64 protein-coding genes (2 of these 64 cut by a window edge) are annotated in these 52772 nt (G+C 69.4%); 45 read left to right on the top strand and 19 right to left on the bottom strand.

The genetic code is table 11. The features are described 5' to 3' along the window. The 5 genes in view from pgl to tkt are tightly spaced (at most 34 nt apart) and all read right to left on the bottom strand, a layout consistent with a single transcriptional unit that may run on beyond the window. Window positions 1–512 carry the 5' portion of a 6-phosphogluconolactonase gene (pgl, locus tag ACFQ6S_RS30035; RefSeq protein WP_383416457.1) on the bottom strand. Its footprint begins 271 nt before the window's first position, so only the first 512 of its 783 coding nucleotides appear in the window; its start codon is at window positions 510–512; its stop codon lies beyond the left edge, outside the window. Then, window positions 509–1660 carry a glucose-6-phosphate dehydrogenase assembly protein OpcA gene (gene opcA, locus ACFQ6S_RS30030; protein ID WP_383416454.1) on the bottom strand — a complete coding sequence of 384 codons (1152 nt, stop codon included), beginning with the start codon at window positions 1658–1660 and terminating at the stop codon, window positions 509–511. The genes pgl and opcA overlap by 4 nt, the downstream gene beginning before the upstream one ends. Further along, on the bottom strand, window positions 1657–3195 hold the full coding sequence (zwf, locus tag ACFQ6S_RS30025) for a glucose-6-phosphate dehydrogenase (RefSeq protein WP_383416452.1): 1539 nt from the start codon (window positions 3193–3195) through the stop codon (window positions 1657–1659). The genes opcA and zwf overlap by 4 nt, the downstream gene beginning before the upstream one ends. 5 nt (window positions 3196–3200) lie before the next feature. Further along, window positions 3201–4319 (bottom strand): transaldolase, encoded by a 1119-nt coding sequence (tal, locus tag ACFQ6S_RS30020; protein ID WP_383416450.1) that lies wholly within the window; start codon window positions 4317–4319, stop codon window positions 3201–3203. 34 nt (window positions 4320–4353) lie between these two features. Continuing rightward, window positions 4354–6456: a transketolase gene (gene tkt / locus ACFQ6S_RS30015; protein ID WP_383416447.1), complete on the bottom strand. Its 2103-nt coding sequence runs from the start codon at window positions 6454–6456 to the stop codon at window positions 4354–4356. Between the two features lie 363 nt (window positions 6457–6819). Here tkt and ACFQ6S_RS30010 point away from each other — a divergent pair, with 363 nt between their 5' ends. From ACFQ6S_RS30010 to ACFQ6S_RS29995, 4 genes are all read left to right on the top strand, one after another. Continuing rightward, window positions 6820–7821, top strand: a complete 1002-nt coding sequence (locus ACFQ6S_RS30010) for a heme o synthase (RefSeq protein ID WP_383416445.1) — start codon at window positions 6820–6822, stop codon at window positions 7819–7821. Window positions 7822–7831: 10 nt separating this feature from the next. After that, window positions 7832–8170 carry a hypothetical protein gene (locus ACFQ6S_RS30005; protein ID WP_383416443.1) on the top strand — a complete coding sequence of 113 codons (339 nt, stop codon included), beginning with the start codon at window positions 7832–7834 and terminating at the stop codon, window positions 8168–8170. A gap of 88 nt (window positions 8171–8258) precedes the next feature. Continuing rightward, window positions 8259–9365, top strand: a complete 1107-nt coding sequence (locus ACFQ6S_RS30000; protein ID WP_383416440.1) for an amidohydrolase family protein — start codon at window positions 8259–8261, stop codon at window positions 9363–9365. A gap of 40 nt (window positions 9366–9405) precedes the next feature. Then, window positions 9406–10143 (top strand): nucleotidyltransferase, encoded by a 738-nt coding sequence (locus ACFQ6S_RS29995; protein WP_383416438.1) that lies wholly within the window; start codon window positions 9406–9408, stop codon window positions 10141–10143. On the opposite strand, the gene ACFQ6S_RS29990 is transcribed toward ACFQ6S_RS29995, so the two are convergent. The 4 genes from ACFQ6S_RS29990 to ACFQ6S_RS29975 all read right to left on the bottom strand — a co-directional run bounded on the left by ACFQ6S_RS29990 (window position 10098) and on the right by ACFQ6S_RS29975 (window position 13721). After that, window positions 10098–11111, bottom strand: a complete 1014-nt coding sequence (locus tag ACFQ6S_RS29990; RefSeq protein ID WP_383416435.1) for a heme A synthase — start codon at window positions 11109–11111, stop codon at window positions 10098–10100. The genes ACFQ6S_RS29995 and ACFQ6S_RS29990 overlap by 46 nt on opposite strands. A gap of 64 nt (window positions 11112–11175) precedes the next feature. Continuing rightward, the gene (locus ACFQ6S_RS29985; RefSeq protein ID WP_383417235.1) at window positions 11176–11892 is read right to left on the bottom strand and encodes an ABC transporter permease; all 717 of its coding nucleotides are present in this window, start codon (window positions 11890–11892) and stop codon (window positions 11176–11178) included. Window positions 11893–11954: 62 nt separating this feature from the next. Next, the gene (locus tag ACFQ6S_RS29980; protein ID WP_383416432.1) at window positions 11955–12878 is read right to left on the bottom strand and encodes an ABC transporter ATP-binding protein; all 924 of its coding nucleotides are present in this window, start codon (window positions 12876–12878) and stop codon (window positions 11955–11957) included. 45 nt (window positions 12879–12923) lie between these two features. Next, window positions 12924–13721, bottom strand: a complete 798-nt coding sequence (locus ACFQ6S_RS29975) for an aminoglycoside N(3)-acetyltransferase (protein WP_383416430.1) — start codon at window positions 13719–13721, stop codon at window positions 12924–12926. 161 nt (window positions 13722–13882) lie between these two features. On the opposite strand from ACFQ6S_RS29975, the gene ACFQ6S_RS29970 reads away from it, so the two are divergent. The 8 genes from ACFQ6S_RS29970 (at window position 13883) to ACFQ6S_RS29935 (ending at window position 20458) form a co-directional block, all read left to right on the top strand. After that, window positions 13883–14635, top strand: coding sequence for a helix-turn-helix transcriptional regulator (locus ACFQ6S_RS29970; RefSeq protein WP_383416427.1), 753 nt, complete (start codon window positions 13883–13885; stop codon window positions 14633–14635). Further along, window positions 14632–16056: a Fe-S cluster assembly protein SufB gene (gene sufB / locus ACFQ6S_RS29965; RefSeq protein WP_383416424.1), complete on the top strand. Its 1425-nt coding sequence runs from the start codon at window positions 14632–14634 to the stop codon at window positions 16054–16056. The genes ACFQ6S_RS29970 and sufB overlap by 4 nt, the downstream gene beginning before the upstream one ends. A gap of 62 nt (window positions 16057–16118) precedes the next feature. Then, on the top strand, window positions 16119–17300 hold the full coding sequence (gene sufD, locus ACFQ6S_RS29960; RefSeq protein WP_383416422.1) for a Fe-S cluster assembly protein SufD: 1182 nt from the start codon (window positions 16119–16121) through the stop codon (window positions 17298–17300). Further along, complete coding sequence (locus tag ACFQ6S_RS29955) at window positions 17300–17617, top strand: bifunctional 3-phenylpropionate/cinnamic acid dioxygenase ferredoxin subunit (RefSeq protein WP_361931265.1); 318 nt, start codon at window positions 17300–17302, stop codon at window positions 17615–17617. Before sufD ends, ACFQ6S_RS29955 begins: the two co-directional genes overlap by 1 nt. A 7-nt stretch (window positions 17618–17624) precedes the next feature. Then, entirely contained in the window at window positions 17625–18389 is a 765-nt protein-coding gene (gene sufC, locus ACFQ6S_RS29950; protein ID WP_383416419.1) for a Fe-S cluster assembly ATPase SufC, read from the top strand. Then, window positions 18386–19642 (top strand): cysteine desulfurase, encoded by a 1257-nt coding sequence (locus ACFQ6S_RS29945; protein ID WP_383416416.1) that lies wholly within the window; start codon window positions 18386–18388, stop codon window positions 19640–19642. The genes sufC and ACFQ6S_RS29945 overlap by 4 nt, the downstream gene beginning before the upstream one ends. A 16-nt stretch (window positions 19643–19658) precedes the next feature. Further along, on the top strand, window positions 19659–20129 hold the full coding sequence (gene sufU / locus ACFQ6S_RS29940) for a Fe-S cluster assembly sulfur transfer protein SufU (RefSeq protein ID WP_383416413.1): 471 nt from the start codon (window positions 19659–19661) through the stop codon (window positions 20127–20129). Further along, the gene (locus ACFQ6S_RS29935) at window positions 20126–20458 is read left to right on the top strand and encodes a metal-sulfur cluster assembly factor (RefSeq protein ID WP_057618336.1); all 333 of its coding nucleotides are present in this window, start codon (window positions 20126–20128) and stop codon (window positions 20456–20458) included. Before sufU ends, ACFQ6S_RS29935 begins: the two co-directional genes overlap by 4 nt. 57 nt (window positions 20459–20515) lie before the next feature. Here the strand turns inward: ACFQ6S_RS29935 and ACFQ6S_RS29930 are convergent, their stop codons facing one another. Further along, window positions 20516–21346: an AbfB domain-containing protein gene (locus tag ACFQ6S_RS29930; RefSeq protein ID WP_383416410.1), complete on the bottom strand. Its 831-nt coding sequence runs from the start codon at window positions 21344–21346 to the stop codon at window positions 20516–20518. 57 nt (window positions 21347–21403) lie between these two features. Between ACFQ6S_RS29930 and ACFQ6S_RS29925 the strand changes: the two genes are divergently transcribed. Beyond that, on the top strand, window positions 21404–21721 hold the full coding sequence (locus tag ACFQ6S_RS29925) for a hypothetical protein (protein WP_383416407.1): 318 nt from the start codon (window positions 21404–21406) through the stop codon (window positions 21719–21721). A gap of 122 nt (window positions 21722–21843) precedes the next feature. On the opposite strand, the gene ACFQ6S_RS29920 is transcribed toward ACFQ6S_RS29925, so the two are convergent. After that, window positions 21844–22695 carry a LysR substrate-binding domain-containing protein gene (locus ACFQ6S_RS29920; protein ID WP_383416405.1) on the bottom strand — a complete coding sequence of 284 codons (852 nt, stop codon included), beginning with the start codon at window positions 22693–22695 and terminating at the stop codon, window positions 21844–21846. Window positions 22696–22777: 82 nt separating this feature from the next. Here ACFQ6S_RS29920 and ACFQ6S_RS29915 point away from each other — a divergent pair, with 82 nt between their 5' ends. After that, complete coding sequence (locus ACFQ6S_RS29915; protein ID WP_383416402.1) at window positions 22778–23671, top strand: MBL fold metallo-hydrolase; 894 nt, start codon at window positions 22778–22780, stop codon at window positions 23669–23671. Between the two features lie 110 nt (window positions 23672–23781). Next, window positions 23782–24660 carry an endo alpha-1,4 polygalactosaminidase gene (locus tag ACFQ6S_RS29910; RefSeq protein WP_383417233.1) on the top strand — a complete coding sequence of 293 codons (879 nt, stop codon included), beginning with the start codon at window positions 23782–23784 and terminating at the stop codon, window positions 24658–24660. 36 nt (window positions 24661–24696) lie between these two features. Here ACFQ6S_RS29910 and ACFQ6S_RS29905 read toward each other — a convergent pair whose 3' ends face one another. Continuing rightward, entirely contained in the window at window positions 24697–25104 is a 408-nt protein-coding gene (locus tag ACFQ6S_RS29905; RefSeq protein WP_383416399.1) for a RidA family protein, read from the bottom strand. 114 nt (window positions 25105–25218) lie between these two features. Here ACFQ6S_RS29905 and ACFQ6S_RS29900 point away from each other — a divergent pair, with 114 nt between their 5' ends. From ACFQ6S_RS29900 to ACFQ6S_RS29875, 6 genes are all read left to right on the top strand, one after another. Continuing rightward, the gene (locus ACFQ6S_RS29900; protein WP_383416396.1) at window positions 25219–25608 is read left to right on the top strand and encodes a winged helix-turn-helix transcriptional regulator; all 390 of its coding nucleotides are present in this window, start codon (window positions 25219–25221) and stop codon (window positions 25606–25608) included. 86 nt (window positions 25609–25694) lie between these two features. Beyond that, window positions 25695–26015, top strand: a complete 321-nt coding sequence (locus ACFQ6S_RS29895; protein ID WP_383416393.1) for a DMT family transporter — start codon at window positions 25695–25697, stop codon at window positions 26013–26015. Further along, window positions 26015–26551 carry a TetR/AcrR family transcriptional regulator gene (locus ACFQ6S_RS29890; protein ID WP_383416390.1) on the top strand — a complete coding sequence of 179 codons (537 nt, stop codon included), beginning with the start codon at window positions 26015–26017 and terminating at the stop codon, window positions 26549–26551. Before ACFQ6S_RS29895 ends, ACFQ6S_RS29890 begins: the two co-directional genes overlap by 1 nt. Before the next feature lie 103 nt (window positions 26552–26654). Next, window positions 26655–27644 (top strand): 2,3,4,5-tetrahydropyridine-2,6-dicarboxylate N-succinyltransferase, encoded by a 990-nt coding sequence (gene dapD / locus ACFQ6S_RS29885; protein WP_383416388.1) that lies wholly within the window; start codon window positions 26655–26657, stop codon window positions 27642–27644. Between the two features lie 403 nt (window positions 27645–28047). After that, complete coding sequence (locus tag ACFQ6S_RS29880; protein WP_383416385.1) at window positions 28048–29355, top strand: hypothetical protein; 1308 nt, start codon at window positions 28048–28050, stop codon at window positions 29353–29355. Between the two features lie 418 nt (window positions 29356–29773). Then, window positions 29774–30334 (top strand): HD domain-containing protein, encoded by a 561-nt coding sequence (locus ACFQ6S_RS29875; protein ID WP_383416383.1) that lies wholly within the window; start codon window positions 29774–29776, stop codon window positions 30332–30334. Here ACFQ6S_RS29875 and ACFQ6S_RS29870 read toward each other — a convergent pair. Beyond that, complete coding sequence (locus tag ACFQ6S_RS29870) at window positions 30322–30792, bottom strand: NUDIX hydrolase (protein ID WP_383416380.1); 471 nt, start codon at window positions 30790–30792, stop codon at window positions 30322–30324. The two genes, ACFQ6S_RS29875 and ACFQ6S_RS29870, sit on opposite strands and share 13 nt — an antisense overlap. Before the next feature lie 103 nt (window positions 30793–30895). Next, complete coding sequence (locus ACFQ6S_RS29865) at window positions 30896–31627, bottom strand: XRE family transcriptional regulator (protein WP_383416378.1); 732 nt, start codon at window positions 31625–31627, stop codon at window positions 30896–30898. 161 nt (window positions 31628–31788) lie between these two features. Here ACFQ6S_RS29865 and ACFQ6S_RS29860 point away from each other — a divergent pair, with 161 nt between their 5' ends. The 10 genes from ACFQ6S_RS29860 to ACFQ6S_RS29815 all read left to right on the top strand — a co-directional run bounded on the left by ACFQ6S_RS29860 (window position 31789) and on the right by ACFQ6S_RS29815 (window position 38019). After that, entirely contained in the window at window positions 31789–32148 is a 360-nt protein-coding gene (locus ACFQ6S_RS29860; protein ID WP_383416376.1) for a hypothetical protein, read from the top strand. Between the two features lie 3 nt (window positions 32149–32151). Next, window positions 32152–33525, top strand: coding sequence for an FtsK/SpoIIIE domain-containing protein (locus tag ACFQ6S_RS29855; protein WP_383416374.1), 1374 nt, complete (start codon window positions 32152–32154; stop codon window positions 33523–33525). Beyond that, complete coding sequence (locus ACFQ6S_RS29850) at window positions 33522–34187, top strand: DUF2637 domain-containing protein (RefSeq protein WP_383416371.1); 666 nt, start codon at window positions 33522–33524, stop codon at window positions 34185–34187. Before ACFQ6S_RS29855 ends, ACFQ6S_RS29850 begins: the two co-directional genes overlap by 4 nt. A 19-nt stretch (window positions 34188–34206) precedes the next feature. After that, window positions 34207–34398, top strand: a complete 192-nt coding sequence (locus ACFQ6S_RS29845) for a mobile element transfer protein (protein ID WP_383242611.1) — start codon at window positions 34207–34209, stop codon at window positions 34396–34398. Window positions 34399–34410: 12 nt separating this feature from the next. After that, window positions 34411–34566: a hypothetical protein gene (locus tag ACFQ6S_RS29840; RefSeq protein ID WP_383416368.1), complete on the top strand. Its 156-nt coding sequence runs from the start codon at window positions 34411–34413 to the stop codon at window positions 34564–34566. Between the two features lie 24 nt (window positions 34567–34590). After that, window positions 34591–34908, top strand: coding sequence for a SpdD-like protein (locus ACFQ6S_RS29835; RefSeq protein ID WP_383416365.1), 318 nt, complete (start codon window positions 34591–34593; stop codon window positions 34906–34908). Between the two features lie 87 nt (window positions 34909–34995). Beyond that, window positions 34996–35193 (top strand): hypothetical protein, encoded by a 198-nt coding sequence (locus ACFQ6S_RS29830; RefSeq protein ID WP_383416362.1) that lies wholly within the window; start codon window positions 34996–34998, stop codon window positions 35191–35193. Then, complete coding sequence (gene repSA / locus ACFQ6S_RS29825) at window positions 35190–36575, top strand: replication initiator protein RepSA (protein WP_383416359.1); 1386 nt, start codon at window positions 35190–35192, stop codon at window positions 36573–36575. The genes ACFQ6S_RS29830 and repSA overlap by 4 nt, the downstream gene beginning before the upstream one ends. Window positions 36576–36577: 2 nt before the next feature. Beyond that, window positions 36578–36778 (top strand): helix-turn-helix transcriptional regulator, encoded by a 201-nt coding sequence (locus ACFQ6S_RS29820; RefSeq protein ID WP_383242596.1) that lies wholly within the window; start codon window positions 36578–36580, stop codon window positions 36776–36778. Next, a complete protein-coding gene (locus ACFQ6S_RS29815; RefSeq protein ID WP_383416356.1) occupies window positions 36778–38019 on the top strand; it encodes a tyrosine-type recombinase/integrase in 1242 nt (413 codons plus the stop codon). Before ACFQ6S_RS29820 ends, ACFQ6S_RS29815 begins: the two co-directional genes overlap by 1 nt. A 189-nt stretch (window positions 38020–38208) precedes the next feature. On the opposite strand, the gene ACFQ6S_RS29810 is transcribed toward ACFQ6S_RS29815, so the two are convergent. Genes ACFQ6S_RS29810 through ACFQ6S_RS29800 form a run of 3 tightly spaced genes read right to left on the bottom strand, consistent with a single transcriptional unit; the run spans window position 38209 to window position 39913 of the window. Then, the gene (locus ACFQ6S_RS29810; protein WP_383416354.1) at window positions 38209–38655 is read right to left on the bottom strand and encodes a DUF6069 family protein; all 447 of its coding nucleotides are present in this window, start codon (window positions 38653–38655) and stop codon (window positions 38209–38211) included. A gap of 5 nt (window positions 38656–38660) precedes the next feature. Next, window positions 38661–38909, bottom strand: coding sequence for a hypothetical protein (locus ACFQ6S_RS29805; RefSeq protein WP_383416351.1), 249 nt, complete (start codon window positions 38907–38909; stop codon window positions 38661–38663). A 5-nt stretch (window positions 38910–38914) separates the two neighbouring features. Next, on the bottom strand, window positions 38915–39913 hold the full coding sequence (locus ACFQ6S_RS29800; RefSeq protein WP_383416348.1) for an RNA polymerase subunit sigma-70: 999 nt from the start codon (window positions 39911–39913) through the stop codon (window positions 38915–38917). A gap of 188 nt (window positions 39914–40101) precedes the next feature. On the opposite strand from ACFQ6S_RS29800, the gene ACFQ6S_RS29795 reads away from it, so the two are divergent. From ACFQ6S_RS29795 to ACFQ6S_RS29770, 6 genes are all read left to right on the top strand, one after another. Further along, complete coding sequence (locus tag ACFQ6S_RS29795; protein ID WP_383416346.1) at window positions 40102–40368, top strand: hypothetical protein; 267 nt, start codon at window positions 40102–40104, stop codon at window positions 40366–40368. A 217-nt stretch (window positions 40369–40585) separates the two neighbouring features. Then, a complete protein-coding gene (locus tag ACFQ6S_RS29790) occupies window positions 40586–41344 on the top strand; it encodes a hypothetical protein (protein ID WP_383416343.1) in 759 nt (252 codons plus the stop codon). Continuing rightward, window positions 41341–41847: a hypothetical protein gene (locus ACFQ6S_RS29785; RefSeq protein WP_383416340.1), complete on the top strand. Its 507-nt coding sequence runs from the start codon at window positions 41341–41343 to the stop codon at window positions 41845–41847. Before ACFQ6S_RS29790 ends, ACFQ6S_RS29785 begins: the two co-directional genes overlap by 4 nt. A gap of 136 nt (window positions 41848–41983) precedes the next feature. Further along, window positions 41984–42223, top strand: coding sequence for a hypothetical protein (locus ACFQ6S_RS29780; RefSeq protein ID WP_383416338.1), 240 nt, complete (start codon window positions 41984–41986; stop codon window positions 42221–42223). Between the two features lie 165 nt (window positions 42224–42388). Continuing rightward, entirely contained in the window at window positions 42389–42949 is a 561-nt protein-coding gene (locus tag ACFQ6S_RS29775; RefSeq protein ID WP_383416335.1) for a SigE family RNA polymerase sigma factor, read from the top strand. Next, window positions 42946–44184, top strand: coding sequence for a WD40 repeat domain-containing protein (locus ACFQ6S_RS29770; RefSeq protein WP_383416332.1), 1239 nt, complete (start codon window positions 42946–42948; stop codon window positions 44182–44184). The genes ACFQ6S_RS29775 and ACFQ6S_RS29770 overlap by 4 nt, the downstream gene beginning before the upstream one ends. On the opposite strand, the gene dapA is transcribed toward ACFQ6S_RS29770, so the two are convergent. Continuing rightward, window positions 44185–45087, bottom strand: a complete 903-nt coding sequence (dapA, locus tag ACFQ6S_RS29765) for a 4-hydroxy-tetrahydrodipicolinate synthase (protein WP_383416329.1) — start codon at window positions 45085–45087, stop codon at window positions 44185–44187. Window positions 45088–45262: 175 nt separating this feature from the next. On the opposite strand from dapA, the gene ACFQ6S_RS29760 reads away from it, so the two are divergent. The 7 genes from ACFQ6S_RS29760 to ACFQ6S_RS29730 all read left to right on the top strand — a co-directional run bounded on the left by ACFQ6S_RS29760 (window position 45263) and on the right by ACFQ6S_RS29730 (window position 49418). Next, window positions 45263–45412 carry a hypothetical protein gene (locus tag ACFQ6S_RS29760; protein WP_383416326.1) on the top strand — a complete coding sequence of 50 codons (150 nt, stop codon included), beginning with the start codon at window positions 45263–45265 and terminating at the stop codon, window positions 45410–45412. Beyond that, window positions 45409–46101: a hypothetical protein gene (locus ACFQ6S_RS29755; protein ID WP_383416323.1), complete on the top strand. Its 693-nt coding sequence runs from the start codon at window positions 45409–45411 to the stop codon at window positions 46099–46101. Before ACFQ6S_RS29760 ends, ACFQ6S_RS29755 begins: the two co-directional genes overlap by 4 nt. Before the next feature lie 54 nt (window positions 46102–46155). Further along, on the top strand, window positions 46156–46575 hold the full coding sequence (locus ACFQ6S_RS29750) for a phage holin family protein (RefSeq protein ID WP_383416320.1): 420 nt from the start codon (window positions 46156–46158) through the stop codon (window positions 46573–46575). Beyond that, window positions 46572–47060 carry a DUF3618 domain-containing protein gene (locus ACFQ6S_RS29745; protein ID WP_383416318.1) on the top strand — a complete coding sequence of 163 codons (489 nt, stop codon included), beginning with the start codon at window positions 46572–46574 and terminating at the stop codon, window positions 47058–47060. Before ACFQ6S_RS29750 ends, ACFQ6S_RS29745 begins: the two co-directional genes overlap by 4 nt. A gap of 195 nt (window positions 47061–47255) precedes the next feature. Continuing rightward, window positions 47256–47957, top strand: a complete 702-nt coding sequence (locus ACFQ6S_RS29740; RefSeq protein WP_383416315.1) for an antibiotic biosynthesis monooxygenase — start codon at window positions 47256–47258, stop codon at window positions 47955–47957. A gap of 71 nt (window positions 47958–48028) precedes the next feature. After that, window positions 48029–48658, top strand: a complete 630-nt coding sequence (locus ACFQ6S_RS29735) for an ArsR/SmtB family transcription factor (RefSeq protein WP_383416312.1) — start codon at window positions 48029–48031, stop codon at window positions 48656–48658. A gap of 16 nt (window positions 48659–48674) precedes the next feature. Beyond that, the gene (locus ACFQ6S_RS29730) at window positions 48675–49418 is read left to right on the top strand and encodes an SRPBCC domain-containing protein (protein WP_383416310.1); all 744 of its coding nucleotides are present in this window, start codon (window positions 48675–48677) and stop codon (window positions 49416–49418) included. 13 nt (window positions 49419–49431) lie between these two features. On the opposite strand, the gene ACFQ6S_RS29725 is transcribed toward ACFQ6S_RS29730, so the two are convergent. Then, window positions 49432–51258, bottom strand: a complete 1827-nt coding sequence (locus ACFQ6S_RS29725) for an endonuclease/exonuclease/phosphatase family protein (RefSeq protein WP_383416308.1) — start codon at window positions 51256–51258, stop codon at window positions 49432–49434. 300 nt (window positions 51259–51558) lie between these two features. Between ACFQ6S_RS29725 and ACFQ6S_RS29720 the strand changes: the two genes are divergently transcribed. After that, a protein-coding gene (locus ACFQ6S_RS29720; RefSeq protein WP_383416307.1) for a hypothetical protein crosses the window boundary here: on the top strand, window positions 51559–52772 show its 5' portion. It continues 223 nt past the right edge of the window; the window shows 1214 of its 1437 coding nt (coding positions 1–1214); it begins with the start codon at window positions 51559–51561; the stop codon falls past the right edge of the window.

Raw genomic sequence — 52772 nt, 5'->3', positions numbered from 1 at the left:
GTCTCCCGTACCGCGGGGAGTTCCGGGAACAGGGAGGCGACGTGGGTGTCGGGGCCCACGCCCAGCATCAGGACGTCGAAGGTGGGGACCGCGCCGTGGTTCTCCGGGCCGGCCGCCCTCGCCAGTTCCTCCGCGTACGCGGAAGCGGCCGCCTCCACGTCCGCGCCGAACGGACCGTCCGAGGCGGGCATCGCGTGCACCCGCTTCGGATCCAGCGGCACCGAGTCCAGCAGGGCCTCGCGGGCCTGCGTGACATTGCGCTCCGGGTCGCCCTCGGGCAGGAAGCGCTCGTCGCCCCACCAGAGGTCGAGGCGGCCCCAGTCGACGGCGTCCCGGGCGGGGGCGGCCGCCAGCGCGGCCAGCAGGCCGTTGCCGTTGCGGCCGCCGGTGAGGACCACGGACGCCGAGCCCCGGGAGGCCTGCGCGTCCACGATCTTCGTGATCAGCCGGGCCGCCGCGGCCTGCGCCATCAGCTCCTTGTCGTGATGAACGACGAGCTGCGGAGTACTCACTTGGCCGCCGCCTTCTTCAGCGCTTCCCGCGCCGCCGCTTCCTTCGCAGAGGCTTGGCCGGGAGACTCGACCGCTTCTCCTTTGGCCGGAGACCCCGGAGATTCCGGGGGATCCTCTTCGGCCGGTGACTCCTCGGCCTTGGCCACGGCGGCCTGGGCCAGTGCCACGGCCTGCTCCGCCTTGGCCACGGCGGCCTCGGCGCCCCGTACCGCCGAGGTGGGCACGCCGTTCAGCCGCTCCACCCCGAACCGAAGCGCCGACGCGTAGGTGTCGTCCGGGTCGAGCCGCCGCAGTTCCTCCGCGATCAGCTCGGCCGTCTCCCGCCGCTTCAGCGCCACCGCACGGTCCGGCTGGCCGTCGATGGAGAGCGTCGCCAGGGAGCCGTCCGCCCGGTCGAGGACTATCGGGCCGCAGTCGGTGGCCATACGGACCGCCGTCAGACCGGGGCCCGACGACAGCGACCGCTTCACGGGCACGTCCAGCCGGTCCGCGAGCCACATCGCCAGCAGCTCACAGCTCGGGTTGAACTCCTCGCCCTCCACCTCGACGGCCTTCACCTCGCAGATCACCTGGTCCAGAGCCGCCGCCAGCATCGAACGCCACGGCGTGATCCGGGTCCAGGACAGGTCGGTGTCGCCCGGCGTGTAGGTGTCGGCGCGGGCCGACAGGTCCCGCACCGGCTGCTCCGAGGCGTAGGTGTCGGTCACCCTGCGCTGGGCCAGCGCCCCCAGCGGGTCGTTCGCCGGGTCGAGCGGCGCGTTCACCGGCCACCAGACCACCACCGGGGCGTCCGGCAGCAGCAACGGCAGGACGACGGACTGCGCGTGCTCGGACACTTCGCCGTACAGCCGCAGGATGACCGTCTCGCCGGTGCCCGCGTCCGCGCCCACCCGCACCTCGGCGTCCAGCCGGGACTGCGTACGGTCACGGGGCGAGCGCGAGACACGCTTGATGACCACGAGCGTGCGCGAGGGGTGCTCGCGCGAGGCGTCGCTCGCGGCCTTCAGGGCGTCGTACGCGTTCTCCTCGTCGGTGACGATGACCAGCGTGAGCACCATGCCGACGGCCGGCGTGCCGATGGCCCGGCGGCCCTGCACCAGTGCCTTGTTGATCTTGCTGGCCGTGGTGTCCGTGAGGTCTATCTTCATGGCCGGCGCCAGCTCCGTCCCTCTCGTGCGAGCATTTCGTCCGCCTCGACGGGGCCCCACGTGCCGGCCGGGTACTGCGCCGGCCTGCCGTGCGTGTCCCAGTACTCCTCGATCGGGTCGAGGATCTTCCAGGACAGCTCGACCTCCTCGGTGCGCGGGAAGAGGTTCGAGTCACCCAGGAGGACGTCCAGGATCAGGCGCTCGTACGCCTCCGGGCTCGACTCCGTGAAGGACTCGCCGTACGCGAAGTCCATCGACACGTCCCGGATCTCCATCGAGGTGCCGGGCACCTTGGAGCCGAAGCGGACCGTGACGCCCTCGTCGGGCTGGACGCGGATCACGATCGCGTTCTGGCCCAGCTCCTCGGTGGCCGTCGTGTCGAAGGGCGAGTGCGGCGCCCGCTGGAAGACGACCGCGATCTCGGTGACCCGGCGGCCCAGCCGCTTGCCGGTGCGCAAGTAGAAGGGGACGCCCGCCCAGCGGCGGTTGTCGATCCCCACCTTGATCGCGGCGTAGGTGTCCGTCTTGGACTTGGCGTCGATGCCCTCCTCCTGGAGGTACCCGACCGCCTTCTCGCCGCCCTGCCAGCCGGCCGCGTACTGCCCGAACACCGTGTCCCGGCCCAGGTCCTTCGGCAGCCGTACGGCGCCGAGCACCTTGGTCTTCTCGGCGGCCAGCGCGTCCGCGTCGAAGGAGGCGGGCTCCTCCATGGCGGTCAGCGCCATCAGCTGGAGCAGGTGGTTCTGGATGACGTCACGGGCGGCGCCGATGCCGTCGTAGTAGCCGGCCCGGCCGCCGATGCCGATGTCCTCGGCCATGGTGATCTGCACATGGTCCACGAAGGACCTGTTCCAGATCGGCTCGAACATCGTGTTGGCGAACCGCAGCGCCAGGATGTTCTGGACGGTCTCCTTGCCCAGGTAGTGGTCGATGCGGAAGACCTGGTCCGGGGCGAAGACCTCGTGCACGACCTTGTTGAGCTCCTCGGCCGACTTCAGGTCGTGGCCGAAGGGCTTCTCGATCACCGCACGGCGCCAGGAGCCGGAGGACTGGTCGGCAAGACCGTGCTTCTTCAGCTGCTGGATGACCACCGGGAAGGAGCGCGGCGGTACCGAGAGGTAGAAGGCGAAGTTGCCGCCCGTGCCCTGGGCCTTGTCCAGCTCCTCGATGGTGCCGCGCAGCCGCTCGAAGGCCTCGTCGTCGTCGAAGGTGCCCTGCACGAAGCGCATGCCCTGGATGAGCTGCTGCCAGACCTCCTCACGGAAGGGCGTGCGGGCGTGCTCCTTGACCGCGTCGTGGACCTCGTTCGCGAAGTCCTCGTGGGCCCACTCACGGCGGGCGAACCCGACCAGCGAGAAGCCCGGCGGCAGCAGACCCCGGTTGGCGAGGTCGTACACCGCGGGCATCAGCTTTTTACGTGACAAATCGCCCGTAACGCCGAAAATCACCAGGCCCGACGGCCCCGCGATACGCGGGAGCCGTCGGTCGGCGGCGTCACGAAGCGGGTTCGCTTCAGTGACGTTGAAGGGTGGCAAGGGGATCAGCCCTCCGCGGGGGAGAGGCGCTCCAGCTCCGCCTCGGTCGACTTGAGCAGGTCGTTCCAGGACGCCTCGAACTTCTCGACGCCCTCGTCCTCCAGCAGCTGCACCACGTCGTCGTACGAGATACCGAGACGCTCGACCGCGTCCAGGTCGGCGCGGGCCTGCTCGTAGGTGCCGGCGATGGTGTTGCCGGTGATCTCGCCCTTCTCCTCCGTGGCCTGGAGGGTGGCCTCGGGCATGGTGTTGACCGTGTTCGGCGCCACCAGGTCGTCGACGTACAGGGTCGGCTTGTACGCCGGGTCCTTCACGCCGGTCGAGGCCCACAGCGGACGCTGCTTGTTGGCGTTCGCGTTCTCCAGCACGCTCCAGCGGTCGGAGGAGAAGACCTCCTCGTACGCCTGGTAGGCGAGCCGGGCGTTGGCGACGGCGGCCTTGCCGCGCAGCGCCTTGGCCTCGTCGGTGCCCAGGTTGCCCAGGCGCTTGTCGATCTCGGTGTCCACGCGGGACACGAAGAAGGACGCCACCGAGCGAATGAGCGACAGGTCGAGCCCGCGCTCCTTGGCCTTCTCCAGGCCGGCCAGGTAGGCGTCCATGACCTCGCGGTAGCGCTCCAGCGAGAAGATCAGCGTGACGTTGACGCTGATGCCGAGGCCGACGACCTCGGTGATCGCCGGGAGGCCCGCCCTGGTGGCCGGGATCTTGATCAGGGTGTTGGGACGGTCGACCAGCCAGGCCAGCTGCTTGGCCTCGGCGACGGTCGCACGCGTGTTGTGCGCGAGCCGCGGGTCGACCTCGATGGAGACCCGGCCGTCCTGGCCGCCGGTGGCGTCGAAGACCGGGCGCAGGATGTCGGCGGCGTCACGGACGTCCGCCGTGGTGATCATGCGGATCGCCTCTTCGACCGTCACCTTGCGGGCGGCGAGGTCGGCGACCTGCTGCTCGTAGCCGTCACCGCCGCTGATCGCCTTCTGGAAGATCGACGGGTTGGTGGTGACACCCACGACGTGCTGCTGGTCGATCAGCTCGGCGAGGTTGCCGGACGTGATGCGCTGGCGCGACAGGTCGTCCAGCCAGATCGCGACGCCTTCCTCGGAGAGGCGCTTCAGTGCGTCTGTCATGGAAAATCAAACTCCTACGTCTCGTATGTGAGCGTCAGCGCTGGGCCGCGGACAGGGATTCCCGCGCGACGGCAGCCACGTTCTCGGCAGTGAAGCCGTACTCCCGGAAAAGGACCTTGCCGTCGGCCGAAGCACCGAAGTGCTCCAGGGAAACGATGCGACCCGCGTCCCCGACGTACTTGTGCCAGGTCAGACCGATACCGGCCTCGACCGCCACCCGGGCCTTGACGGCCGGGGGCAGGACGCTGTCCCGGTACCCCTGGTCCTGCTGCTCGAACCACTCCACGCACGGCATGGACACGACCCGCGTCGGCACCCCGTCGGCCTGGAGCCGCTCGCGCGCCTCGACGGCCACATGCACCTCGGAGCCGGTCGCGATGAGGACGACCTGCGGCGCTGCGCTCTGCCCAGAGGGCCCTTCGGCCTCGAACATCACGTAACCGCCGCGCGCGGTGTCCTCGTTGGCCTCGTACACCGGCACACCCTGACGGGTCAGCGCGAGCCCGTGCGGGGCACCCTTGCCGAACTCCTTCGTGTAGCGCTTGAGGATCTCGCGCCAGGCGATCGCGGTCTCGTTGGCGTCCGCCGGGCGGACCACGTTGAGACCGGGGATGGCGCGCAGGGACGCGAGGTGCTCGATCGGCTGGTGGGTCGGGCCGTCCTCGCCCAGACCGATGGAGTCGTGCGTCCAGACGTACGTCACCGGCAGGTGCATCAGCGCCGACAGGCGTACGGCGTTGCGCATGTAGTCGGAGAAGACCAGGAACGTACCGCCGTAGACACGGGTGTTGCCGTGCAGGGTGATGCCGTTCATCTCCGCGGCCATGGAGTGCTCGCGGATGCCGAAGTGGATCGTGCGGCCGTACGGGTTCGCCTCCGGCAGCGGGTTGTCCGCCGGCAGGAAGGACGAGGTCTTGTCGATCGTCGTGTTGTTGGAGCCGGCCAGGTCGGCCGAGCCGCCCCATAGCTCCGGGATGACCGCGCCGAGCGCCTGCAACACCTTGCCGGAAGCGGCGCGGGTGGCGACGCCCTTGCCGGGCTCGAAGACCGGGAGCTTCTCCTCCCAGCCGGTGGGCAGCTCGCCCTCGTGGATGCGATCGAACTCGGCGGCGCGCTCGGGGTTGTTGTCGCGCCAGAGCTGGAAGGACTTCTCCCACTCGGCCTTCGCGTCGGCGCCCCGCTCCAGTGCCCCGCGGGTGTGGCCGATGACCTCGTCGGTCACCTCGAAGGACTGCTCCGGGTCGAAGCCGAGGACGCGCTTGGTGGCCGCGACCTCGTCGTCGCCGAGCGCCGAGCCGTGCGCGGCCTCGGTGTTCTGCGCGTTCGGGGCGGGCCAGGCGATGATCGAGCGCATCGCGATGAAGGACGGCTTGTCCGTCACCTTCTTCGCGGCCTCGATCGCGTTGTAGATGGCGTGCGGGTCCAGGTCGCCGTCCGGCTGCGGGGCGATGCGCTGGACGTGCCAGCCGTACGCCTCGTACCGCTTGACGGTGTCCTCGGAGACGGCCGTCTCGGTGTCGCCCTCGATCGAGATGTGGTTGTCGTCCCACAGCAGGATCAGGTTGCCGAGCTGCTGGTGGCCGGCCATCGAGGACGCCTCCGCGGAGATGCCCTCCTGGAGGCAGCCGTCACCGGCGATGCAGTAGACGAAGTGGTCGAAGGGGGAGGTGCCCTCGGCGGCCTCCGGGTCGAACAGACCGCGCTCGTAGCGCGCGGCCATCGCCATGCCGACGGCGTTGGCGACACCCTGGCCGAGCGGGCCGGTGGTGGTCTCCACGCCCGTGGTGTGGCCGTACTCCGGGTGACCGGGGGTCTTGGAACCCCACGTCCGGAACGCCTTCAGGTCGTCCAGCTCCAGGCCGAAGCCGGCCAGGTACAGCTGGGTGTAGAGGGTCAGGGACGAGTGGCCGGCGGACAGCACGAAGCGGTCGCGTCCGACCCACTCGGCGTCCGCCGGGTCGTGCCGCATCACCTTCTGGAAGAGGGTGTAGGCGGCGGGTGCCAGGCTCATCGCCGTACCCGGATGGCCGTTTCCGACCTTCTGTACGGCGTCCGCGGCCAGGACACGGGCGGTGTCGACGGCCCGCTGGTCCAACTCGGTCCACTCGAGGTCTGTGGTGGTCGGCTTGGTGCTCACCCTGGGTCAGGGCTCCTCTCCACATGTCGGTTGCCGGTGTCACGGGCACACAGCCCACCGGCTGCCGGCGTACTCGGCGTCGGCCGGCCGTTGTCGAGCCTACCCCCGGAAGTACGTGCGTTTTTTCGACTCATTCCAGACTGCCGGGAGTCGCCGGGATGTGCCTCCCGACTGGGACGTTCCGCATTCGGCAAGTGAATACGGAGCCGCTCATCCGGGTGCTCAATCGAGCTTCCGCGCGCCCGTCGGACCGGCCCCTCCAACACGACCCCACCCCCGCGAATGTCCGGGTCTGGGCAACGTCTACAGTGGCGTGGTACGCGCGAGCCTTTACCGGGACTTCACACGGGGAGGCTTGCTGGGATGTCTCTGTCAGGGGTGTGCGTGACGGCCGTTGAATCCCGTCCAGCGGATGGGGGCACCGCCCATGCCATTAAGGCTATGGGGGATGTCGGGACGAGCGAGAGCCCGAGCCGGCGGCCGATCGGGGCCCGGGTCAAGGGGTTCGTGGCGCTTACCAAGCCGCGGATCATCGAGCTGCTGCTCATCACCACCGTTCCGGTGATGTTCCTCGCCGAGCAGGGGGTGCCCGACCTCGGTCTGGTGCTGCTCACCTGCGTCGGCGGCTACCTCTCCGCCGGCGGCGCCAACGCCCTGAACATGTACATCGACCGCGACATCGACGCGCTCATGGACCGCACCTCGCAGCGCCCGCTGGTGACCGGGATGGTCAGCCCGCGCGAGTGCCTGGCCTTCGGCATCACGCTGGCGGTCGTCTCCACGCTGCTGTTCGGCCTCACCGTGAACTGGCTGTCGGCCTGGCTGTCGCTCGGCGCGCTCCTCTTCTATGTCGTCGTCTACACGATGATCCTCAAGCGCCGGACCTCGCAGAACATCGTGTGGGGCGGCATCGCGGGCTGTATGCCGGTCCTGATCGGCTGGTCCGCGGTCACGGACTCCCTGTCGTGGGCCCCGCTCATCCTCTTCCTGGTGATCTTCTTCTGGACGCCGCCGCACTACTGGCCGCTGTCGATGAAGGTCAAGGAGGACTACGCGCGCGTGGGCGTGCCGATGCTCCCGGTCATCGCCTCCAACAAGGTCGTGGCCAAGCAGATCGTCGTCTACAGCTGGGTGATGGTCGCGGTGTCGCTCCTGTTGACGCCGCTCGGCTACACGGGCTGGTTCTACACCGCGGTCGCGCTGGGCGCGGGCGGCTGGTGGCTGTGGGAGGCGCACGCGCTGATGAACCGCGCGAAGGCGGAGGTGACGGGCGTGAAGCTGAAGGAGATGCGCCTGTTCCACTGGTCCATCACCTACGTGTCGCTGCTGTTCGTGGCGGTCGCGGTGGACCCCTTCCTGCGCTGACGCAGGTCACATGGCCCTGCTCTCGCCAGCTGATCTACTCGCGAGTAGCATCCTGGCCATGGCAGACAAGGTGGCCAAGCTGGCCAAGCAGATCAACACCTTCGCGAAGTCCCATGGCGGCGCCGAGGCGCAGGTCGCGTACATCGGACAGCGCGGCGCCCGCATCGTGCTCGTCGGCGAGGACGGCGGCTGGGGAGACCTGGTGGCACCGTCGTACGAGATCGCCCAGCAGGCGGTGGAGAAGGCCGGGGTCACGGCCCATGAGTCCTTCGACGGCGAGTTCGCGGCGAAGGTGACGACGGGCCCGTACGAGTGGAAGCGGATGGCCGGCATTCAGATCGGCGGCTGAACAGCCCGCCCCTTGCGCAACACCTAGTCGCCGGTTCACCCGTTAGGACCTGTAGAGCACAAACAGCGTCCACCCACGGGGAGCCAGGATGATCGACACACCATCCCTCGTGGACCAGTACTGCCACGGCGTACTGCGCACGGAGCTGGGCCTCGGCACCTTCGAGGCCCAGCTGGCCCGCACCGAGGGCCCACCCGCGGCCGGCACCACCCTCTTCGACACCCAGACCGGTTTCGCCGTACGGCGCTGGTGCCCGCCCCTGCTCGGCCTGGAACCGCACTGCCCGCCCGCCCGCTATCTCGCCCGCCGCCGTGAACTCGGTGTGCTGGAGGCGGGCCGGCGTCTGCTGCGGGGCAGCGGCATCACGACGTATCTGATCGACACCGGTCTGCCCGGCGATCTCACCGGCCCTCCGGAGATGGCGTCCGCGGCCTCCGCCGAGGCGCACGAGATCGTGCGCCTGGAACTGCTCGCCGAACAGGTCGCCGACACCTCGGGCACCGTCGAATCGTTCCTGGCCAACCTCGCCGAGTCGGTGCACGGCGCGGCCGTGAACGCCGTCGCCTTCACCTCGGTCGCGGGTGTACGGCACGGCCTCGCGCTCGCGCCGGAACCGCCGGGGCCGGGGGAGGTGCGGGGCGCCGCGGGGCGCTGGCTCGCGGCGCGCAGCGTCGGCGGCGAGCTGAGCGACCCGGTGCTGCTACGGCACCTGCTGTGGATCGCGGTGGCCTCGGGACTGCCGCTGCAACTGCACGCCGGACTGGGGGAGCCGGGCCTGCGCATCGACCGCACCGACCCGGTGCTGCTCACGGACTTCGTGCGCGCCACGGCCGGCCTCGGCACCGACCTGGTCCTGCTGCACGGCTACCCGTACCACCGCCACGCCGCCCACCTGGCCGGCGTCTTCCCGCACGTCTACGCCGACTCCGGCGCCGCCCTCGTGCGCACCGGCGCCCGCGCGGCCACGATCCTCGCCGAGATCCTGGAACTGGCCCCCTTCGGCAAGATCCTCTTCTCCAGCGGCGCCCAGAGCCTGCCCGAGCTGCACGTGGTGGGCGCACGCCTCTTCCGTGAGGCCCTCGCCAGGGTGCTGGGCGGCTGGGTCGCCGAGGGCGCGTGGTCGCTGGCGGACGCGCAGCGGGTGGCGGGGATGGTGGCGGCGGGGAACGCCCGCAGGGTGTACGGGCTGGAGTGACGGGGTTTACCGCCCGTGCCGCCCTGTACAGACTGGGCGGATGCAGACCGAGGTGTTACTCGACCGCTTTCTCGACGGGCTCGCCCCGCTCGCCCCGCTCGCCGTCTGGGCCCACGGCTCGCTCGCCGGCGGCGACTACCAGGAGGGCCGCAGCGACCTGGACCTGATCGCCGTGCTGGAGGGCCCGCCCACGCCCCGCACCATCTGGCGGCTGGCCAAGCTGCACGCCCGGCTGCGGACCGCGCCGCTCGCCGACCGGCTGCACTGCACGTATCTGACGCCGGACGCGGTGGACGACGTCGACCGGCGCCATCTGACCTGGGCGCACCAGCAACTGTTCAAACGGCCCGTCACCCCGGTGACCCGGCGCGAACTGCACGCCTTCGGACGAGTGTTGCGCGGAACGGCCCCGGCCGGTCTGCTGCCGCCGGTGACGGACCGGGAGCTCGGCGAGTTCGTCGTGTCCGACCAGCGCGACTTCTGGCGGCCCGCCGTGGACGACGCCCGCCTGTGGAACCGGGACGTGTGGGTCGACCTGGGGCTGATCACCTTCGCCCGGGCCAGCGTCACCGCCCGCGAGGGCCGGCTGATCTCCAAGCGCGAGGCGCTGGACCTGCTGCCCGGACTCGGGGCGCCCGTCGAGGTCGTCGAGGACATCCGCCGGCGTCGCTACGAGGACGCCGCGCCGCCCACCGAGGAGTGGGCGGCGTACAGGGCCGGGTTGGCGCGGGACTACCTGGGGCCGGCGATCGACGCGCTCGTGGCGTCGTACGCCTGAACAGGCAGGTCCGGCAGGGTCACCTCGGGCCGCTCCCGCAGGGCGAGCAGGACGCGGAGCGTGGCGATCCACACCAGTGCCGAGCCCAGCATGTGCAGGCCGACCAGGACCTCCGGCAGGTCCGTGAAGTACTGGACGTAACCGATGACGCCCTGGGCGAGGAGGATCAGGAAGAGGTCGCGGGTGCGGTTCAGCGGCACCTTCGGCGCGTCGACCGCCTTCAGCACGAACCACAGGGCGAACGTCAGCGTCACCACGATCCAGGCCAGCACGGCGTGCAGCTTGGTGACGTTCTCCCAGTCGAGCGGCATCCGCTCCACCTCGCTGGAGTCGCCCGCGTGCGGGCCCGCGCCGGTGACCACCGTGCCGACCAGAATCAGCAGCGCCGAGGCCGCGACCAGGACCCACACCAGCTGCCGCACCGCCTTGCCGACCAGCGGACGCGGGTCCGTGTCGCCCTCCCGGGTGCGCTGCCACATCACCGTGGCGACCGCGATGAGCGCGGACGTCGCCACGAAATGGGCCGCGACCGTGTAGGGGTTCAGGCCGACCAGCACGACGATGCCGCCGAGCACCGCGTTGCTCATCACGATCCAGAACTGCGCCCACCCCAGACGGGTCAGGCCACGCCGGTACGGCTTCGCGGAGCGCGCGGCGATGATCGCCCAGCCGACCGCGGCGCACAGCACGTACGTCAGCATGCGGTTGCCGAACTCGATCGCGCCGTGCAGGCCCATCTCGCTGGTGGCGGTGAGCGAGTCGTCGGTGCACTTGGGCCAGGTCGGGCAGCCGAGCCCGGACCCGGTGAGGCGTACCGCACCGCCGGTGACCACGATGAGCACCGACATCACGAGCGCGGCGAACGCCGCCCGTCGGACCGTTCTCGGGGTCGGGGTCCAGCGTGCGGCGATGAAGGCGAGCGGGTTGCGCACGGCCGCTACGGCGTCGGCGCGGGTCACGTTTGGCACGCGCCCTATCGTAGGCGGCCGCTTGTGCACGCTTTCACGAGGGTCCGCACGCACCCGCGGAGCCCTACTCCCAGCGGAAGAACTTCCCGGCCGCCGCCAGCCCGACGACCGCCCACACGGCCAGAATCCCCAGGTCACCCCACGGCATTCCGGCTCCGTGCTGGAGCACGTCCCGCAGCCCGTCGGAGAGCGCCGAGATGGGCAGCAGGCCCAGGACGTCCTGGGCGGCGTCCGGGAACCTGTCCAGCGGCACGATGACCCCGCCGCCGACGAGCAGCAGCAGGAAGACCAGGTTGGCGGCGGCCAGCGTCGCCTCCGCCTTGAGCGTGCCGGCCATCAGCAGACCGAGCCCGGAGAAGGCGGCCGTGCCGAGGACCAGGAGAAGCAGCACGGCCAGCGGGTTGCCGTGCGGCGACCAGCCCAGCGCGAGCGCGATCACCGTCAGCAGGACGATCTGCAGGACCTCGGTGACCAGCACCGACGCCGTCTTCGCCGTCATCAGGCCCCAGCGCGGCAGCGGCGAGGAGGCCAGCCGCTTCAGCACGCCGTACCGGCGCTCGAAGCCCGTGGCGATGGCCTGCCCCGTGAACGCCGTCGACATCACCGCGAGTGCGAGGATGCCGGGGGCGAGGAAGTCGACGGCCTCGCCGGCGCCCGTGTCGACGATGTCCACCGAGCTGAACAGGACCAGCAGCAGGGTGGGGATCACGACGGTCAGGAGCAGCTGCTCGCCGTTGCGCAGCAGCATCTTCGTCTCCAGGGCCGCCTGCGCCGCGATCATGCGGGGCAGGGGGGCGGCGCCCGGCTTCGGGGTGTACGTACCCGGACCTGTACCGACGGCGGTCACGCGCGCAGCTCCTTACCGGTGAGCTCCAAGAAGACGTCCTCCAGAGTGTGCCGCTCGACCGAGATCCGGTCCGGCATCACCCCGTGCTGTGCGCACCACGACGTCACCGTCGCGAGCAGCTGGGGGTCGACCTTGCCGCCGACCCGGTACGAGCCGGGCATCAGCTCCGCGGCCGTGCAGTCGGCGGGCAGGGCCTTCAGCAGGGACCCCACGTCGAGGCCGGGGCGGCCGGTGAAGCGAAGGGTGTTCTCGGCGCCGCCGCGGCACAGGTCCTCGGGAGAGCCCTGGGCGATGACGCGGCCGGCGTCGAAGATCGCGACGTCGTCGGCGAGCTGCTCGGCCTCGTCCATGTAGTGGGTCGTGAGGATCACGGAGACGCCGTCGGCGCGCAGGTCCCGGATCAGGTCCCAGGTCGCCCGGCGGGCCTGCGGGTCGAGCCCGGCGGTCGGCTCGTCGAGGAACACCAGCTCCGGGCGGCCGACCACGGCCATGGCGAGCGCGAGCCGCTGCTGCTGGCCGCCGGAGAGGCGGCGGTAGCCGGTCCGGCCGCAGCTGCCGAGCCCGAGGCGCTCCATGAGGGCGTCGACGTCCAGGGGATGAGCGTGCAGCTTGGCGACATGGCGCAGCATCTCGTCGGCCCGCGCGCCCGAGTAGACGCCGCCGGACTGCAGCATCACACCGATGCGGGGCCGCAGCGCGCCGGACTGTCTCACCGGGTCGAGCCCCAGTACCCGTACCGTGCCGGAGTCCGGCTTCCGGTATCCCTCGCAGGTCTCGACGGTCGTCGTCTTGCCCGCGCCGTTGGGTCCGAGTACGGCGGTGATGCCCGCCTGGGCCACCAGGTCGAGACCGTCGACCGCGGTTTTGTCGCCGTACCGCTTCACCAGGGCCTGTACCTGGACCACGGGCTCAGTTCGCATGGCTCCAGAGTCTAGGTACGCGGCGGGTAACCCGAACGGCCGGGTTCACATCTCCTGCGCGCGGGGTCGGTGAATCTCCAGCCACCGCCCCGCGTACGCCACCGCGTCCGCCACGGGGAACAGCCGTGCCTCGGCCGCGCCCACCTTTCCGCGTACGACGGGACGGTCCCGGTCGAAGTCGCGCCCCAGTTCGTCGAACCGGTCCGAGGTGATCGACACCTCGGTCACCACCTCCCAGCCCGCAGGACCTGGCCGGCCGACCTTCACCAGCGGCGAAGGTATCCGGTACTCGGCGAGATGGAAGCTGGTGCACGTCGCGTAACCGGCGCCGAGCAGCAGCACGCGCGCGTGAAGTGCCTCCAGCCGGGCCAGCGGGCTGCGCTCGCCGAGCCGGCAGTCGAGGGCGTGGCCCTCGGTGATCTGCGCCGCGTGCGGGCCGACGGCGGCGAAGGACGCCTGCGGATGCGCGCTGCGCAGGGCACCCGGCCAGGTCCGTACGGTCTCCGGGATCACGCCCACCCCGAGCGCGGGCGTGACCAGGGGGTCGTAGGCGGGCATGGTCGCCCGGATCGTGTCCCACCACTCCTCGGGCACCGGCGGGTTGCTCCACACCGCCGGGTCCGAGAGATCACCGGACTGGGTGGGGACGACCAGGGTGCCGTCCGGACCGAGTGCGTCGAGCAGTCCCTGGACGGCCGCGACCGCGCCTCCGCAGACCCAGCCGAGGGCGCTGAGCGAGGAGTGCACGAGGAGGGTTTCACCGGTTTGGACGCCCAGCTCGCGCAGTTCTTCCGCGAGGGTGTCCCGAGTGACAAGAGGGCCGGTCGGAGGGGGTGTCGACATGTTTCGGGAGTGTCCCGCAGGGAGCCTCACGACGCCAGCGATTTGATCGATCAATGATCGTTTCCGCAGGTCAGATTAGGTATGCCTAAGTGACGCAGGGCACCATCGAGGCACCCGGACGTCGCTTGCCTGCTTCTGAGGAATTACGCAACAATGGCGTTGTGAAAAACGTCGGCGAGGCTCGGGAGACCCCCATGGGGGCCCCTCAGGAGGAGCTCGCGACCGGGGAGCGCTCCACGCGCAACCGGGTCGCGCGATCCATCCTGGACCACGGGCCGTCGACCGTCGCCGAGCTGGCCGGCCGGCTGGGGCTGACCCAGGCCGCCGTACGCAGGCATCTGGACGCGCTGGTCGCGGACGATGTCGTGGAGGCCCGGGAACAGCGGGTGTACGGCACGCGCACGCGTGGCCGTCCCGCCAAGGTCTTCGCGCTCACCGACTGCGGCCGTGACGCCTTCGACCAGTCGTACGACAAACTCGCCGCGGACGCCCTCAAGTGGATCGCCGAGCGCGAGGGCGGGAGCGATGCGGTCGCCGCCTTCGCCCGCGCCCGGATCGCCGCCCAGGCGAGCGCCTACCGCAAGGCGATCGAGGCCGTCAGCCCCGATGAGCGCACCGAAGCCCTGGCCAAGGCCTTGAGCGTGGACGGGTACGCTGCTACGGCGCGCAGCGCACCCCTCCCTCAAAAAGGCGAGCAGCTCTGCCAGCACCACTGCCCGGTGGCCCATGTCGCGGAGCAGTTCCCCCAGCTGTGCGAGGCGGAGACAGAGATCTTCGCCGAGCTGCTCGGAACGCACGTCCAGCGACTGGCGACCATCGCGCACGGCGACGGCGTCTGCACGACGTTCATCCCAAAGATTTCCCACACCACCGATAACGCATCTGCAAGCAAGGCCGGGAGGAACCCCGCATGACTCTCCCCATCGAGGAGACTGCCCACCCTGAGCTCGAGGGTCTGGGCAATTACGAATACGGCTGGGCCGACTCCGACGAAGCCGGCGCCTCTGCGAAGCGTGGTCTGAGCGAGGACGTCGTCCGTGACATCTCCGCGAAGAAGAACGAGCCGGACTGGATGACCAAGCTCCGCCTCAAGGGTCTGCGGCTGTTCGACAAGAAGCCCATGCCGAACTGGGGCTCGGACCTCTCCGGCATCGACTTCGACAACATCAAGTACTTCGTGCGTTCCACGGAGAAGCAGGCGGAGTCCTGGGAGGACCTGCCCGAGGACATCAAGAACACGTACGACAAGCTCGGCATCCCCGAGGCGGAGAAGCAGCGCCTCGTCGCCGGTGTCGCGGCCCAGTACGAGTCCGAGGTCGTCTACCACCAGATCCGCGAGGACCTGGAGGAGCAGGGCGTCATCTTCCTCGACACCGACACCGCCCTGAAGGAGCACCCGGAGCTCTTCAAGGAGTACTTCGGGACCGTCATCCCGGTCGGTGACAACAAGTTCGCGTCGCTGAACACCGCCGTGTGGTCGGGCGGCTCCTTCATCTACGTGCCGCCGGGCGTGCACGTCGAGATCCCGCTCCAGGCCTACTTCCGCATCAACACGGAGAACATGGGCCAGTTCGAGCGGACCCTGATCATCGTCGACGAGGGTGCCTACGTGCACTACGTCGAGGGTTGTACGGCCCCGATCTACAAGTCGGACTCGCTGCACTCCGCGGTCGTCGAGATCATCGTCAAGAAGAACGCCCGCTGCCGCTACACGACCATCCAGAACTGGTCGAACAACGTCTACAACCTGGTCACCAAGCGCGCCGTCGCCTACGAGGGCGCGACCATGGAGTGGATCGACGGCAACATCGGCTCCAAGGTGACGATGAAGTACCCGGCCGTCTACCTGATGGGCGAGCACGCCAAGGGCGAGACCCTGTCCATCGCCTTCGCGGGCGAGGGGCAGCACCAGGACGCCGGCTCCAAGATGGTCCACATGGCGCCCAACACCTCCTCCAACATCGTGTCGAAGTCCGTGGCGCGTGGTGGCGGCCGTACCTCGTACCGCGGTCTGGTCGAGATCGGCGAGGGCGCCCACGGCTCGAAGTCCAACGTGCTGTGCGACGCGCTGCTCGTCGACACCATCTCCCGCTCCGACACGTACCCCTACGTGGACGTCCGTGAGGACGACGTGTCCATGGGCCACGAGGCGACCGTCTCCAAGGTCTCCGAGGACCAGCTCTTCTACCTGATGAGCCGCGGTCTGAGCGAGTTCGAGGCGATGGCGATGATCGTGCGCGGCTTCGTCGAGCCCATCGCCAAGGAGCTGCCGATGGAGTACGCCCTTGAGCTCAACCGGCTGATCGAGCTGCAGATGGAAGGCGCGGTCGGTTAAGACCGGTCCCTTCGAGAAGCAGCTAGCGAAATCTGACGTAGGAAGAGAGCAGACCGACAGCCATGGCTGAGGCTCAGAACATCCCGGTGGGGTCCACCACCGCCGGCGCGGTGGCCGTTGCCGCCGAGTCGACCGTCGCCACGCGCATGAGCGCGCCCCCGTCCTTCGACGTGGCGGACTTCCCGGTCCCGCACGGCCGCGAGGAGGAGTGGCGGTTCACCCCGCTGGAGCGCCTGCGCGGGCTGCACGACGGCACCGCCGTGGCGACCGGCGACGGCCTCCAGGTCACCGTCGAGGCCCCCGAGGGCGTCACCGTCGAGACCGTCGGCCGTGACGACGCGCGCCTCGGCAGGGCGGGCATGCCCGTGGACCGGGTCGCCGCCCAGGCCTACTCGGCGTTCGAGAAGGCCGGTGTCGTCACCGTCCCCAAGGAGACGGTCCTCACCGAGCCGATCCGTATCGCCGTGCACGGCGAGGGCGGGGTCGCCTACGGTCACCAGATCGTGGAGCTCGGAGCCTTCGCCGAGGCCGTCGTCGTCATCGACCACACCGGTGACGCCGTGCTCGCCGCCAACGTCGACTACATCCTGGGCGACGGCGCCAAGCTCACCGTCGTCTCCGTCCAGGACTGGGACGACAAGGCCGTGCACGTGGGCCAGCACAACGCGCTGATCGGCCGGGACGCCACCTTCAAGTCGTTCGTGGTCACCTTCGGCGGCGACCTCGTACGCCTCCATCCGCGCGTCGCGTACGCCGGCACCGGTGGCGAGGCCGAGCTCTTCGGCCTCTACTTCACCGATGCGGGCCAGCACCAGGAGCACCGCCTCCTGGTCGACCACAACACCCCGCACTGCAAGTCGAACGTCGCCTACAAGGGCGCGCTCCAGGGCGAGGCCGCGCACGCCGTGTGGATCGGCGACGTGCTGATCGAGGCCAAGGCCGAGGGCACCGACACCTACGAGATGAACCGCAACCTGGTTCTGACCGACGGCGCCCGCGTCGACTCCGTGCCGAACCTGGAGATCGAGACCGGCGAGATCGTCGGCGCCGGCCACGCCTCGGCGACCGGCCGCTTCGACGACGAGCAGCTCTTCTACCTGATGGCCCGCGGCATCCCGGCCGACGAGGCGCGTCGCCTGGTGGTGCGCGGCTTCTTCGCCGAGCTCGTCCAGCAGATCGGTGTCGACGACATCGAAGAGCGCCTCCTCGTGAAGATCGACGAGGAGCTGGAGGCCACGGTCTGATGGCTTTCGTACGCGCCTGTGGGCTGAGCGAGCTGGAGGAGGACACCCCGAAGCGGGTGGAACTCGACGGCACGCCGGTCTCGGTTGTCCGTACCGAGGGCGAGGTGTTCGCGATCAACGACATCTGCTCCCACGCGAACGTCTCGCTCTCCGAGGGCGAGGTGGAGGACTGCCAGATCGAGTGCTGGCTGCACGGCTCCGCGTTCGACCTGCGCACCGGTAAGCCGTCCGGCCTCCCCGCGACGCGCCCCGTCCCCGTTTACCCCGTAAAGATCGAAGGGGACGACGTTCTCGTCTCCCTCACCCAGGAGTCCTGAGGCACCCATGGCAACGCTTGAAATCCGAGACCTGCACGTCACCGTCGAGGCCGACAACGCCACGAAGGAGATCCTCAAGGGCGTCGACCTCACCGTGAAGCAGGGCGAGACGCACGCCATCATGGGTCCCAACGGCTCGGGCAAGTCGACCCTCGCCTACTCCCTCGCGGGTCACCCGAAGTACACGATCACTTCCGGCACCGTCACCCTCGACGGCGAGGACGTCCTGGAGATGTCCGTCGACGAGCGCGCTCGCGCGGGCCTGTTCCTGGCGATGCAGTACCCGGTCGAGGTCCCGGGTGTGTCCGTGTCGAACTTCCTTCGCACCTCCGCCACCGCCATCCGCGGCGAGGCCCCCAAGCTGCGCACCTGGGTGAAGGAGGTCAAGGAGACCATGGAGCGCCTCAACATGGACCCGTCCTTCGCCGAGCGCAATGTGAACGAGGGCTTCTCCGGCGGTGAGAAGAAGCGCCACGAGATCCTTCAGCTGGAGCTGCTCAAGCCGAAGGTCGCGATCCTCGACGAGACCGACTCCGGCCTGGACGTCGACGCCCTGCGCGTCGTCTCCGAGGGCGTGAACCGGGTTCGCGAGACCGGCGAGGTCGGCACCCTGCTGATCACCCACTACACGCGCATCCTGCGCTACATCAAGCCCGACCAGGTGCACGTGTTCGCGAACGGCCGTATCGCCGAGTCCGGCGGAGCGGAGCTCGCGGACCAGCTCGAGGCCGAGGGCTACGACAAGTACGTGAAGGGTGGCGCATCCGCGTGACACAGCTGCCGGGCCTCCTCGACACCGAGGCGCTCCGCAAGGACTTCCCGATCCTGGACCGCGTCGTCCACGGCGACAAGAAGCTCGTGTACCTGGACAACGCGGCGACCTCGCAGACGCCGCGCCAGGTGCTCGACGTGCTCTCCGAGTACTACGAGCAGCACAACGCCAACGTCCACCGTGGCGTGCACGTCCTCGCCGAGGAGGCCACGGCGCTGTACGAGGGCGCGCGCGACAAGGTCGCCGAGTTCATCAACGCGCCCAGTCGCGACGAGGTGATCTTCACGAAGAACGCCTCCGAGTCGCTCAACCTCGTGGCCAACATGCTCGGCTGGGCCGACGAGCCCTACCGGGTGGACCACGAGACCGAGATCGTCATCACGGAGATGGAGCACCACTCCAACATCGTGCCGTGGCAGCTGCTCGCGCAGCGCACGGGCGCGAAGCTGAAGTGGTTCGGTCTCACGGACGACGGCCGTCTCGACCTGTCGAACATCGACGAGATCATCACGGAGAAGACGAAGATCGTCTCCTTTGTGCTGGTGTCCAACATCCTCGGCACCCAGAACCCCGTCGAGGCGATAGTGCGCCGCGCGCAGGAGGTCGGCGCGCTGGTGTGCATCGACGCCTCGCAGGCGGCGCCCCACATGCCGATGGACGTGCAGTCGCTGCAGGCCGACTTCGTGGCCTTCACCGGCCACAAGATGTGCGGCCCGACCGGCATCGGCGTGCTCTGGGGCCGCCAGGAGCTGTTGGAGGACCTGCCTCCGTTCCTGGGCGGCGGCGAGATGATCGAGACGGTGTCGATGCACTCGTCGACGTACGCTCCCGCCCCGCACAAGTTCGAGGCGGGCACGCCGCCGATCGCGCAGGCGGTCGGCCTGGGCGCGGCGATCGACTACCTCAACTCGATCGGCATGGACAAGATCCTCGCCCATGAGCACGCACTCACCGAGTACGCGGTGAAGCGGTTCGCGGAGGTCCCCGACCTCAGGATCATCGGCCCGACCACGGCCGAGGAGCGGGGCGCCGCGATCTCCTTCACTCTCGGCGACATCCACCCGCACGACGTGGGCCAGGTCCTCGACGAGCAGGGCATCGCGGTCCGGGTCGGCCACCACTGCGCGCGGCCGGTCTGCCTCCGCTACGGAATTCCTGCGACCACGCGAGCGTCGTTCTATCTGTACTCCACGCCGGCCGAGATCGACGCTCTGGTGGACGGCCTGGAGCACGTCCGGAACTTCTTCGGCTGACGGGACGAGCGATCGCATGAAGCTGGATTCGATGTACCAGGAAGTCATCCTGGACCACTACAAGCACCCGCACGGCCGGGGCTTGCGGGATGGCGACGCCGAGGTGCACCACGTCAACCCGACGTGCGGCGATGAGATCACCCTGCGTGTGAAGTACGACGGCACGAAGATCGAAGACGTCTCGTACGAGGGTCAGGGCTGTTCCATCAGCCAGGCGAGCGCGTCCGTACTGAACGAACTCCTCGTCGGCAAGGATCTCTCCGACGCGCAGAAGATCCAGGAGACCTTCCTGGAGCTGATGCAGTCCAAGGGGAAGATCGAGCCCGACGACTCGATGGAGGAGGTGCTGGAGGACGCGGTCGCGTTCGCCGGCGTCTCCAAGTACCCCGCCCGGGTCAAGTGCGCCCTCCTCAGCTGGATGGCGTGGAAGGACGCGACGGCCCAGGCGCTGGACGCCGACGCCGACGCCGAAAGGAAGACGGCATGAGTGACACCGTGGAGATGAAGCCGGCCTCGGAGGAAGAGGTCCGTGAGGCGCTGTACGACGTCGTCGACCCCGAGCTGGGGATCGATGTCGTCAACCTCGGCCTGATCTACGGCATCCACATCGACGACGCGAACATCGCGACGCTCGACATGACCCTGACCTCGGCGGCCTGCCCCCTGACCGACGTCATCGAGGACCAGGCCAAGTCCGCCACGGACGGTCTCGTCAGCGAGCTGCGCATCAACTGGGTGTGGATGCCGCCGTGGGGCCCGGACAAGATCACGGACGACGGCCGCGAGCAGCTTCGGGCGCTCGGGTTCAACGTCTGAGGTCCCCCACCTCTTGAAAACGGCGGTGCCCTGCGGGGCGCCGCCGTTTTCGTGTGCTCAGGCCAGCCCGTCCATCAGCCGGAACGACGAGTCCGCCAGGTACTGGGAGCTGTAGTCGTAGCGTTCGAGGCGGATGACGAAGTTCTTGTGCCGGAGGAAGTAGCCCGGGTAGTTGACCGACTCCAGCATGTTCGCGCCGGAGTAGGAGGAGCCGCGGGCGCAGAAGGTGGCGTCCTGGGCGAACAGGGTGGAGCCGTCGTCGCGTTCGGCGCGCAGGACGAAGTTGCGGTGGCGCAGATACCTGCCGTCATGCGTGGCGAAGGAGTGGCAGGAGCTGTCCGCCAGGCCCTTGACCTGTTTGAAGGTCGAGTCCTCGCGGGACTCCGAGCCGCGGACCGGGTCCAGCTTCACGTAGCCGTCGCTCATGTGCCAGTAACGGTCGGGGTAGTTGACCGCGCGTATGGAGCGCCAGGTGGTGGTGGCGGGGGGCTTGGGCGCGGGGGGCGGTGAACTCGCCTCGTGGGCGGCCGACTTGGACGGATCCGATGCCGACTCGGGCGGGGCGGCGTTCTGTTGGCGAGGCGCCTTCGTCGTCTCCCGCGCCGTGGAAAGGCCGCTCTTGCCCTTCGGCGGTGTCGTCTCCGACGGTGTGGCGAAGGAGATCAGACCGGGGACCGTCGCACCATCGGCGGAGGGCGCGGCTGAGGCTGAGTCTCTGTCAGATTCCTTGTCCGACACGGCGATTGCCGTGATGCAGGCGATGATCGTCGCCATCGCCATCCCGCCCGCCAGCCACAGGCGGCGCGTCCCCGGTGCCCGCGAGGTGTCCGGGGCCCAGCCGTTCTCCCAAGGGTGCTCCTGAGAAGGCTGGGACTTGTCTTCTGGCATGCGGTGTTCCTCCAGCGGCGTCACGAGACGACAGCCGCGGCTGCGAAGGACCGGTATGTGAACGGTGAAACACTAATGGACCCGGTGGTCGCGGAGCACCTGTTTGGAACGAGCCGTATCCACATAGATTCTCAGCGCCCTCCGTATCCGCACCCGCCGCACACCCAGACGCGGTTCCATGAACTCGGGCTGGATGCCGAGGTCGTCGCCGGGCGGATCACCGGCGGGCCGCCCACGCTCGGATCCGCGCGGCCCCCCGACATGACCGAGCCGCGGCGCCTTGCCTCCACCGCCGCCGTACCCGCCCGCAAGACCTGGCATCGACCGACCCACGCCGCCCTGGACGCATCGCGCGTGGGCAGTTCGCCGCTTTGACTGACGCTCGATCAGATCCGGTTGTGCGACGCCACGTTGGGGAAGCAGCTGGTCCGCAGCGGCTATCAGCTCAGCTCGCGGCGCAGTTCGGGGCGTGAGCGCCCCGGGGCCGGTCCCCGCCCTCAGTCGCGGTAGGCGGCTGTGGCGATCCCGGCGAGTGACCTGATCAGCGGGTTGACGTCGCTCTCGCGCCACGCCATCAACACCCGGCTCGGCGCCATGTCGACGACCGGAACCACGGCCAGCTCTCCCGGCATCTCGTGCCCGAGCGGGGACATTCCGACGGTGCCGTTCCAGAGCACGGCCTGCACGCACTCCTGAACGCCGCGCACCACAGGGCCCTCGCGGGGCTCACCGCCGTTCCAGTACGCCTGCCAGCGCGGGTCCGTACCGGCCGGGAACTGGAACCAGCGTCGGCCGGCCAGGTCGGCCAGCGTCAGGTGGTCGCGGCGGGCCAGCGGGTCGTCGGCGCGCAGTACGGCGCCCACCGGGTCGGCGCGCAACTCGTGCACCGTCAGACCGCTCTCGTCGAACGGCCCGCGGGTCAGCGCGACGTCGACGAGACCGGTGCGCAGCCCGCAGGTCGGATCGGTCAGGTCGGTCTCGCGGATCCGGACCTCCACCCCGGGGTGGCGTCTGCGGTACGCGGCCGCCAGCCGGGTCGCGCCCCTGTCGGTGCTGTCGCCCAGGAAACCGAGGGTGAGGGTGGTGGCGCCGGCCGCCGTCGCCACGCGTGCGCGCACCCGGTCGGCCCGGTCGAGCAGGGCGCGGGCCTCGTCCAGCAGCGTCGCTCCGGCAGGCGTGAGGGTGACACCGGTGGGGGACCGGTTCAGAAGCGGCGCACCGACGTCGGACTCCAGCTGTCTGATCGCCCGGCTCAGCGGCGGCTGGCTCATGTGCAGCCGTGCGGCGGCCCGGCCGAAGTGGAGTTCCTCGGCGACGGCCACGAAATAGCGCAACGTGCGCAGCTCCATGACCAGCGATGATACCCGTACGGTATCGGCGCGACCGGATCGGTCTTGGACGGTGACGGCACCCGGGCGGTGGACTCGGAGCATGACCGACGACTCGATGCCCGACCCCGCCGTCCGGACCTCCGACGCCCGGGAAATCGCCCCCGACCTGCTGGTGATTCCGAACCAACGGGTCCAACTGGTGCCCAACATCGGCATCATCGGCGGCACTCAGGCCGTGCTGGTCGTCGAGACCGGCATCGGCACCGCCAACGCCGAACAGGTCCTCGCCTTCGCCTCCGAAGTGGCGAAGGGCCGGCGGCTGTACCTGACCACGACCCACTTCCATCCCGAGCACGCCTTCGGCGCCCACGTCTTCGCAGGCGAGGCCACTTACCTGGTCAATCGCGCACAGGCCGACGACCTCAAGACCAAGGGGCCGGGCTACCTGGAGATGTTCAGGGGCTTCGGCGGACCGATCGCCGACCGTCTCGAAGGCGTACCGCTGCCCACCCCCGACGTGATCTACGACGACGGCCACGACCTGGACCTCGGCGGCCGGATCGTACGGCTGCGGCCCACCGGCCGGGGGCACACCAAGGGCGACCAGGTGGTCGAAGTGCCGGACGCCGGAGTGCTGTTCACGGGGGATCTCGCCGAGACCGGGCAGTTCGCCATCGTCCCGTGGTTCCCGCCGTACGACACGGACGTCTCCGGCTTGGGCTGGCTGGCGGTGCTGGACCGGCTGGCGGCCGGTGAACCCCGGGTGGTGGTGCCCGGGCACGGCGACGTCGGCGGTCCGCGGGTGCTCACCGACGTACGGGACTATCTGCGCGAGCTGCGCGACGAGACCTGGCGGCGGCGGGACTCCGCGATGGGTGAGGACGAGATCGTCACCGAGGTCCGGACCCTGCTGATCGAACGGCATCCGCAGTGGGCCGGCCGGGAGTGGATCGAGCGGGGTGTCGGGTGCCTGTGCGCCGAACACGCCGTATGAGCCTGTGCCCAGGTCCGCGGCGAGGCCTGCGCGGGTGAACTCCGGGCGCGGAGCAGGGCATCATGGCCGGGCAGCACCGTAGATCACGCATCGACAGGAGCCCCTGGATCATGGTCCACCGCGTCCTTAGCGCCCGCCGCCGAGCACCGGCGGCGGTGCTCCTGTGCGGTGCGCTCGTCATGGCAGTGGGCGGATGCACGGCGTCCGACGACGAGGACGGCGCCGCACCGGGGCGTTCCACCGCTCCCTCGACGCCGGGCGGCCCGGGGAAGGTCGCCCTGCCCGAGCCCGGCGCCGCCTTCGACTACCAGATCGGCGGTGCCTATCCGCCGCCGACCGGCGTGCGTGTGGTCTCCCGGGACCGCGCCGCGAAGCCCGCGCCGGGCGTGTACAACATCTGCTACGTCAATGCCTTCCAGGCCCAGCCGGACACCGAACGGTGGTGGGAGGCCCACCACCCCGAGCTGCTGCTCCGTGACGACGACGGCGCGCTCGTCGTCGACCAGGACTGGGACGAGGCGGTGCTGGACATCTCGACGGCCGCCAAACGGGCACGCCTCGCCGAGGTCGTGGGGGAGTGGATCGACGGCTGCGCGGCGGACGGATTCCAGGGCGTCGAGGCCGACAACCTCGATTCGAACGAGCGGTCCGACGATCTGCTGACCGCCCAGGACAACATGGCCTTCGCCGAGCTGCTCGCCGACCGGGCGCACGCCGCCGGCCTGGCGATCGGCCAGAAGAACGCCGCCGGTCTGGCACGCCGGGGGCGTGATGTCGGCTTCGACTTCGCGGTCGCCGAGGAGTGCGGACAGTACGACGAGTGCGGTGCCTACGCGGACGCCTACGACGACCGGGTCCTCGTCATCGAGTACCGGTCGGACGGCCTCGCCGCGGCGTGCGCGGAGTGGGGCGACAGACTGTCGGTGGTCGAGCGGGACCTGGACGTCGTACCGGAGGGGGAGAGCGGGTACCGACGCCGTACCTGCTGACGCGGACCGCGCCCCCCGCCCTCGGAGATGCCTGCCTCAGTCGAGGACCGCGATGGCCTCCAGCTCGACGAGATGCTCAGGCACGTCCAGCGCCGCGACGCCCAGCAGGGTGGCCGGCGGGGTGGGGGCGGTGCCCAGCTTGGCGGCGGCGCGGGTGATGCCCTCGATGAGCAGGGGCATCTTGTCGGGGGTCCAGTCCACGACGTGGACGTTCAGCTTCGCGACGTCCTCGAACGAACCGCCCGCGGCGGCCAGGGCCGTGCCGACGTTGAGGTAGCACTGCTCGACCTGGGCGGCGAGGTCGCCCGCCCCGATCGTGGTGCCCTCCGCGTCCCACGCGACCTGTCCGGCGACGAAGACCAGCTTCGACCCGCTCGCGATCGACACCTGTCGGTAGGCATCGATCTGAGCCAGTCCGGTCGGGTTCATCAGGGTGATGGCCATGGTGTCGTACGCCTTCCTGCATGGAGCTGTGGTGCTCTCTTGTGGTTACCCGGGAACCGTAGGAGAGTGAGCGCTGACGTGGAAGAACGCACTTTTCAGTGACTGGGGAACCTCATGGGAACCAACCAGTTCAGCGGCTCGCTGGACGAAGCGGATGTGACGCGCGCGGACTCCCTGGCCCGGGAGATCTTTTCCGACATTGCCAACAAGTGGGCTCTGCTGATCATCGAGGCCCTGGGCGAGCGCACCCTGCGCTTCAGCGAGTTGCGCGGCGAGGTGGAGGGCATCAGCCACAAGATGCTCACCCAGAATCTGCGCATGCTGGAGCGCAACGGCCTGATCGAGCGCACGGTGTACCCCACGGTGCCGCCGCGCGTCGAGTACACCCTGACCGAGCCGGGCCAGGCCCTGCGGGTGACCATCGACGGCCTGTGCGACTGGACCCACCGGTACCTCGGGGACATCGAGACGTCGCGCAATCGCTTCGAGGCCGGGAGGGCCTAGAGGAGCTCGCAGGAGGTCGTAGCGCCGCTCTCTGTCAACAAGGCGTTTGTGTACGGCCGTACGCAACGTTGTGTACGCTTGTACACATGGGATACCTGCTGCTCGCCGGGGCCATAGCGGCCGAGGTCGGCGCCACGACCGCCATGAAGTACAGCGACGGCTTCAGCAGGCTGCTGCCGTCGCTGCTGACCGCCCTCGGCTACCTCGTCTCCTTCGCGCTGCTCGCCCAGACCCTGAAGACCGTCGCGGTGGGCACGGCCTACGCGATCTGGGCCGGCGTGGGCACCGCCGCCATCGCCACCATCGGGATCGCGTTCCTCGGCGAGGGGATGACGGTCACCAAGGCCGCCGGCATCGCCTTGATCATCGTCGGCGTGGTCGTGCTGAACCTGGGCGGCGCGCACTGATGGCCCGGCGCTACGACCCCGAGCGACGCCAGCGCATCATCGACGCGGCGATCCGGGTCGTCGGGGAGAAGGGCATCGCCGGGCTGAGTCATCGCACCGTCGCCGCCGAGGCGGACGTGCCGCTCGGTTCCACGACGTACCACTTCAAGACCCTCGACGACCTGCTGGTCGCCGCGCTGCGCCAGGCCAACGAGGGCTTCGCCAAGGTGATCGCCTCGCGCGGCGCACTGACGGACCCGCACGCCGATCTGGCCGCCGAACTCGCGGGCTGGATGGGCGAGTGGCTCGCCGGCGACCGCACCGGCGTCGAGCTGGAGTACGAGCTCTACCTCGCCGCCCTGCGCCGCCCCGCCCTGCGCCCGGTCGCCGCCGAGTGGGCCCGCGACCTCGCCGACCGCCTGTCCCACCGCACGGACCCGGTCACGGCGCGGGCACTGGTGGCGCTGCTGGACGGGATCTGTCTGCAGGTGTTGCTGACGGAGGTGGCGTACGACGAGGAGTACGCGCGGGAGCTGCTGGCCCGGGTCATTCCCTGACGGCACCAGGCGCTTTCCGTGACGCGAGCGGCACGGCGCCCGGCACGTGAGACGCACCCACGCCGGTTCGCTCCCGCGGGCGGCGTCACGTTAGGTTGCCCTCATGACCGACACGACTGCTCCTCGCACCACCGGCGCCGTGGCCGCCGGCCTTGCCACGATCGCTGCTGACGGCACCGTTCTCGACACCTGGTTCCCCGCGCCCGAGCTCGTCGCCGAGCCCGGCCCCGCCGGCAGCGAGCGGCTGTCCGCCGAGAAGGCCGTGGAGCTGCTCGGCGAGGGCGCCGCGAAGGCGATCGGTCCGGACGCCCGTCGAGGCGTCGAGGTCGTCGCGGTCCGTACGGTCATCGCCTCGATCGACGAGAAGCCGATCGACGCGCACGACGTCTACCTGCGCCTTCACCTGCTCTCCCACCGCCTGGTCAAGCCGCACGGCCTGAGCCTGGACGGCCAGTTCGGCTTCCTCGCCAACGTCGCCTGGACCTCGCTCGGCCCGGTCGCCGTCGACGACGTCGAGAAGGTGCGTCTGAACGCCCGCGCCGAGGGCCTGCACCTCCAGGTCACCTCGATCGACAAGTTCCCGCGCATGACGGACTACGTGGCCCCCAAGGGCGTCCGCATCGCCGACGCCGACCGGGTCCGCCTGGGCGCCCACCTGGCCGAGGGCACCACGGTCATGCACGAGGGCTTCGTCAACTTCAACGCGGGCACCCTCGGCACCTCCATGGTCGAGGGCCGTATCTCCGCGGGCGTCGTGGTCGGCGACGGCTCCGACATCGGCGGCGGCGCGTCCACGATGGGCACGCTGTCCGGCGGCGGCAACGTGATCATCAGCATCGGCGAGCGCTGCCTCATCGGCGCCGAGGCGGGCGTCGGCATCGCGCTCGGCGACGAGTGCGTGGTCGAGGCGGGCCTGTACGTCACGGCGGGCACCCGCGTGACGATGCCCGACGGCCAGATCGTCAAGGCCCGCGAACTCTCCGGCGCCTCCAACATCCTCTTCCGCCGCAACTCGGTCACGGGCACGGTGGAGGCCCGGCCGAACAACGCGGTGTGGGGCGGGCTGAACGAGGTCCTGCACAGCCACAACTGATCATCGACGGCCGTGACCTGCGGCCGCCTAAACGATCAGCGTCCTGACCTGCTGCTGAGCTGTCGGCAGTTGTCGACGTTGGTCACCATTGAGCGCCCTTCCACGGCCCGAGGACGGCCCGGGAGGGCGCTCGCATGCCGGTCTGCTAAACAGCTGTTCTGCTGACCAGCGGAACAGAAGAAGCCCACGGTTCTGACCAGCTCAGATGCCGTGGGCTTCTGTCGTTGCCGGTTGGCGTCGGCCCCCCTTGTGAGGCCCGGAGACGGCCCGGCGCGATGACCAGCAACGGTTCGTAAGGGCGCGCGGTCCGCTGCTGTGCCGTCGGCGTTGTCGCGCATTTAGGCGCTCACCGAGACACGGGGCTTGGCCTCCTTGTAGCATTAAGCGCTTGGGGAGGGGACGCATGAACTTCTGGCAAGAGCTTGGATTCGGAAGCAATCCATACGTTGTTAAGCCACTGCCGTCGAATGCCGATGGTAGAGAATTGCTCGTCGGTCGGAACATAGAACTTCGGGCCTTATTGCGTCGAATTGAAGAGGGAGACACACATGTCGTCCTCGAAGGCCCAAACGGAGTGGGAAAGACGAGCCTGGTCGCTGTTGCCGCTTGGGTTGCAAGCGATCGCTTTCGGAAGAGGGAGACAACTCAGCTTTACCTTCCCCTCCCCGAGGCGCTACAGATTAAAGAAGACGCATCAGAATTCATCAGTGATTGCTATTTTGCCGTTGCTAGGGCCTTCCTTGATAACGAGGAAATCCTTAAGCGTGCCGACCGGAAGGTGCCGAGGACGAAAGATATCAAGGCGTGGCTCGAAGCCCCGGTCTTGAAGGGGCGCGGGCTAAGCATCTCCTCCCCATTCGGGGGCGGTGGGCTCACAAGCAGTGCGGCAGCGAATGGCTCGACAGGATTCTCGAATGCCGGGTTCCGGGCCACTATCAGGACGTGGCTTCGCGATGCATTTCCGGAGGGCACCGGTGGCCTGGTTGGCGTAATCGACAATCTGGAGCTCCTGGAGACGTCTGCCGCTGCGCGACGCCTACTCGAAGAGATCCGTGACCCCGTCCTGCAACTTAGCGGGATGAGGTGGGTCCTATGCGGAGCCCGTGGAATTGCACGAAGCGTGGCGGCCACACCTCGTCTGAACGGCGTACTCTCAGACCCCATTGAGATCAAACCCGTCGCCGATGAGTACATTCCACACCTAATTCAGACTAGGTTGCGGCATTACTCCGTGAGGGTAAACAGCAAGGCTCCGGTTTCTGCTTCGTCTTTTGAACACGTTTATGAGGTTACCCATAAGAACCTCCGCGATTCTTTGAGGCATGCGCAGAGCTTCTCCCAAGATAGCGAGTCCGAATTCTTCCTCTCCAAGACAGAGCGAGAAATCGCGGGGGCATTCACTCAATGGCTTGAGAATGAGGCAATCAAGCACGAAGCCAGCGCCAAAATGCAGCCTCGCACGTGGACACTCCTCGAAGATATGGCCGAATTTGGGGGCACTTGTTCACCTAGCGACTATGATCAGTTCAACTTCAATGATCGGGCGCACATGCGAAAGAATGTGGTTGAGCTCGAGAGATACGGCTTGGTCAACAGCAGTAAGGACGATGACGACCAGAGGCGTCGATCTATCGAAATTACCTCGAAGGGGTGGCTCGTGCACTTTGCTCGTTCTCATGGGCTGAGCGCACCCGCTATCCCTGGCATGTGAACGGTTTTATCCCATCTCGCCGAGGTCGGCGGAACGGCTTTGGGCTGGAGCTGCTTTGGGGCGAGTGATCATGGCCCCTTAAGCTTCCGGCGAGTCGGGCAGTCTGTGGACCTGCCCGTTAAAGCACGACGTTGGGGCCATGATCTTAGAGGCTCGCCCCAAAGTGGCTGCCTAAAGCCGTGGAGCCGACCGCCCCAGCCACAGAGGGTGTCTCCCACTTCATGCCCGCAGCCGCCGAGCGCGCCGCCTGGCGCGGCCAGCCGGGGCGAAGACAGGAGGCAGGCCGCGCCGCAGAGGCGGCGCGCGCCCGCGCCGTGCGCGGGCCTTGATGAAGTAGGGAAAGTCTTACCGCGCCTTGATCCGGAGCGGCCGGTGCCGGGCTGTCGGCCGCTCGCCAGTTTCGGCTACGGTGCGATCTATGCCCTCTGGATTGGATACGCCCCAAGGTGCGGCCGAGCTGGCCGAATCGCTCTTGCCTCCGCTCGGGAACCGCTGGCTGCACACTCAGGCCGTAGCGGCGCATGCGGACGAAGCATCGGCGTCAGTGTCCAAGGAAGACCGGGATCTTCTCGTCGCTGCCGCGTGGTTGCACGACATCGGCTATGCGCCGGAGCTCCGGGAGACGGGGTTCCATCCTCTCGACGGTGCGCGCTACCTGGAGACCCTAGGGGCGCCCGATCGGCTCGTGAGGCTGGTCGCCCATCATTCGGGCGCCGTGTACGAGGCCGAACAGCGGGGGCTCACTGATGAGCTGGCCGCGTATGAGCGGGAGGACTCTCCCGTCCTGGATGCCTTGATCTACGCCGACATGACGACCGGTCCGGCGGGGCAGTCCTTCGAATTCGACCACCGTATCGACGAGATCTTGGAGCGGTACGAGCCGGACAGTGAGGTGCACAACGCGATCAGCAAGGCGCGTCCGTACCTCGGGGCCGCCGTGGAGCGGACGCGCGCTCGCCTCGGTGATCAGCCGACGTAGGGCTCCCTCCGGTTCGCCAACCCGTGGTCGATCCGCATCCGCATTGACGGATGGATGTTCAGGCTGTCCAGATGATCGGGGTGCACGAACGCTACTTCCTTGCTCTCGCTGCTCGTCCGCAGCTCGCCGCCGACGATGCGTGCTCGGAAGCAGATGGAGAACTGCTGGCGGACCTCGCCGTCGTCGTACGCCAGGACGTGAGCCGGGTTGGTGTAGATGCCGACTAGGCCGGTCACCTCGACGTCGAAGCCGGTCTCTTCCTTCGTCTCGCGGACGGCGGCGTCGGGTGCAGACTCGCCGAGGTCAACCCCTCCACCGGGCAGGGCCCAGAGGTTGTTGTCTGTCTTGTGGATCAGCAGGACTTCCCCGGCATCGTTCTGAGCCACCGCGGTTACGGACGGCACGATGCTGTTCGCCTTCGGGGCATTCGGATCGTTGAAGTAGTCGACTCGGGCCATGCCTCCAGCCTCGCATGTCAGGCAGGCGAATCGAGTTGGTCGGGGACCGGGTGCCGGTTCCGCCGGCGCCCGCAGCCCCGGCACCCAGGACATCGAACACCTCCTACGCGGGGCGGCCGCGCTCCCAGGTGTAGTCGAAGCTCCGCATGTAGTGCCGGAAGGTGCGGGCTCCGGGGATGTACCGGAAATGCAGCACAGGGTTCTGCCCGGCCGGTGCTCCGAGCACATGCGGGTTCACCAACACGTCGTCGTCGAAGCGATAGATCGAGTTGTACAGGATCGTGTCGTGCAGCCTGACCTCGACGCCCGGCGTCGTCATCGCCGGTTGGAGGTAGCGCCGCGTTATCCGGGCGCGTGCGGCCAGATCGTCACCGATGCCTTCCTCCTCGCCGCGTTGGCGGACCATCTCCGAGTCCGGGTCGCCGAGGAGGACACGTACTTGGGCACCGGCCTTGGCCTTGTCTGCCAACTCGTACGGCAAGTCGGGGTGGTTGTCGAAGAGGAACAGCCCCGCGTACACGAGGATGTCCACCTGGTCCTTCGCCTTCTCGATCAGCGATGACCACAGCGCGGCTGGTACCGCGCCCCGGTGCGGGTAGTACGTGATCAGCTCCGAGCTGCTCGCCGATTCGGCCTGCTTCTCGACGGTGGGCCACAGGTAGACCTCGTCAACTCCGAGGAAGCTTGCGGCCTTCCAGCGGTGTCCCCGGTGCGGCGTTCGGCCGGTGGTGATCCAGCGCTCCACGCTCTTGGGGTCGACACCGACGTGTTGAGCCACGGACTGGATGGTCTCGCCCTTCGCTGAAATCGTGGCGCGCAGACGCTCGTTCGCCATGACTGCCCTCTCGTGGGACGTATCAGGGACGTTTTGACGATAGCTCAGACGTCCCTAAACGTCCATACGGGCCGTGATGTGTCCACCACCCTTCGCGGTCTCCTGATCTCACCGGTGATTCCCGCTGGTTCCAAAGTCCCTCCAGATCAGGAGAACAGACGATGCGTCAGATTCCTGTCGAGACCTCCGCCGCCACCGTGATGGTTGCCCAGACCCCGGAGCCCAAGGTTCGCGACCGCCGTACCGGCGAGATCGCCACCGACACCGAGACCGGCGCGAAGCTGATGACGGTGAACGTGATGTTCGCCCTCAACGGCGACGTGGAGATCCTGAACGTCACCGTGCCGGAGACCGGCATCTCCGAGGACCTGACGATGGGCACGCCGGTTGCCCTGACGGGCCTCATCGCCCGGCCGTGGGAGAACGAGTTCAACGGGCAGAAGCGGCACGGGATCGCCTTCCGCGCTGTCGCCGTCACCTCGCTCGCTGAGGCTGGCGCGTCGAAGTCGAAGGCGGCCTGAGCCGTGACGTGGCTGATCGTCGCCCTGGTGCTGGTCGTCGCCGCTGCGGGTCTCCTGCGGTGGCGGCGCCCCGCCTGGTACTGGCTGGCCTTCGGCCTCGCCTGGGCCGCGATGCGTGTCCTGGTCCGCTACCCGTCCGTGATGGACGCCTGCGGCCTGACTGTCCCGCCCTCGCGCTGGCGTCTGACCCTGGCCCGGATGACCAACCGGCCGGTTCCGGGGCCTCGCGCTCCGCGCATCCTGCGTCTGCGGCCGACCCGTACTGGCCTGGTTCTCCGGCTTAAGCTTCGGCCCGGACAGGACGCCTTCGATGTGGCGGCCTCGTGCGACCGGCTGCGGCACTCGTTCGCGATGTACGGCGTGACGTCACGCGAACTACGGTCCGGAGTCGTCGAAGTGCGGATGACCGGCTACGACGTGCTCAAGCGCGTGCAGATGCCTGCCCAGCTCGACACCCGTCCGATGCGCGTCCCGGTCGCCCTGCGTCAGGACGGCAGTGTGCACTACCGCGACTACCGGGCAGTGCCGCACGCACTCACCCTCGGTGCCACGGAGTCCGGCAAGTCCGTCTATCAGCGGAACCTCGTGGCCTCGCTCGCCCCTCAGAGCGTCGCCCTCGTCGGCATCGACTGCAAGCAGGGTGTTGAGCTGTTCCCTCTGGCCCGTCGGTTCTCCGCGCTCGCTGACAACCCGGACTCCGCTGCCGAGCTCCTCGACGCGCTGGTGTCCCATATGGAGGGCGTCTACCAGCTCATCCGTGCTGAGCAGCAGATCACCGCCGACGTGCAGGACGCGGAGATCGCCGCCGACATCTGGGACCTGCCCGCCCACCTGCGGCCGATCCCGGTCGTGGTCCTAGTCGACGAGGTCGCCGAACTCGCCCTGTTCGCCAACAAGGAGGAAGAGAAGCGCCGGGACCGGATCATCACCGCGCTCGCGCGGCTGGCCCAGCTCGGCCGTGCTGCGGGGATCTATCTGGAGATCTGCGGGCAGCGCTTCGGTTCCGAACTCGGCAAGGGCATCACCATGCTCCGCGCTCAGCTCACCGGCCGGACCGCGCACCGTGTCAACGATGAGTCCAGCGCGAACATGGCCTTCGGCGACATCGCCCCGGACGCCGTCCTCGCTGCGATCCAGATCCCGACCGACATGCCTGGCATTGCCATCACGGGCGATTCGACCGGCGGTTGGGCCCGTATCCGCGCTCCGCACACCTCGTTGCGGCAGGCCGTGAACATCTGCAACCGGCACGCCGACCTGACCCCGGACTTGCCCGGCCTGGCTCCCTTCCGGCCCGACTTCGGCGACGCGATGACGATCCCGGCCCCGGCCGTCGAATCGTCTCCGGTCGCCGTCGCGCAGGAGGTGACGACATGACTCGCTCGATCCGCCCGGACGCCGTCCTTGTTCAGGCCGTGATCGCAGGAGCTCTGTCCTTCGCCCACCTGCACGACCTCGCCGCCGCTGCTGGGCAGGACGGCTGGAAGGCCTGGGCCTACCCGGTCAGCGTCGACCTGCTCTTGGTCGCCGCGTGGCGACGGCTCCGCAGCGACGGGCCGTCCCGGCTGGCCTGGTGCTGGTTCCTGATCGCCCTGGTGGCCTCGCTCGGCGCCAACGTCGCCACTGCTGGATTCCTCGACCTGGAACACCCGCCCGCCCTGCTCCGCCTCGGCGTCGCCGGATGGCCCGCCCTCGCCTTCCTCGGCGGCACGCTCCTTGCCCACGCACCCAAGTCGGCCGGGGACCGGGTGCCGGTTCCGCCGGCGCCCGCAGCCCCGGCCCCGGAACCCGAAACTCTTCCTGAGCCGGAGCCGGACGCAGTCTCAGCCGTCGACGAGACTCCGGCTCTTCCCGCCGCCGACACGACCGAGGCGCCCGCTCCAGTCGTGTCCGTCCCGGCCGCCCTGGTCGACCACGCCCGCAAGGTCGCTGCCGACCACGAAGCACGCACTGGGACTCGCATCGACGCCGACACCTTGCGCGCCCGGCTCGGTGTTCCTGCCCCCATGGCGGACGCCATCGCCACCCAACTCGCCTAACGCGAAGGGAGATCGACTCATGACTGCCCGCGACTTCTTCCACTCCGTGATGCGGATCGGCCCGGTGCAGATCGGCACTCACCGCGACCGGCGCGGCCAGACCAAGCACGCGGCCGTGTGCACGTCCGACGGCTGCGGCTGGTCCGCCGATTACACCAGCCAGTCCGCCGCCCAACTCGCCGCCCGTACCCACCGCTGCAAGATCCGCTAGGAGGCCACCGCCATGGAAGTTCCGCTCTGGTTCGCCCTGCTCGTCGTCGGCTACCTCGGGGTCAAGCTGATCCGTCCGCCCGCCTGGCTCATCGCCGTTCTGCTGCTCGGCGGCTTCCTCCTCGCCGACAGCGTTCTTGCCCCCGCCGTCAACAGCTTCGTCAAGTAGCCCACCACAGAGGGGAGTTAACCCATGCTTCGCCCGAAGATTCCCACCATGCCGACCCCGACCGGCCACGTGACCCCGCCCGCCGTCGTCGAGCCGACCGCCGTCGTACCGGCGGCCCAGACCCCGCCCCCCACCCCGGCGGCTCCGGCGCCTTCCCGGTCCGTCGTCCAGCTCACCCCGGGCACCGCCCTGGCGCTCGTCGGTGGCGGCACCGCCGTGGTCCTGGTCGTCGGCGCGGTCCTGGTCTCGATGCTCCTGGCGGTCGCCATCACCGGTGTCTCGGTTGCCGTGTGCGCCGTCGTCCTGCGCTCGCTCCTCGCCTCCGAGACGAAGCGACGCTGACCGGCGCCCGGGCGGCCTGACACCGCCAAGCATCCGCCGCCCGGGCGCCGTCCCTGTCCGTTCAGCAAACCGGAAGGAACCTCCATCATGACCGGCTCCACCTCGGCCGCCACCACAGCCGTACGGATCTGCCCGAACTGCGACGGCTTCGCCACCGCCGCCGTATCCTCCGGCCCGCGCGACGCACGCGGTCACCTGCAGACGCTCACCGTCGACTGCCCGGCCTGCCACGGAACGGGCATCGCTTCCGCCCGCGCTGCCCAGTTCGCTGGGGGCCGCGCATGACCAACCCCGCGACCTTCGCGGGCCTGGACCCGACCACCCTGGGGGACCTCCTCCGGGTGGCCGGGTCTCCGGGCTTCGACCGCTGGCAAGACCAGATCCGCCGTACCGGCGGCTGTGCCGACCCCATCCACCTGACCGGCTGGGTCCTCCAGAAGGACAAGACGACCGGCGAGACCCTGCACCACTACTCCACCGAGGGCGAGCCCGGCGGTCGGCTCCGCGTCGCCTGCGGAAACCGCCGGGCCTCCCGCTGCCCGTCCTGCGCCTGGACGTACGCGGGCGACACCTACCGACTCATCCGCGCTGGGCTCGCTGGAGACGAGAACAAGGACATCCCGGCAACCGTCCGCGATCATCCGCGAGTCTTCGCGACCTTCACGGCACCCTCGTTCGGCCCAGTCCACAACCGGCCTGACCGTGGCGTCTGTCGCTGCGGCACCCGCCACGCGCCGGAAGACCCCGCCCTCGGCACCGCCCTCGACTCGGACACGTATGACTACGGGGGAGCTGTGCTGTTCAACAACCACGCCGGGGAGCTGTGGTCCCGCTTCGTCAACCGGCTCCGCCGGGAGATCGCCGCCCGTGCCGGGCTGACACAGCGCGAACTCGCCGAGGTCTGCCGGGTGTCGTACGGCAAGGTCGCCGAGTTCCAGAAGCGGGGCGCCGTCCACTTCCATGCCGTGATCCGGATCGACGGCCCCGATGGCTCTGAGTCGGCGCCTCCGTCCTGGGCCAGCACGGAGCTGCTGACGGATGCGATCCAAGCCTCTGCTCGGCACCGCTACACGACCGTCAATGTCCCCGCCGTTGGCGACCAACCTGCCCGCGCCCTCAAGTGGGGGACGCAACTCGACGTCCGGCCCGTGCGAGCCTTCGGCGACGGCTCCGAGTTGACCGAGCAGGCTGTCGCCTCGTACGTGGCCAAGTACGCCACGAAAGCTGCCGAGAACACTGGCACCCTTGACCGACGCATCGGCGAACTCGCCGAACTCGACCGCCATGGCGTCCCCGACCACGCTCGCCGCCTGATCACTGCGTGCCGGGAACTCGACTCGCTGTACCCGGACCGCCGTCTGTGGGCCTGGGCTCACATGCTCGGCTTCCGGGGGCACTTCTCCTCGAAGTCCCGCCGCTACTCCACCACTCTCGGCGCCCTCCGCCAGGTGCGCGCTGACTTCCGTGCCGCTCAGGAGTGGGAAGCCCTCGGCCTGGACCACGCAGAGCCGGAAACCGTCCTGGTCCTCGCCGACTGGCAGTACGCCGGACACGGCCACACCCCCGGGGAATCAGCGCTCGCCGCCACCATCGCCCGGGACCTCCAGCTCAACCGCGAAACCGCCCGCCAAGCGCTCGCCGCGCTGCCGGACGAGAGGGAGTGGTGACCATGCCGACCCGACTGCCTGACCGCTACCTCACGCCTGAGGACCTGGTCGAGCTCTTCGAACTGCCCAGCGTCCAAACTCTCTATCAGTGGCGGCGGAAGCACATTGGCCCTCAGGGATTCCGGGTAGGCCGGTACGTCCGGTATGACCCCGAACAGGTGCGGGCCTGGGTGAAGTCCCAGATGGAAGGGGCTGCTGCCTGATGGCCGGGCACATTCAGGATCGCTGGTACAAGACCGTTCCCGGTCCGGACGGCAAGACCGTCAGGGTCAAGACTGACCGCTACGGCGTCGGTCACCGCTACCGCGCCCGGTACATCGCGCCGGACGGCTCCGAGAAGTCCAAGAGCTTCCCGGACAAGCAGAAGCGCAAGGCCGAAGCCTGGCTGTCCAACATCGAGGCGGACATGTCCCAGGGGCGCTACATCGACCCGGCCGCGGGCTCGGTTACCTTCGGCCAGTACGCCAAAGACTGGATGGCGGCGCTCACCATCGACCCGGTGACGCGTGAGAGCGTCGAGATCCGTCTGAGGGTCCACGCTCTTCCGTACCTCGGCGATCGGCCCATGGCGTCCTTCAGGCCCTCGCACCTGCGCACGTGGATGCGGCAGCTGGAGGAGACCGGCCGCGCGGCCTCCTACCGGCGGTCCATCTTCGCCAACGTGTCGGCCGTGTTCACGGCTGCCGTGGAAGACCGGATCATCGCCGAGAACCCGTGCCGGGCTCGTTCGGTTAAAGCACCGTCCCTCGACGGGCGCAAAGTCAAGCCGTGGTCCGTCGACCGCGTCATGGCCATGCATGAAGCGGTGCCGGATGCCTATCAGGAGGTGGTGACCCTGGGGGCGGGCTGCGGCCTCCGTCAGGGCGAGATCTTCGGCCTCGCACTCGAAGACGTGGACTTCCTCGGCGGCACGGTCCACGTCGCCCGTCAGGTCAAGCTCATCCGAGGCGTACAGGCGGTCTTCGGTCCGCCCAAGGGCGGCAAGGAACGTCACGTGCCGCTCCCTGAGAGCGTCTCGGTTGCCTTGGCGGCGCACATCACCAAGCACGAGCCGGTAGAGGTCACCTTGCCCTGGAAGACCCCGGACGGCCCGCCGGTCACCGCCTCGCTGTTGTTCGTCAACGCCCGCGACCAATGGCTGCACCGCTTCCGCTTCAACCGGTCTGTGTGGCGCCCGTCCCTCACTTCCGCCGGCATACCCCTCGGACGCGAGAACGGTATGCACGCCCTCCGCCACTTCTACGCCTCCGTGCTCCTGGACGCGGGGGAGAGCATCAAGGCCCTGAGCGAGTACCTCGGTCACCACGACCCGAGCTTCACCCTCCGCACGTACACGCACCTGATGCCGAACAGCGAGGCCCGCACCCGGGCCGCCGTCGACCGGGTCTTCCGGAACCCGGAGAGCACCGAAGACGGCCCCGATACGGCCCCTGGGGCAAGCTGACCCCCTGACCTGCATCACAATCAGAACAGCCACAACTGACCGACGGCGGTCGTGACTTGCGGCTGCCGTCTCGCGAGCGATGCCCTGAACTGCTACTGAGCTGCCGGCAGTTGCCGGCGTTGGTCATCGCTGAGCGCCCTTCCACGGTCCGAGGACGGCCGGGGAGGGCGCTTCTTCGTTGCGGGATCGTCAATCGGTCCGGGTGCGCAGGCTCCGCGCCAGGGTGGGGATCATCACCGTCGCAGGGACGAGGTGCAGCCCGAGGAGGGCGGTGGTGGTGGCGGTGTCTGCCCCGGACAGGAGGGGCGGGACCAGTGAGATCGCGGTCAGCGACACTGCCGTCCGCACGAACCGGTTGGCGGGGCGAGCGCTCCAACGGAGAAGAGCGACGGCGATGACGATGCCCACGACCGAGAAGAAGCCGGTCACCACGGCGAACCCGGACAAGGGGATCGTCTCGCCGCCATCGGGGACCTCGAAGTCGACGCCGGCGGCCCGGGCAAGCGCAGCGGCGAGGGTAGTGAGCCCCATTGCCGCGACCGTGGCAAGGAAGCCGGTGCCTGCGAGCCCGCGGAATCGGTGGGTTTGGCTGGTCCGGCCCGATGCAGGGCCTGCGACGACCTCGGTGTCATTCATGCTGCTCATGGCGTTCCTCCAACAGCCCTGGGGGTGACGATGCGCACCCTCGCCGTGCGACGGCCGGGGTTGCGCAGGGCGCGGACGCCGGTGCCGTGGAGCCAGAACCCGGCGCCGCGTTCGAGGACCGGCCCGGGCTCGCCGTCGCGCAGCTCCAGCTGCACCCGCCCACGGGTGACGACGCCGAACGCGTCGCGCCATTCCGCCGCGACCACCGCGACACGCGCGCCACGGCGGAGCGCGAGCGTCCCCACCGGGACTACTCCGTGCCGTCCGCCGGCAGGCGCTCCGGCAGCTGGAGCCGGGGGAACTGGTCGTCGTGGAACGTGATGATCTCGGTGATCGCGCCGCCGGTGATGCGCAGGACGTCGATCGTCAGCGGCAGGTACGCGCCCTCCTGCTTCCGCCAGTGGTAGAAGGCGAGGGCGGGCTGCCGGTTCACGGAGGTGAGGACGGCGCGCAGGCCCTTCATGCCCTCGAAGCCGCTCTCGACCCAGTAATTCACCACCGTGTCGCGGCCGACGTACAGGCCCGGCGTGGGCGGCATCGAGGAGCGGACGTCGTCCCGCAGCATCGAGGCGAGCGCTGGGATGTCCGTGGCCACGCTGGCGTCGGTGAAGCGGCGTACCAGCTCGCGCGTCCCGGTGTCCTCCTCGCCGCCGGTCCAGTCCTGTCGCTCGGCGGGCAGGTGCTCCCGCATACCGGCGCGGGCTCGCTGCAGTGCGCTGTTCACGGAGTTGACGGAGTCCCCGAGGAGCTCCGCGACGTCCTTCGCCGGCCAGCCGAGCACGTCCCGCAGGATCAGCACGGCCCGCGGGCGCGGCGCGAGGTGCTGGACCGCGACCAGGTACGCCAGCTCGATCGTCTCCCGTGCGACGGCGACGGTCTCCGGCTCGTCCGCGTCGCCTGCGGGCAGCTCGTCGAGCAGCCGGTCCGGGTAGGGCTGAAGCCACAGCACCTCTCCGCCGGTCGCGGGCTCCGGGCGGCGTTTGGCGAGCAGGTCCAGGCAGGCGTTGGTGGCGATCCGGTACAGCCAGGCCCGGAACGTCGACCGCCCCTCGAAGGTCTCCCGGCGCCGCCAGGCACGGAGGAACGTCTCCTGCACGGTGTCCTCGGCGTCCTCGAACGACCCGAGCATCCGATAGCAGTGCACGTGCAGCTCCCGCCGGTGCCGCTCCGCCAGCCCCGAGAACTCCGGCTCGTCGACCTCGCCCAGCCCGCTCACGCCCAGCTCCTCCAGCCGTGTGTCCGCACTCATCACGTCATCCTTCCGTCTCGTTGGGTCCCGTCGTAGGTGTGACGGGCGAGGGCGCGAAAACTCATCACATGGCCTGCACCCAGGAGGCGATACTCCATCGCGCTGGAGCGGCACGAGATTCAGCGGCCGTACCGAGTGGATCAGTAGCATCGTCTGCCCGAAGATCAGCACATCGAATGCATGGGGGCATGATGCTGGAAGGTTTGGTGACCACGGTCGCTGGTGCTCTCCTCGCCACCGCCGGGGTGTTGGTCGGCGGCGCGGTCACACGCCGCGCTCAGGACCAGCAGTGGATACGTGATCAGCAACTTGCCTCCTACCAGGAGCTGTTCAGCCACTACGCCAAGTTCACGATGGAACTCAGGCGCGCACATGGCGATGAGCGGGGTTGGGACTACGACTGGGGCGAATGGAGTGCAACCTTGATACGAGCGAGCTTGGTTGCCCCCACGTAATCCACTCAGTCCGGAGGAGTTCGAAGCAGCCCGCCAAGAGTCTGTCGTTGCACAAGTGAGGCTGGTCAATGCAATACGTCGCTCACTCAGTGGCGATAACAAGGGGTTGCCGTTCGGCATCGGAGGGTGAGGCGTATCGGCGCTCGTCGAGTTGCATGCCCTCTGCATAGCGGGACACTGGCTTAAGTACGCATTTGCTAGGGAAAGTGCCCAGGCCATGAGTACTGAACTCCTCGATCTGGCCATCGCCGCCGCCGGCGGCAAAGAACTCTGGGACACCGTGAGTGGCCTGAAGGCCGATGTCTCCATCGACGGTCCGGTATGGGGGCTGAAGGGCTGGCCACCGGGGGCGAGCTTCGACCAGGTGCTCACGATCGACACGGCCCGAGAACACATCGTGTTCACGCCGTTCACCCGCCCGGAGTGGCAGATGACCTTCGACGCTGCCACCGACAGCGTCGCCCTGCAGACTCTGGACGGCGAACCGGTCGAGACCCTCGCACCGGCCCGCGCCTCCTTCAAGGGAATGCTGCGGAACACCGACTGGGACGCCCCGCACCTCGGCTACTTCCTGGGCTACGCCTGCTGGAACTACTTCACCAGTCCGTTCCTCTTCACTTATCCGGGCGTGAAGGCCCGCGAGATCGAACCGTGGCACGAGGCAGGGCAGACATGGCGGCGTCTGCAGGTGCGCTTCCCGCCCGACATCGCCACACACAGCCCGAACGCGGTCTTCTACTACGACGCCTTCGGAATGCAACGTCGCATGGACTACGTCGCCGAGATCAACAACAGCTTCCTCGTCGGCCACTACACCGGCCACCACCGGAATTTCGACGGGCTGGTCATGCCGACGCGACGACGGATGTTCCGCCGCAACCCCGACAACAGCGTCAACCTCAACTTCCCCTCCATCACGGTCGACGTCCACGGTGTTGAGCTCGTCCGCTCCGACGACGAACAGGTACGGCCATGACGACAGACAGCGCCTTCATCGACCACCCCGCCCGGAGGCTTGTCGTGACGCTCCCGCGTCCCTACGACGCGGCGTGCGAGCACTTTGAGACCCTCGTTCCCGAGGCCGATCTCCAGCGCTTCTACCAATTGGGATCCTGGAAGGCCACGCTCGAACTCGCCGAGATCAACGGCCCCCACGGGTTCATGCGTTACCACCGCGACGACGTCTGCGCCCTCATGGCCGGCTCGCAGTCCCTGTGGAAGGCCACCCAGTACCTCATGGGCAACCACACCATCGCCGAACGCGCGTTCCGCGAGGACGCTGCGGCCGTGCTGCACGCACCACTGCCCTCCCTGATCTACGCCGACCCCGACGGCGACACCAAACTCGCCGTCGACCAGCCCAGCTTGCTCTTCGACAGCTACGGCAACCCGCAGATCGCCGAGGTCGGCCGCGAACTCGACGCACGCCTGGCCCAGCTGATCACGCTCCTCGGCGGCGACGTACCTCCCCAGCTGTGAGCCTGCGCGGCCTCGACGACGAAGTGTTGCCCACGTACGGGTTACCCGCCGTGACCTCGGCACGGTCCAGGCAGATGAACGGGTGGACGCAGTTTCCGATCACACGCCGAACCGACGAGATGAGGACCGAGGGCCGATGACGGGTCGAGGGAAGATGAACCAGCGGGGCCGGGTCGTACTGCGCCTGGCGGTCGGTGCGCTGGGAGTGGGGGCGGTGTGCTGGTTGCCGGCCGGGAACGCGTACGCCGACGAGACCAATACGGGCTCGCACAACGGGCCGCGTATCGGGCTGGTCAACGTCGGACAGGTGGATGATCCGATGGAGGATGTGCTGGAGCACTTCCTGCTCTTCGGCGACGGGTACAAGTGGGGCTGAGCGACCGCAGGGAAGGGGCGGCGAGCGCAGGGGGATGCGGTCGCCGCCTCGGACTGTTTGCGGCGGGTTTCTTGCGCCGGCCGGCATAGCGGCGGTAGGCCGCACGCGTCACGAGGAGTAGAAGAGGCGGGCAGTCGGCCCGCCCGGGGGACGGAGAAGGTGACGATGGATGCCGAAGCGCAGGACAGCTTTCGGGAGTTCGTGGAGAACCGGTCGTCCGCGCTGCTGAAGACCGCCGTGCTGCTGACCGGCGGCGACCGGCACGCAGCCGAGGACCTGTTGCAGAACGCCCTGATCAAGGCGGCCGACCGCTGGCACCGCATCGACGAGCCGGAGGCGTACGTACGTCAGATCCTGTACCGGCAGCAGATCAGCCGCTGGCGGCTGAAGTGGCGACGGCGGGAGCTGAGCGTCGCCGAGCCACCGGAGGGGACCGGTGCCGGACCGGACACCTCCGCAACCGCCGAGCTGCGGCTGCTGATGCGTGGCGCGCTGGCCCGGCTGACCGCTCGGCAGCGCACCGTACTCGTGCTGCGCTACTTCGAGGACCTGCCCGAGGCCGATGTGGCCCGGATCCTCGGCTGCTCCGTCGGCACCGTACGGTCCACCACCCACCGTTCCCTGGCCCGGCTGCGCGCGCTGGCGCCGGAGCTGACCGCTCTGGACCCGGCCGCCGCCGAACCACGGCCGGCCGGTGACTTCTCACCCGTGGAGGTGCGTCCGTGAACGTCGAGGAACTTGTGCGTGACTCCCTGCGGGACCTGGCCGCCGAACAGCCGTCGGCGGGCCCGGCGTTCGCCGACCGGGTGCTCACGGTCCGCAAGCGGCATCGCACCCGGCGGATCGCCGCCGCCGCGGCGGCCACCGCGGCCGTCGTCGCCATCGGCGTCACGGTGCCGCTGCTGAACGACGGCAAGGAAGACGCGCGCCCGGCACATCTGCTGGACGGCCAAGGCACCAGCGCCCACCCGGACCAGTCCCCGCCGCGTGACCTGATCGCGGCCGGAGACGTGGCGCTCGCCGCCCACTACACCACCGAGCTCGTCCAGCGGACGAAGGACCAGGGGGTCGCCGAGCGCACCTACTGGCTGTTGGACCCGGAGACCGGACGGTACGAGAAGGACACCCGGTGGTCCTTCGCCGCCGTCGCCCCGGGCCTGCGGACCGCCGCCGTACTGGAGCGGAACCTGCCCGCCCGGCGGATCGGCCTGCTCGACCTCGCGACGGGGGAGGTCGAGCGGTGGATCCCGGTCGAGCGGGGGGTCGGCGGGCTGGCGTACTCGTACGACGGGAGCAGGCTCGTCGCGACGACGTACGACGAGCATCCCGATCTGCGCATCAGGGAGAAGGTGGCCCTCAACGACGGCCAGGAGGACTGGGAGTGGATGTCGAAGTTCGGTGATTCGAGCCGCTCCGGCTTCTACGACCTCGACGTGGCCTCCGGCGCGGGTTCCTGGAGCGCGGTCGAAGCCGGGCGCAATATCGACGGACGCCAGGACTTCTCGTTCAGCCGGGACGGCGAGCGGGTGTACTCGCGGGTCATCGGCGGTTCGGACGGTATGCAGCAGTTCTACGACCTACAGGGTCACCCGGCCGACGAACCCGCGAACGAGAAGTACCTGCGGTCGGACGTCCAGGCGCGGCTGTCGCCGAGCGGCAGGCTCGCCGCCACCGGCCTGACCAAGGAGGTCGACGGGTCTCCCGGCAGGTCCTACTCCGCGATCCGTGATCCGCGTACGGGCAAGGAGATCACCAAGGTGCGCGGAGCCGAACTGCTCGCCTGGGCCGACGACACCCGGCTCATCGCCTGGGAGCGGGTCACCGGCCTGGAGGAGACATACCGGCCCCGGCTCGTGCTGGTCACCATCGGCAGCGACAAGGTCGTACCACTGAGCGGGGTGCGCGAGCCGGATACGAACGGCGAGCGGCTGGGGTGGGAGCCCGTGTTCGCCCGCCGGTGATCAGCCGTCGGTGAGCGCTCCGTACGCCGCCAGCAGCCCGTCGACCGTCGCGCGGTCGGCGGGCCGCAGCGGTGCGCGGACCGGGCCCGCGGGCAGGCCGAGTTCGTTGAGCACGGCCTTCGCGGTGACCGCGCCGGGCAGGCCCGCCGACATCATCAACTCGATGAGGGGAGTGGCGAGTTGCTGGCGCCGGGCCGCGCCCGCCGTGTCTCCCGCGTCGAACGCGTCCAGCACCGAGCGGAGGTGACGGGGGATCACGTTGGACACCGTGCTCACGTATCCGGCGCCGCCCACCGCGTACAGGGCCAGGTTGTGCTCGTCGCAGCCCGCGTAGTACGCCAACTCCGTGCGGGAGAGCACCTTCTGGGTGCCGAGGAAGTCGTAGGAGCAGTCCTTCACCGCGACGATCCGGGGGTGCTCGGCGAGCCGGATCACCGTCTCCGGCTCGATGCGGGTGCCGGTGCGGCCCGGGATGTCGTACAGCGCGAGGGGCAGTCCGGCCGCGTCGGCCACCTCGCGGAAGTGCGCCTCGACGGCGTCCTGCGGGGGCTTGCTGTAGTAGGGCGTGACCACCAACAGGCCGTCGGCGCCCGCCTTCTCGGCCGCCAGGGCCAGCTCGACGGTGTGCCGGGTGTCTGAGGTGCCCACGCCCGCGACGATCGAGGGACGGTCGCCCACCGCCTCCCGTACCGCCCTGATCAGGTCCGCCTTCTCGGCGTCCGTCGTGGTCGGCGACTCGCCCGTGGTCCCGGAGAGCACCAGACCGTCACAGCCCTCGTCCACCAGCCGGTCGGCGAGCCGCTGCGCGCCGGCGAGATCGAGCGCTCCCGTCTCGGTGAAGGGCGTGATCATGGCGCACAGGGCGCGGCCGAAGGGAGGGGCGGAGGCGCTGGCAGTCGTCATGACAGTAGTGTCGGCAGGACGATCGCGTAGCTCCACTTAATTTTTCTACGATGTATTGCTAAGGGGTGCTGCGAGATCGAGGTGTCGGGGAGTGTCATAGGCCCTATGTCCAAACTTGGGCGTCATGGGTCACCATGGCCGGGACGGTCAACGACCCCTGGTCATGGGAGGCGTCATGAAGCTCGGCAAGGCACTTGCCACCGGAGTGGCGGAAGAGCGGCCGCTGGACCGCGATCTGGAGGTCGAACTCCCCGAGGGACTCCGGGACGAGGAACTCCGGGACACCGAGGCGTCCGCGTCCGAAGAGGTCCCGGCCGCCCGATGAGGCTGCGGCTTCCCGAGGAACGTCCGACGGAGCCGCCGACCGGATACAAGATCGCCCACCCGATGCTGTCCCAGGACGGCACCTGGGCCGGGTTCACCGGTGTGTCGCTGGGCGGCGCGCTGCCGTACGGGGTCCTGGCCGACGCGTCCTGCGTGTACGGCCTGCGGCACCGGGCGCCGAGCCGTCGCTGCGACTGCGGCTTCCACTGCGTGCACGACCGCACCACGGCCGAGGCGCTGCTGTGCACGGCCGAGCACCGGTCCGCCGTACTGCTCGAAGTCACCGTGCTGGGCCGTTACCTCCGCTTCGAGCGCGGCTTCCGCTACGCCCGTCAGCGCGTGCGCACCGCCACGGTCGGCCCGTGCGCCTGCGGCACCGTCGCCGCCGCCCTGGCCGACGCCGGCTGGGGCCGCCCCGGCCGGCTTGCCCTCGCCCCGTCCTGCGCGGGCTGTCTGCGCGGCCGTACCTCCGTCTCGCCGGCGGGGTTCGCCCGGCTCGCGGGGGAGGGGCTGAGGGTCGCCGCCGGGAAGGGGGCTTCCGTGGCGGTGGCCGGTCTCGGCGCCACCGAGGAGCTCGGCGTGCTCGAACTCACCGCGGAGGCGGCGCTGTTGCAGGCCCGCCTCGACTGGTTCCAGGCCCAGCTGGCCCGGCTGGGCGAGCGGGGACCGGGCGGCGCGGGGAAGGGGTAGCGCGGGCCCGTCCGGGTACCCGGGGTGTTCCGAACCGAGAGGAGGCGGAACACCGTGACCGGGACCACGGCCCACGAGCCGGTGCACGACGAGCACCACTCGGTGGGCGAACTCGTAGCGCAGGCCGGCGAACAGCTCTCCCGACTCGTACGACAGGAAGTCGCCCTCGCCAAGGAGGAGCTGGCGGAGAAGGGCCGGCGGGCCGGCCGTGGCGGCTCTCTGCTGGGCGCGGCGGGTGCCGTCGCCTACGCCGGGGTGCTGTTCCTGGCCGCGACCGCCACCGCCGCGCTCTCGCTGACGCTGTCCCTGTGGGCCTCGGCGCTCATCGTGACAGGGGTGCTGTTCGCGGTCGCGGGTCTGCTGGCGGCGACCGGCCGCGCCCAGCTGCGCCGGGCCGCACCTCCCACGCCCGAGGAGGCTCTCGGCAGCGTCAGGACGGATGTCGACGAGATCAAAGGAAGGGTGCATCGATGACGGACAGGGCAGCGGGGGACATACGCGGCGCTGCCGCGAAGGCGACCGGTGGGGCCAAGGGGCCGACCGAGCTGCGTGACCAGATCGAGCGGACACGTGGCGAACTCGGCGACACCGTGGCCGAGTTGATGAACAAGGCCGATGTGAAGGGCCGGGCCATGGCCCGCGCCGCCGACCTCAGGGACAAGGCGGGCGCGATGACCGTGCAACTGCGCAGCAGCGCCGCCCAGGCCGGCCACGTCGTACAGGACCGGGCGACGCGCGCGGGACACGTGGTGCAGGACCGGGCGACCCAGGCCGGTCACACCGTCCACGACAAGGCGACGCACGCGGGCCACTCGGTGGAGCACGGCGTCCCCCGCCCGGTCCGTACCGTCGTCCAGGCCGGGTTGCGGCATCCGCGTCCGGTGCTGGTGGTCGGTGCGGCGGTGGGTGCGCTGATCGCGGCCGGGATGGTGCGGCGGAGGCACGAGGGGCATCGCTGAGAAGCCGGCACGGCAGGCGGCATGCCGCGAGAGCGGCGAAGCGGCGCGGGACCGATGGCACGTAACCCGGCATCGGCCCCGCGCCGCCGCCATGCCGTCCTGCACCCCAGGCCCTAGAGCCTCACTTGACCTCAAGTTCACTTGAGGTCGAAGGGTGGTCCGTGCACGCATCGACCACCGAGCCTTGGAGCCCCCGTGTCCCGTCGCACCGACACCCACCCCGACCTCGCCCGCCCCGAGGTCGGCGCCCCCTTCTTCAGTACCTGGCGCGTGGGCACCCCCCTCCGGCAGAAGCAGACCGTCGAGGCGATCGGCGTCACCTGGGAGCGCCGCGCCTGGCCCTCCGACGGCCTGCTCGGCTACTACGTCTACACCGGCCAGGACGGCTCCACCCTCCTCCATCACTCGCAGTGGCGGAGCGAGCAGGCCTACGAGGCCTTCGTGCGGACGCACCGGCAGGAGCGCGTCGACGAGATCGACACCGCCGTACCGGACATCGAGCGGGTGGGACTCGGCCGGTACCGGCACTACCGCAGCCTCCGCCGGCCGGACGACACCCGTGTCCCCGGTTGCGTCGTGATCGTCGCGATCGAGTTCGAGGGCCCCGACCCCGCCCGTCAGCGCGCGTGGGTGGACGCCGTGCTCGAAGCGCTGGCCGCGGAACCGAACCCGCACCCCGGCGGCATCTCGGCCCACTTCCACCTCGGCGTGGACGGCACCCGCGTCCTCAACTACGCCGAGTGGGAGAGCGCCCAGGCCCACGCCGACGCTCTCGCGGCCCCGGGCGACGGTGTCGGTTCGGCGAACGAGGCGTGGGACCGCGTGCAGAACTGGCCTGGGCTGAAGGGCAGCACGGTCAGCCGGTACGAGTACGCCCTCGGGCTCGTCCCCGAGTGACCCGCCTCCTTCGACGCACCGAAAACTCGAACCGTCTGGACAAAAAAAGTTTTCGGTGAGACGGTGGAGCCATGCTGGACGTCACCGTGATCGAGGACCCCGAGGCCGCAGCCGTCTCCCTGGACCCCATAAGGGCCCGGCTGCTCGCCGAGCTGGCGGCCGGCCCCGCGTCGGCCGCCATGCTGGCCGGCAAGGTCGGGCTGCCCAGGCAGAAGGTGAACTACCACCTCAAGGCCCTGGAACGGCACGGCCTGGTCGAGCTGGCCGGTGAGCGCCGCAAGGGCAACGTCACCGAGCGGCTGATGCGGGCGACCGCCGCGTCGTACGTGATCTCGCCCCTCGCGCTCGCCTCCGTACAGCCGGACCCGGACCGCTTCCGCGACCAGCTCTCGGCCCGCTGGCTGCTCGCGCTCGGCGCCCGCCTGGTGCGGGACGTCGGGTCGCTGATCACCGGCGCGGCCAAGGCCCGCAAGCGGCTGGCGACCTACGCGCTGGACGGCGAGGTCCGCTTCGCCTCGGCCGCCGAACGGGCGGCGTTCATCGAGGAGTTGACGGCCGGAGTGAGCGCGCTGATCCGCAAGTACGACGCGTCCGATGCCGAGGGCGGCCGCGATCACCGGATCGTCGTCGCCGTCCACCCCACGGTCAAACCCCCGTCGGCCACCCCGGAGACGACGGAAACCCCGGAACTCAACCCGTAGTACCCAGGAGCCCACCATGTCCAAGGAATTCGAGATCGTCGGCGAGTTCGAGGTCGATGCCACACCTCAGGAGGTGTGGGAGGCCGTGACCGCCGGTACCGGCGGCTGGCTGTGGCCGATGGAGGCCCCCGAGCCCCGCGAGGGCGGCAAGGGCCCCTTCGGGTCCACCGTGACCGCCTGGGACCCGCCGCACCACTACACCAACCGCGTCGAGGACGTCGAGGGCATCTCCGAGCAGACCCTCAACCAGCTCGACTACACCATCGAGCCGCGCGACGACGGCCGCCGCGCCTGGGTGCGCTACGTGCACAGCGGCATCTTCGTCGACGACTGGGACAACCAGTACGACGGCGCCAACCGGCACACCGAGTTCTATCTGCACACCCTGCGCCAGTACCTCACCCGCTTCCGGGGCCGCCCGGTCACCGCCTTCGCCACCTTCGACGGACCCGAGGCGTCCAAGGCGTCCGACGCGTTCGTCACCGTGGGCCGTGCGCTCGGCCTCGCCGACGACACGGCGGAAGGAGCGCGTGCGCAGGTGCGCGGTCCCGAGGGGCAGGTCCTGGACGCCGTCGTCGACTTCCGCAACCCGTACTTCCTCGGGCTGCGCACGGACGACGCGCTCATCCGCTTCTTCGGCCGCAACCACTGGGGCCACATGGTCGGCATGTCGGTCCACGACTTCGCGCAGGGCGCCGACGCCGAAGCGGACGAGGAGATGTGGAAGGGCTGGCTGAACGGCGTGTTCAGCCAGCCCTGAGCACCACCGGAGGTTACGGGCGGAACCGCAGCACCTGCGGGTCGTGGTCGCTGATCTGGTCGTTGAACTCCGAGTTGACGTGCACGCTGTCGTACTCGAAGTCGCAGCCGCGCCGGATCGACGGGCTGACCAGGATCTGGTCCAGCGTCTGGGCGTTGCCCTGGTAGACGTAGGAGTAACGCTCGCTCCTCGGCAGCGACTTGATCGCCGACCACAGCTCGCCGTCACCCTCGAGGATCTTCACGGTGTCGGAGAACTCGAAGTCGTTGATGTCGCCGAGGGCGATCACGTCCGCGTTCTTCTGCGTGTCGAGGATGTCCTTGACGAAGGTGTTGATCGCCGTGGCCTGCGCGTGGCGCTGCACCTCGGAGCTGCGGGCCGGCGGCTGGTACTGCGCGGTCAGACCCTGGTCGCCACCCTTGGAGTTGAGGTGGTTGGCGATCACGAAGACGGTCTTGCCGCGGAAGACGAACTCGCCGACGAGCGGCTTGCGGCTGTTGGTGAAGGCCGCGTTCGCCGGGTCGATCCGGCCGGGGGAGACCGTCAGGGCGGCCTTGCCGCGCACCTTCGTCACACCGGCGGCGGTGGTGGCGTCGCCGCCCGCGCGGTCGGTGAAGGAGACCCGCTCCGGGTTGAAGAGGAAGACCTGGCGGATGTTGCCGCCCGGCTCACCGCCGTCGGCGTTGTTGACCGGGTCGATCGAGCGCCAGTCGTACCGGGGGCCGCCCGCCGCGACGATCGCGTCGGTCAGCTTGGCCAGCGTCTGGTCGGCGGCGACCGTGCCGTCGTTCGTCGCGCCGTTGTTGTCCTGGATCTCCTCCAGCGACACGACGTCGGGTGACTGCAGGTTGTTCACGATCGCGGAGGCGTGCTCCTCGAACGTGGCGTCGGACGGGTCGAGGTTCTCCACGTTGTACGTGGCGACCGCCAGCTCGCCGCGCGACTGCTTCTGCGTGGCCTCCCTCTTCAGACCAGCGCTCTCGAGCGTGCCGATCTGGTTGGCGACCAGGGTGTAGCCGCCGAACTGGTTGTAGTCGAGGGGACCGGCCGTGGCGCCCTGGAGGACGTCGCCGACGTTCGCGACGGGGAAGTCGGCCACCTTGCCCAGCGACTGGATCTGCAGCCGGCCGGTGTTCTGGGAGTCGTAGGAGCCGTAGACCGTGCCACCGCGGTGGTTGCGGTGCTCCCGCGGCTTCACCGTGACCCAGAGCTCGGTGTACGGGTCGCTGGCGCCCACCACGCGGGTGTCGGCGACCTGGACGTTCTCGCCCTCCAGGGACTCGTAGTAGTCCAGGGCGTACTTCTCGGGCTGAAGGGCCAGGCCGTTGACCGAGCCGCTCGCGGCGGTGTCGCCCTCGGGGCTGTAGGCGGCCGGCACCGACTTCGCGTCGATCACCTTGGCGGCCGGGACGGCGTTGCCGCTGGAGACGACGGTGATCGTCGGCTTGGTGATCTCGGTCAGCGACTGGTTGCCGGACGAGGCGCCGCCCGGGACGTACTCGGAGACCGTGCCCGAGACCAGGACCGAGTCGCCGAGGGCGACCTTCGGGGCGGAGCTGGTGAAGACGAAGACGCCCTCGCTGGTGGCCGGGTTGTCGTCCGGGGTCGGGTCCTGGATCCAGAAGCCTCTGGACGACCCGTAGGTGCGTACGCCGGTGACGATTCCGGCCACGTCCGTGACCTGCTTGCCGGCGTACGGGGATATTCGGGTACTGCCCTGGACGTCATGGATGCGCATGGAGTCGGCATGCGCGGGCGCCGTCAGGACGACGGTGGACGCCGCGGAGCAGACGGCGGCGACGGTGAGCGCGGCGAGACGCGCGGACTTCTTGCTCGGCAACGGGATCCCTCCGGGGACATACGTGGGTGCCGGGACGAGAGTGGTACGTGGGTTGAACGTGGAACGAGGGGTCGCGGCCGGTGGGGCGGCGGCAACGCGCGTAGAAAATACAGTGAACAGATGTCCGCCAAGTTTCTACGCGCGTAATCTCATTCCTGGGCAGGCCAGTTGTCAAGGTTTCGGCCATGTACGCCCACCGACGGGGAGATGAACCGGGCGGCATGGGTGGAAATCCGTCTAGGCTGAGCGGCTGAGCCGTGATGCGTACGGCCCATGCAAGCGCCCTAGGAGAACCATCCGATGTCAGACAGCTCCCCCCTGCCACCGGTACGGCTGCACCCCGAAGCGGAACTGGCGCGGGACGCGCTGTCCACGCCGCTGCTCTCCCGTGCCGCGCGACTGGCCCGCTGGGCCGGACCCGACACCCGGGTCGACGCCGGCGGAGGGCTCGTCGACGAGCAGCTGCCCGCTGCCGCGGAACTGCTCGGACTGAGCGGGGACGACGCCGCCGCGTACACCGGTGAGGCCTGGCGGGTGGCCGTGGACACCGGGCTGGTCGAGGTCGTCGACGAGGAGGCGGGCACCGTGGCGGCCGGCGCGGACCTGGCGCAGCTGACCGGCGGTTCGCCGCACGACGTGCTCGCGGTGTGGCTGGGCGCGCTGGAGACGGTGCTCGCCGACGCGAGCGTGCCCGACCTCGACGACCTGGTCGACGCCATGGGCGAGGGGGGCGAGGTCGACCTCTCCTCGCTGGACTGGGACCCGGAGGCCGAGGCGGAGTTCCTCGACGGGGTGCTCGGCAACCTCTATCTGCTGACGGTCAGTGAGGACGGTCCCGGCGAGGGCCCCGTGCCGCTGCCGGCCCTCGCCGCGTCGATGATCGTGCCCAGCGACATGGGCGAGCCCACGAACGACGTGCTGGAGCAGGTCTCCGACGCGATGATGCGACTGGACGACCAGTTCCGGGTGCTGGAGCCGGTCGGGCTGGTGGAGTACCAGCCGGTCGACGAGGCGCTGATGGCGGACGTCGAGAGCGCCGCCGAGGAAGAGGCGGAGAGCGTCGACGACACCGATGTCTCGCGCTACGGCATGGTGCGGCTCACCCCGCTCGGGCTGTACGGGATGCGGGCACGGCTGCTGGAGGCCGGATTCGAGGCGCCCGCGGTCGGAGAACTCGCGGACAAGGGCGCCGACGCACTGCTCGACGGTACGGCCGCCTTCCCGCAGGCCGCCGCGCAGACCGAGACCGAGCAGTGGCTGGCCCGACGCGAACCCCTCGCCGCGGCAAGGGAGTTGCTGGCCGCGGCACGGGGTGCGGACGCCGGGGCGCCGTTGCGGCGGCTGCGCTGCCAGCAGGCGTTGTCCCTGGTGGGCGCTGAGGCCGAGCCCGCGTTGCGGGAGGTGCTCGACGATCCGGAGCTGGGCGGGCTGGCCAGGGTGTGGCTGACCGAGGCCGGGTTCTCCGACGTGCCCGCGCCGTCCCAGGAGCTGGTCTTCTGGCTGACCGTCGACAC

Source organism: Streptomyces sp. NPDC056479, assembly GCF_042795335.1.
Lineage (GTDB): Bacteria > Actinomycetota > Actinomycetes > Streptomycetales > Streptomycetaceae > Streptomyces.
Note: the sequence above shows the minus strand (reverse complement) of the source record. Positions and strands in the feature narration are given on the sequence as shown.

What these genes read in the sequence shown, in the direction of transcription:
- ACFQ6S_RS29880 (WP_383416385.1), top strand. Translation starts at nt 28,048, where the DNA reads ATGAACTTCTGGCAAGAGCTTGGATTCGGAAGCAATCCATACGTTGTT.
- ACFQ6S_RS29980 (WP_383416432.1), bottom strand. Translation starts at nt 12,878, where the DNA reads ATGCGAACTGAGCCCGTGGTCCAGGTACAGGCCCTGGTGAAGCGGTAC.
- ACFQ6S_RS29870 (WP_383416380.1), bottom strand. Translation starts at nt 30,792, where the DNA reads ATGGCCCGAGTCGACTACTTCAACGATCCGAATGCCCCGAAGGCGAAC.
- ACFQ6S_RS29910 (WP_383417233.1), top strand. Translation starts at nt 23,782, where the DNA reads ATGGTCCACCGCGTCCTTAGCGCCCGCCGCCGAGCACCGGCGGCGGTG.
- sufU (WP_383416413.1), top strand. Translation starts at nt 19,659, where the DNA reads ATGAAGCTGGATTCGATGTACCAGGAAGTCATCCTGGACCACTACAAG.
- ACFQ6S_RS29790 (WP_383416343.1), top strand. Translation starts at nt 40,586, where the DNA reads ATGAGTACTGAACTCCTCGATCTGGCCATCGCCGCCGCCGGCGGCAAA.
- ACFQ6S_RS29810 (WP_383416354.1), bottom strand. Translation starts at nt 38,655, where the DNA reads ATGAATGACACCGAGGTCGTCGCAGGCCCTGCATCGGGCCGGACCAGC.
- ACFQ6S_RS29830 (WP_383416362.1), top strand. Translation starts at nt 34,996, where the DNA reads ATGACCGGCTCCACCTCGGCCGCCACCACAGCCGTACGGATCTGCCCG.
- ACFQ6S_RS29930 (WP_383416410.1), bottom strand. Translation starts at nt 21,346, where the DNA reads ATGCCAGAAGACAAGTCCCAGCCTTCTCAGGAGCACCCTTGGGAGAAC.
- ACFQ6S_RS29895 (WP_383416393.1), top strand. Translation starts at nt 25,695, where the DNA reads ATGGGATACCTGCTGCTCGCCGGGGCCATAGCGGCCGAGGTCGGCGCC.
- tal (WP_383416450.1), bottom strand. Translation starts at nt 4,319, where the DNA reads ATGACAGACGCACTGAAGCGCCTCTCCGAGGAAGGCGTCGCGATCTGG.
- ACFQ6S_RS29730 (WP_383416310.1), top strand. Translation starts at nt 48,675, where the DNA reads ATGTCCAAGGAATTCGAGATCGTCGGCGAGTTCGAGGTCGATGCCACA.
- ACFQ6S_RS29985 (WP_383417235.1), bottom strand. Translation starts at nt 11,892, where the DNA reads ATGATCGCGGCGCAGGCGGCCCTGGAGACGAAGATGCTGCTGCGCAAC.
- repSA (WP_383416359.1), top strand. Translation starts at nt 35,190, where the DNA reads ATGACCAACCCCGCGACCTTCGCGGGCCTGGACCCGACCACCCTGGGG.
- ACFQ6S_RS30000 (WP_383416440.1), top strand. Translation starts at nt 8,259, where the DNA reads ATGATCGACACACCATCCCTCGTGGACCAGTACTGCCACGGCGTACTG.
- sufC (WP_383416419.1), top strand. Translation starts at nt 17,625, where the DNA reads ATGGCAACGCTTGAAATCCGAGACCTGCACGTCACCGTCGAGGCCGAC.
- ACFQ6S_RS29800 (WP_383416348.1), bottom strand. Translation starts at nt 39,913, where the DNA reads ATGAGTGCGGACACACGGCTGGAGGAGCTGGGCGTGAGCGGGCTGGGC.
- ACFQ6S_RS29905 (WP_383416399.1), bottom strand. Translation starts at nt 25,104, where the DNA reads ATGGCCATCACCCTGATGAACCCGACCGGACTGGCTCAGATCGATGCC.
- dapA (WP_383416329.1), bottom strand. Translation starts at nt 45,087, where the DNA reads ATGACGACTGCCAGCGCCTCCGCCCCTCCCTTCGGCCGCGCCCTGTGC.
- ACFQ6S_RS29780 (WP_383416338.1), top strand. Translation starts at nt 41,984, where the DNA reads ATGACGGGTCGAGGGAAGATGAACCAGCGGGGCCGGGTCGTACTGCGC.
- ACFQ6S_RS29920 (WP_383416405.1), bottom strand. Translation starts at nt 22,695, where the DNA reads ATGGAGCTGCGCACGTTGCGCTATTTCGTGGCCGTCGCCGAGGAACTC.
- ACFQ6S_RS29915 (WP_383416402.1), top strand. Translation starts at nt 22,778, where the DNA reads ATGACCGACGACTCGATGCCCGACCCCGCCGTCCGGACCTCCGACGCC.
- ACFQ6S_RS29835 (WP_383416365.1), top strand. Translation starts at nt 34,591, where the DNA reads ATGCTTCGCCCGAAGATTCCCACCATGCCGACCCCGACCGGCCACGTG.
- ACFQ6S_RS29755 (WP_383416323.1), top strand. Translation starts at nt 45,409, where the DNA reads ATGAGGCTGCGGCTTCCCGAGGAACGTCCGACGGAGCCGCCGACCGGA.
- ACFQ6S_RS29760 (WP_383416326.1), top strand. Translation starts at nt 45,263, where the DNA reads ATGAAGCTCGGCAAGGCACTTGCCACCGGAGTGGCGGAAGAGCGGCCG.
- ACFQ6S_RS29840 (WP_383416368.1), top strand. Translation starts at nt 34,411, where the DNA reads ATGGAAGTTCCGCTCTGGTTCGCCCTGCTCGTCGTCGGCTACCTCGGG.
- ACFQ6S_RS29815 (WP_383416356.1), top strand. Translation starts at nt 36,778, where the DNA reads ATGGCCGGGCACATTCAGGATCGCTGGTACAAGACCGTTCCCGGTCCG.
- ACFQ6S_RS29875 (WP_383416383.1), top strand. Translation starts at nt 29,774, where the DNA reads ATGCCCTCTGGATTGGATACGCCCCAAGGTGCGGCCGAGCTGGCCGAA.
- dapD (WP_383416388.1), top strand. Translation starts at nt 26,655, where the DNA reads ATGACCGACACGACTGCTCCTCGCACCACCGGCGCCGTGGCCGCCGGC.
- ACFQ6S_RS29820 (WP_383242596.1), top strand. Translation starts at nt 36,578, where the DNA reads ATGCCGACCCGACTGCCTGACCGCTACCTCACGCCTGAGGACCTGGTC.
- opcA (WP_383416454.1), bottom strand. Translation starts at nt 1,660, where the DNA reads ATGAAGATAGACCTCACGGACACCACGGCCAGCAAGATCAACAAGGCA.
- ACFQ6S_RS29975 (WP_383416430.1), bottom strand. Translation starts at nt 13,721, where the DNA reads ATGTCGACACCCCCTCCGACCGGCCCTCTTGTCACTCGGGACACCCTC.
- ACFQ6S_RS29890 (WP_383416390.1), top strand. Translation starts at nt 26,015, where the DNA reads ATGGCCCGGCGCTACGACCCCGAGCGACGCCAGCGCATCATCGACGCG.
- ACFQ6S_RS29745 (WP_383416318.1), top strand. Translation starts at nt 46,572, where the DNA reads ATGACGGACAGGGCAGCGGGGGACATACGCGGCGCTGCCGCGAAGGCG.
- sufB (WP_383416424.1), top strand. Translation starts at nt 14,632, where the DNA reads ATGACTCTCCCCATCGAGGAGACTGCCCACCCTGAGCTCGAGGGTCTG.
- ACFQ6S_RS30010 (WP_383416445.1), top strand. Translation starts at nt 6,820, where the DNA reads ATGTCTCTGTCAGGGGTGTGCGTGACGGCCGTTGAATCCCGTCCAGCG.
- ACFQ6S_RS30005 (WP_383416443.1), top strand. Translation starts at nt 7,832, where the DNA reads ATGGCCCTGCTCTCGCCAGCTGATCTACTCGCGAGTAGCATCCTGGCC.
- ACFQ6S_RS29735 (WP_383416312.1), top strand. Translation starts at nt 48,029, where the DNA reads ATGCTGGACGTCACCGTGATCGAGGACCCCGAGGCCGCAGCCGTCTCC.
- ACFQ6S_RS29995 (WP_383416438.1), top strand. Translation starts at nt 9,406, where the DNA reads ATGCAGACCGAGGTGTTACTCGACCGCTTTCTCGACGGGCTCGCCCCG.
- ACFQ6S_RS29935 (WP_057618336.1), top strand. Translation starts at nt 20,126, where the DNA reads ATGAGTGACACCGTGGAGATGAAGCCGGCCTCGGAGGAAGAGGTCCGT.
- ACFQ6S_RS29785 (WP_383416340.1), top strand. Translation starts at nt 41,341, where the DNA reads ATGACGACAGACAGCGCCTTCATCGACCACCCCGCCCGGAGGCTTGTC.
- ACFQ6S_RS29850 (WP_383416371.1), top strand. Translation starts at nt 33,522, where the DNA reads ATGACTCGCTCGATCCGCCCGGACGCCGTCCTTGTTCAGGCCGTGATC.
- ACFQ6S_RS29775 (WP_383416335.1), top strand. Translation starts at nt 42,389, where the DNA reads ATGGATGCCGAAGCGCAGGACAGCTTTCGGGAGTTCGTGGAGAACCGG.
- ACFQ6S_RS29845 (WP_383242611.1), top strand. Translation starts at nt 34,207, where the DNA reads ATGACTGCCCGCGACTTCTTCCACTCCGTGATGCGGATCGGCCCGGTG.
- ACFQ6S_RS29955 (WP_361931265.1), top strand. Translation starts at nt 17,300, where the DNA reads ATGGCTTTCGTACGCGCCTGTGGGCTGAGCGAGCTGGAGGAGGACACC.
- ACFQ6S_RS29865 (WP_383416378.1), bottom strand. Translation starts at nt 31,627, where the DNA reads ATGGCGAACGAGCGTCTGCGCGCCACGATTTCAGCGAAGGGCGAGACC.
- sufD (WP_383416422.1), top strand. Translation starts at nt 16,119, where the DNA reads ATGGCTGAGGCTCAGAACATCCCGGTGGGGTCCACCACCGCCGGCGCG.
- ACFQ6S_RS29860 (WP_383416376.1), top strand. Translation starts at nt 31,789, where the DNA reads ATGCGTCAGATTCCTGTCGAGACCTCCGCCGCCACCGTGATGGTTGCC.
- ACFQ6S_RS29795 (WP_383416346.1), top strand. Translation starts at nt 40,102, where the DNA reads ATGATGCTGGAAGGTTTGGTGACCACGGTCGCTGGTGCTCTCCTCGCC.
- ACFQ6S_RS29900 (WP_383416396.1), top strand. Translation starts at nt 25,219, where the DNA reads ATGGGAACCAACCAGTTCAGCGGCTCGCTGGACGAAGCGGATGTGACG.